Origin of the sequence: Clavibacter phaseoli, assembly GCF_021922925.1 — a bacterium.
GTDB classification, from domain to species: domain Bacteria; phylum Actinomycetota; class Actinomycetes; order Actinomycetales; family Microbacteriaceae; genus Clavibacter; species Clavibacter phaseoli.
Genome location: NZ_CP040786.1, coordinates 1,871,569 through 1,929,239, shown reverse-complemented (window position 1 = coordinate 1,929,239; position 57,671 = coordinate 1,871,569). Strand labels below are relative to the sequence as shown.

Annotated in this window: 42 protein-coding genes, 2 tRNA genes and 1 other RNA gene (2 of these 45 only partly in view); 35 read left to right on the top strand and 10 right to left on the bottom strand. The window is 73.4% G+C overall.

What is annotated here, in order from left to right; translation table 11 throughout:
• The 3 genes from FGI33_RS08940 to FGI33_RS08930 all read left to right on the top strand — a co-directional run.
• Positions 1 to 936, top strand: the 3' portion of a protein-coding gene (locus FGI33_RS08940; RefSeq protein WP_119435215.1) for an aminotransferase class V-fold PLP-dependent enzyme. It extends 120 nt beyond the left edge of the window; 936 of the gene's 1,056 nt are visible here — the last part of the coding sequence; the start codon falls outside the window, past its left edge; the stop codon is at positions 934 to 936.
• Between the two features lie 133 nt (positions 937 to 1,069).
• A complete protein-coding gene (locus tag FGI33_RS08935; RefSeq protein ID WP_119435216.1) occupies positions 1,070 to 2,305 on the top strand; it encodes a multidrug effflux MFS transporter in 1,236 nt (411 codons plus the stop codon).
• A 40-nt stretch (positions 2,306 to 2,345) separates the two neighbouring features.
• Entirely contained in the window at positions 2,346 to 3,425 is a 1,080-nt protein-coding gene (locus FGI33_RS08930; RefSeq protein ID WP_119435217.1) for a heparan-alpha-glucosaminide N-acetyltransferase domain-containing protein, read from the top strand.
• On the opposite strand, the gene FGI33_RS08925 is transcribed toward FGI33_RS08930, so the two are convergent.
• The 5 genes from FGI33_RS08925 to FGI33_RS08905 form a co-directional block, all read right to left on the bottom strand.
• Positions 3,422 to 4,312 (bottom strand): aminoglycoside phosphotransferase family protein, encoded by an 891-nt coding sequence (locus FGI33_RS08925; protein WP_237581699.1) that lies wholly within the window; start codon positions 4,310 to 4,312, stop codon positions 3,422 to 3,424. The genes FGI33_RS08930 and FGI33_RS08925 overlap by 4 nt on opposite strands.
• Positions 4,309 to 4,959 (bottom strand): hypothetical protein, encoded by a 651-nt coding sequence (locus FGI33_RS08920; protein WP_119435488.1) that lies wholly within the window; start codon positions 4,957 to 4,959, stop codon positions 4,309 to 4,311. The genes FGI33_RS08925 and FGI33_RS08920 overlap by 4 nt, the downstream gene beginning before the upstream one ends.
• A 294-nt stretch (positions 4,960 to 5,253) precedes the next feature.
• Positions 5,254 to 5,341: transfer RNA gene (locus FGI33_RS08915), tRNA-Ser, on the bottom strand.
• Between the two features lie 45 nt (positions 5,342 to 5,386).
• Positions 5,387 to 8,173, bottom strand: coding sequence for a helix-turn-helix transcriptional regulator (locus FGI33_RS08910; RefSeq protein ID WP_237581696.1), 2,787 nt, complete (start codon positions 8,171 to 8,173; stop codon positions 5,387 to 5,389).
• Between the two features lie 399 nt (positions 8,174 to 8,572).
• Positions 8,573 to 9,226, bottom strand: a complete 654-nt coding sequence (locus tag FGI33_RS08905; RefSeq protein ID WP_119434326.1) for an SDR family oxidoreductase — start codon at positions 9,224 to 9,226, stop codon at positions 8,573 to 8,575.
• An 85-nt stretch (positions 9,227 to 9,311) separates the two neighbouring features.
• Between FGI33_RS08905 and ffs the strand changes: the two genes are divergently transcribed.
• The 19 genes from ffs (at position 9,312) to FGI33_RS08810 (ending at position 36,849) form a co-directional block, all read left to right on the top strand.
• Positions 9,312 to 9,408, top strand: an RNA gene (gene ffs, locus FGI33_RS08900) — signal recognition particle sRNA small type.
• A 90-nt stretch (positions 9,409 to 9,498) separates the two neighbouring features.
• Positions 9,499 to 11,616: a phosphate acetyltransferase gene (pta, locus tag FGI33_RS08895; RefSeq protein WP_119434325.1), complete on the top strand. Its 2,118-nt coding sequence runs from the start codon at positions 9,499 to 9,501 to the stop codon at positions 11,614 to 11,616.
• Positions 11,617 to 11,673: 57 nt separating this feature from the next.
• Positions 11,674 to 12,864 carry an acetate/propionate family kinase gene (locus tag FGI33_RS08890; protein WP_119434324.1) on the top strand — a complete coding sequence of 397 codons (1,191 nt, stop codon included), beginning with the start codon at positions 11,674 to 11,676 and terminating at the stop codon, positions 12,862 to 12,864.
• Between the two features lie 288 nt (positions 12,865 to 13,152).
• A complete protein-coding gene (locus FGI33_RS08885; protein ID WP_237581695.1) occupies positions 13,153 to 18,300 on the top strand; it encodes a choice-of-anchor G family protein in 5,148 nt (1,715 codons plus the stop codon).
• A 157-nt stretch (positions 18,301 to 18,457) separates the two neighbouring features.
• Entirely contained in the window at positions 18,458 to 19,312 is an 855-nt protein-coding gene (locus tag FGI33_RS08880; RefSeq protein WP_119435586.1) for a DUF5819 family protein, read from the top strand.
• Entirely contained in the window at positions 19,309 to 20,529 is a 1,221-nt protein-coding gene (locus FGI33_RS08875) for an HTTM domain-containing protein (RefSeq protein WP_119455964.1), read from the top strand. The genes FGI33_RS08880 and FGI33_RS08875 overlap by 4 nt, the downstream gene beginning before the upstream one ends.
• A gap of 46 nt (positions 20,530 to 20,575) precedes the next feature.
• A complete protein-coding gene (locus FGI33_RS08870) occupies positions 20,576 to 23,056 on the top strand; it encodes a DNA polymerase III subunit gamma and tau (protein WP_237581693.1) in 2,481 nt (826 codons plus the stop codon).
• Positions 23,057 to 23,062: 6 nt separating this feature from the next.
• A complete protein-coding gene (recR, locus tag FGI33_RS08865; RefSeq protein WP_012297640.1) occupies positions 23,063 to 23,662 on the top strand; it encodes a recombination mediator RecR in 600 nt (199 codons plus the stop codon).
• Positions 23,663 to 23,773: 111 nt separating this feature from the next.
• Positions 23,774 to 25,039, top strand: coding sequence for an aspartate kinase (locus FGI33_RS08860; protein WP_015489607.1), 1,266 nt, complete (start codon positions 23,774 to 23,776; stop codon positions 25,037 to 25,039).
• A 62-nt stretch (positions 25,040 to 25,101) separates the two neighbouring features.
• Complete coding sequence (locus FGI33_RS08855) at positions 25,102 to 26,196, top strand: aspartate-semialdehyde dehydrogenase (protein ID WP_119434569.1); 1,095 nt, start codon at positions 25,102 to 25,104, stop codon at positions 26,194 to 26,196.
• Between the two features lie 88 nt (positions 26,197 to 26,284).
• Positions 26,285 to 27,763, top strand: a complete 1,479-nt coding sequence (locus FGI33_RS08850; RefSeq protein WP_119434570.1) for a malate:quinone oxidoreductase — start codon at positions 26,285 to 26,287, stop codon at positions 27,761 to 27,763.
• Between the two features lie 69 nt (positions 27,764 to 27,832).
• Positions 27,833 to 29,017: an Rv2578c family radical SAM protein gene (locus FGI33_RS08845; protein ID WP_119434571.1), complete on the top strand. Its 1,185-nt coding sequence runs from the start codon at positions 27,833 to 27,835 to the stop codon at positions 29,015 to 29,017.
• A 69-nt stretch (positions 29,018 to 29,086) separates the two neighbouring features.
• On the top strand, positions 29,087 to 29,794 hold the full coding sequence (locus tag FGI33_RS08840; RefSeq protein ID WP_237581692.1) for a response regulator transcription factor: 708 nt from the start codon (positions 29,087 to 29,089) through the stop codon (positions 29,792 to 29,794).
• On the top strand, positions 29,795 to 30,469 hold the full coding sequence (locus FGI33_RS08835; RefSeq protein WP_119435302.1) for a thymidine kinase: 675 nt from the start codon (positions 29,795 to 29,797) through the stop codon (positions 30,467 to 30,469).
• A gap of 359 nt (positions 30,470 to 30,828) precedes the next feature.
• The gene (locus tag FGI33_RS08830; RefSeq protein WP_119435301.1) at positions 30,829 to 32,223 is read left to right on the top strand and encodes a tyrosine-protein kinase domain-containing protein; all 1,395 of its coding nucleotides are present in this window, start codon (positions 30,829 to 30,831) and stop codon (positions 32,221 to 32,223) included.
• 304 nt (positions 32,224 to 32,527) lie between these two features.
• Positions 32,528 to 33,517, top strand: a complete 990-nt coding sequence (locus tag FGI33_RS08825) for a hypothetical protein (RefSeq protein WP_237581690.1) — start codon at positions 32,528 to 32,530, stop codon at positions 33,515 to 33,517.
• Entirely contained in the window at positions 33,514 to 35,334 is a 1,821-nt protein-coding gene (locus FGI33_RS08820; protein WP_119435224.1) for a DUF4012 domain-containing protein, read from the top strand. The genes FGI33_RS08825 and FGI33_RS08820 overlap by 4 nt, the downstream gene beginning before the upstream one ends.
• Positions 35,335 to 35,421: 87 nt before the next feature.
• Complete coding sequence (locus FGI33_RS08815) at positions 35,422 to 36,006, top strand: sortase (RefSeq protein ID WP_119435225.1); 585 nt, start codon at positions 35,422 to 35,424, stop codon at positions 36,004 to 36,006.
• Between the two features lie 300 nt (positions 36,007 to 36,306).
• Entirely contained in the window at positions 36,307 to 36,849 is a 543-nt protein-coding gene (locus tag FGI33_RS08810) for a sortase (protein ID WP_237581688.1), read from the top strand.
• A gap of 39 nt (positions 36,850 to 36,888) precedes the next feature.
• Here the strand turns inward: FGI33_RS08810 and FGI33_RS08805 are convergent, their stop codons facing one another.
• Positions 36,889 to 37,425, bottom strand: coding sequence for a VanZ family protein (locus tag FGI33_RS08805; RefSeq protein WP_237581686.1), 537 nt, complete (start codon positions 37,423 to 37,425; stop codon positions 36,889 to 36,891).
• A 68-nt stretch (positions 37,426 to 37,493) separates the two neighbouring features.
• On the opposite strand from FGI33_RS08805, the gene FGI33_RS08800 reads away from it, so the two are divergent.
• The 3 genes from FGI33_RS08800 to FGI33_RS08790 all read left to right on the top strand — a co-directional run bounded on the left by FGI33_RS08800 (position 37,494) and on the right by FGI33_RS08790 (position 42,200).
• Positions 37,494 to 38,525 (top strand): LLM class flavin-dependent oxidoreductase, encoded by a 1,032-nt coding sequence (locus tag FGI33_RS08800; RefSeq protein WP_119435115.1) that lies wholly within the window; start codon positions 37,494 to 37,496, stop codon positions 38,523 to 38,525.
• Between the two features lie 92 nt (positions 38,526 to 38,617).
• Complete coding sequence (locus tag FGI33_RS08795; RefSeq protein WP_119435114.1) at positions 38,618 to 40,849, top strand: transglycosylase domain-containing protein; 2,232 nt, start codon at positions 38,618 to 38,620, stop codon at positions 40,847 to 40,849.
• A gap of 145 nt (positions 40,850 to 40,994) precedes the next feature.
• Positions 40,995 to 42,200 carry an acyltransferase family protein gene (locus FGI33_RS08790; protein ID WP_119434424.1) on the top strand — a complete coding sequence of 402 codons (1,206 nt, stop codon included), beginning with the start codon at positions 40,995 to 40,997 and terminating at the stop codon, positions 42,198 to 42,200.
• Between the two features lie 98 nt (positions 42,201 to 42,298).
• Here FGI33_RS08790 and FGI33_RS08785 read toward each other — a convergent pair.
• From FGI33_RS08785 to FGI33_RS08775, 3 genes are all read right to left on the bottom strand, one after another.
• Positions 42,299 to 42,372, bottom strand: a tRNA-Pro gene (locus tag FGI33_RS08785).
• Positions 42,373 to 42,434: 62 nt separating this feature from the next.
• Positions 42,435 to 43,379, bottom strand: a complete 945-nt coding sequence (locus FGI33_RS08780; protein WP_119434425.1) for a metallophosphoesterase — start codon at positions 43,377 to 43,379, stop codon at positions 42,435 to 42,437.
• Positions 43,379 to 45,919, bottom strand: a complete 2,541-nt coding sequence (locus FGI33_RS08775; protein WP_119434426.1) for a transglycosylase domain-containing protein — start codon at positions 45,917 to 45,919, stop codon at positions 43,379 to 43,381. Before FGI33_RS08775 ends, FGI33_RS08780 begins: the two co-directional genes overlap by 1 nt.
• Before the next feature lie 105 nt (positions 45,920 to 46,024).
• Between FGI33_RS08775 and FGI33_RS08770 the strand changes: the two genes are divergently transcribed.
• Entirely contained in the window at positions 46,025 to 46,207 is a 183-nt protein-coding gene (locus FGI33_RS08770; protein ID WP_012297657.1) for a Sp36 family protein, read from the top strand.
• The gene (locus FGI33_RS08765) at positions 46,207 to 46,671 is read left to right on the top strand and encodes a RidA family protein (protein WP_119434427.1); all 465 of its coding nucleotides are present in this window, start codon (positions 46,207 to 46,209) and stop codon (positions 46,669 to 46,671) included. Before FGI33_RS08770 ends, FGI33_RS08765 begins: the two co-directional genes overlap by 1 nt.
• 83 nt (positions 46,672 to 46,754) lie before the next feature.
• On the opposite strand, the gene acs is transcribed toward FGI33_RS08765, so the two are convergent.
• The gene (acs, locus tag FGI33_RS08760) at positions 46,755 to 48,788 is read right to left on the bottom strand and encodes an acetate--CoA ligase (protein WP_119434428.1); all 2,034 of its coding nucleotides are present in this window, start codon (positions 48,786 to 48,788) and stop codon (positions 46,755 to 46,757) included.
• Positions 48,789 to 49,123: 335 nt separating this feature from the next.
• Here acs and FGI33_RS08755 point away from each other — a divergent pair, with 335 nt between their 5' ends.
• The 8 genes from FGI33_RS08755 to FGI33_RS08720 all read left to right on the top strand — a co-directional run.
• Positions 49,124 to 50,359, top strand: a complete 1,236-nt coding sequence (locus FGI33_RS08755; protein WP_237581684.1) for a TadA family conjugal transfer-associated ATPase — start codon at positions 49,124 to 49,126, stop codon at positions 50,357 to 50,359.
• Entirely contained in the window at positions 50,356 to 51,369 is a 1,014-nt protein-coding gene (locus tag FGI33_RS08750; RefSeq protein WP_237581682.1) for a type II secretion system F family protein, read from the top strand. Before FGI33_RS08755 ends, FGI33_RS08750 begins: the two co-directional genes overlap by 4 nt.
• A 383-nt stretch (positions 51,370 to 51,752) precedes the next feature.
• The gene (locus FGI33_RS08745; protein ID WP_119403163.1) at positions 51,753 to 51,932 is read left to right on the top strand and encodes a DUF4244 domain-containing protein; all 180 of its coding nucleotides are present in this window, start codon (positions 51,753 to 51,755) and stop codon (positions 51,930 to 51,932) included.
• A 92-nt stretch (positions 51,933 to 52,024) separates the two neighbouring features.
• Positions 52,025 to 52,330, top strand: a complete 306-nt coding sequence (locus tag FGI33_RS08740) for a TadE family type IV pilus minor pilin (protein WP_237581680.1) — start codon at positions 52,025 to 52,027, stop codon at positions 52,328 to 52,330.
• Complete coding sequence (locus FGI33_RS08735; RefSeq protein WP_204586785.1) at positions 52,320 to 52,679, top strand: Rv3654c family TadE-like protein; 360 nt, start codon at positions 52,320 to 52,322, stop codon at positions 52,677 to 52,679. Before FGI33_RS08740 ends, FGI33_RS08735 begins: the two co-directional genes overlap by 11 nt.
• A 340-nt stretch (positions 52,680 to 53,019) precedes the next feature.
• Positions 53,020 to 55,953, top strand: coding sequence for a type I DNA topoisomerase (gene topA / locus FGI33_RS08730; RefSeq protein WP_119434948.1), 2,934 nt, complete (start codon positions 53,020 to 53,022; stop codon positions 55,951 to 55,953).
• On the top strand, positions 55,950 to 56,585 hold the full coding sequence (gene tmk, locus FGI33_RS08725) for a dTMP kinase (protein ID WP_119434949.1): 636 nt from the start codon (positions 55,950 to 55,952) through the stop codon (positions 56,583 to 56,585). The genes topA and tmk overlap by 4 nt, the downstream gene beginning before the upstream one ends.
• Positions 56,582 to 57,671, top strand: the 5' portion of a protein-coding gene (locus FGI33_RS08720; protein WP_237581678.1) for a DNA polymerase III subunit delta'. Its footprint extends 170 nt past the window's final position; the window shows 1,090 of its 1,260 coding nt (coding positions 1-1,090); its start codon is at positions 56,582 to 56,584; its stop codon lies beyond the right edge, outside the window. The genes tmk and FGI33_RS08720 overlap by 4 nt, the downstream gene beginning before the upstream one ends.

Below are 57,671 nucleotides of genomic sequence, written 5' to 3'. Positions count from 1 at the left end.
CTCACGACGTGGTCGGCCGGCGGATCCACCGCGCACGGCTACGGCGGCGTCGTCGAGGGCGTGCGCGCGTCGTACGCGTCGCTCGTGGGCGTGCCCGTGGGATCCGTCGCCGTGGGCTCGCAGACCGCCTCCTTCGTGAGCGTGCTGGCCGCCGCCGTCCCCGCGGGCGCGGAGGTGCTGTGCGTGACGGGCGACTTCAGCTCGCTCACCTACCCGTTCGTCGTCGCGGAGGCGCGCGGCGTCGTCGTGCGGCACGTGCCGCTCGAGGAGCTCGCGGCCGAGATCGGCCCGCGCACGCACCTGGTCGCGTTCTCGCTCGTGCAGTCCGCCGACGGACGGGTCGCCGACGTCGCCGCGATCCGGGAGGCCGCGCGGACCCACGACGCCTTCACGCTGTGCGACACCACGCAGGCGGCGGGCGCCATGCCGATCGACGCGGGCCTCTTCGACGCCACGGCCTGCCACGCGTACAAGTGGCTCTGCGCGCCGCGCGGCGCGGCCTTCCTCACGCTGTCCGACCGCTACCGCCGGACCCTCGTGCCCGTGCAGGCGAACTGGTACGCGGGCGCCGACGTGTGGGCATCCTGCTACGGGCCCGCGATGGCGCTCGCCGAGGACGCGCGCGCCTTCGACGTGTCGCCCGCCTTCGGCGCGTGGGTGGGCGCGGCCCCGGCCATCGCCCTCTTCGCGCGCCTCGACCTCGACGCGGTGCACCGGCGGAACGTCGAGCTCGGCGACCTCGTGAGCGTCGGCCTCGGCATCGAGCCGCGCGGGCAGGCGATCGTCACCTGGCCGGACGCGGACGGCGCCGACCTCGCGTCGCTCGGGGCGGCCGGGATCGTCGCGTCGGGCCGCGCGGGCCGTGCGCGCATCGCCTTCCACGTCTGGAACGACGAGGACGACGTGGAGCGCGTCGTGGCGGCGCTCCGCGGCTGACGCGTCCCGTCCCGCGAAATTCTTCCAGCTGGGAATACGCCGAGGGCGCGCTCGTTGGACATCGAGTCGGTCCACGCCGGCCGTCCCCGTCCCGCGGCGCCCCGCGCCCCCGTCACCGCCGAAGGAACGCCCCGTGTCGTCTGCCGTCCTCCATCCCGGCGACGCGCTCTCCCGCCGGGAGCGCATCGTCTACATCATCGTGCTGGGCGCCCTCGTCGGCCTCGGGCCGTTCACGATCGACCTCTACCTCCCGGCCTTCCCGGTCCTCAAGGACGAGTTCGGCGTCACGGACGCGGCGATCCAGCTCACCCTGACCGGCACGACCGTCGGGTTCGCGCTCGGCCAGCTCGTGGTCGGTCCCTGGAGCGACCGGGTCGGGCGTCGTCTGCCGCTGATCGTCGCGTCCAGCGGGCACATCCTCGCGTCGCTCGGCGCCGCGCTGTCGACCGACGTCGGCATGCTGCTCGTCTTCCGCGTGCTCCAGGGCGCCGGTGCCGCGGCCGGCGCGGTCGTCGCGATGGCGATGGTGCGCGACCTGTTCGGCGGGCGGCCGCTCGTCCGGATGCTCTCCCGCCTCGCGCTCGTGACCGGCCTCGCCCCGATCCTCGCCCCCGTGATCGGCTCGCAGCTGCTCCGCATCGTCGACTGGCGGGGCGTCTTCTACGCGCTCGCGGCCTACGGCATCGCCGTCGTGATCGCCGTGGTCTTCCTCATCGTCGAGACCCTGCCCCGCGAGGACGTCGTGGTCGAGGAGAAGGGGGCGCTCCTCCGCCGCTACCGGAACGTGCTCCGCGACCGCGTCTTCGTCGGCGTCGCGATCATCGGCGGCATGCAGTTCGCCGGGCTCTTCTCGTACCTCTCCAGCTCGTCGTTCCTGTTCCAGGACGTCTACGGCTTCGACGCGCAGCAGTTCGGGATCCTGTTCGGCGTCAACTCGCTGGGCATCGTGATCGGCAACCAGGTGGCCGCGCGCATGACGAAGGTGGTGGGGCCCCAGTGGATCCTCGCGGGCGTCGTCGTCGTCCAGTTCGTCTCGAGCGCCCTCATCGTGCTGCTCGGCACCTTCACCGACGCGGGCCTGCTGGGCACGCTCATCCCGCTGTTCTTCTTCATCCTCGCGTGCGGCTTCGGCTTCCCCTGCGTGCAGGTCCTCGGGCTCGTCAACCACGGGCACGAGGCGGGCACGGCGGCCTCCCTCCTGGGCGCCGTGAACTTCGGGCTCGCGGGCGCCATCTCGCCCATCGTGGGCGTCCTCGGCATCACCTCGGGCGTGCCCATGGCGTCGGTGATGGGCGCGTGCGCGGTCGTGTCGATCCTCTCGATGTGGCTCATCGTGCAGCCGCGGACGGTGCCGGCCCTCACGAACTGACGCCGGTCTACCGCCGGAGAGCGCTGGGTAGGGTGAGGCCATGAGCCCCGCCCGCGACCCGGCCCGCCTCCGGGGCGTCGACGCCGCGCGCGGCCTCGCGGTCCTCGGGATGATGGCGGCGCACGTCGCCGTGCAGCGCACCCTCGAGCTCGATGATCCCGCGTCCTGGCTCGCGATCACCGACGGCCGGTCCTCCATCCTCTTCGCCACGCTCGCGGGCCTCTCCATCGCGCTGATGTCGGGGCGGGAGCGGCCGGCGGACGGGACCGACCTCGCGCGGGCGCGGCTCAAGGTCCTCGTGCGCGCCGCGTGCCTGTTCCTCCTCGGCGGGCTGCTCGCGTCGCTGCAGACGTACGTCGCGGTGATCCTCGAGGTCTACGCCGTGCTGTTCGTGGCCGTGCTGCCGCTGCTGCGCTGGCGCGCGTCCCGGCTGCTCGCGCTCGCTGCGGTCGCCGCCGTCGCGCTGCCGCTGGTGACGACCGCGCTCGCCATCCACTTCGACGGCGCGCTCATGCGGCCGGACCCGTTCGTGATCCTCGTGGTCACCGGCCACTACCCGGCGCTCACCTGGGTGGCGTTCGCGATCGCGGGCCTCGGGATCGGCCGGCTCGCGCTCGGATCCGCGCGCGTGCAGCTGCTGCTCGTGACGGTCGGCGCCGGGCTGGCCGTGCTCGCCTACGGCGGGTCGGCGCTCCTGGAGGCGGCCGTGCCCGCGCCGCCGCCGGGCTGGGAGTACATCCTCTCGACGACGCCGCACGAGGGGTCGCCGTTCGAGGTCGTGGGATCCGGCGGGTTCGCCATCGCCGTGATCGGCCTGTGCCTGCGCATCGCCGCGCTCCTGCCCGCCGTGCTCGTGCCGTTCGAGGCCGTGGGGCAGCTCGCTCTCACGGTGTACGCGGTACACATCGTCGTGATCGACCTCCTCGCGCCCGAGGGCGACCTCATCGCGGACGACGGCGCGTACCTGGCGTTCGTCGTCGTGACGGTCGCGCTCTGCCTGCTCTGGACCCGGATCGTCGGGCGGGGGCCGCTCGAGCGCGCGCTGGGCGCGGTCGCGGGGCGCGCGTCGGACCTCGCGCCGCGCGGATCCCGGGAGCGGGCGCCGGAGCGGGCCGGCTAGAGGGGGCGTCCGAGGCCCGGGCGGGCGTCGCGCGCGGCGGTGCCGAGCCGCCCGAGAACCTCGACCCTGGCGCGGCTCGCGGCGTCGTCCGCGTCCCACGCCGCGGAGAGCGCGCACCACGCCTCCGCCCACGCGAGCACGGCGTCGAGGTCGGCGCCCGTCTCCTCGGCGATCACGCGCGCGCGTCGCGCCAGGCGTCCGGGGCGCAGGGCGATCGCGGGGGTGGGGTTGGCCAGGACGTTCGCCGTGTCGAAGCCCGGGTCGCCCACGAGGCCCTTCGGGTCGATCGCGCGCCAGTCGTCGTCGTCGCCGCGTCCGTCTCCGCCGCCGAAGCGCAGGACGTTGCCGTGGTGGACGTCGCCGTGCAGCACCGCGGCGGATCCGGATCCGGCGAGCAGCTCGCGGGCGACCGCGGCGCCGCGGTCGAGCGCGCGGGGGAGCGGCCGCGCGGGCTCGACGAGCTCGCGGAACCAGACGGCGAGGGGCACGACCTCGGCGACGACCGGCGCCTCCCGCGGGACGCGGTGCACCCGCGCGGCCACCCGGGCGAGGATCCGGGTGGCCCGGTCGTCGCGCGCGTCCGCGTCGGGCCCGTCCGCGGACGCCTCCCGCACGAGGATCCCCGGGTCGTCCGCGCGCGCGATGAGCACGGTGCCGTCGGCGCCAGACGCGAGCACGGGCGCGGCCCCGCGGCCGGCCCACGCGGCCATCAGGCGCCCGCCGCGCCGCTCCTCCTCCACGAGCGGCACCTTGAGCATCAGGCGCGCGCCGTCGCGGCGGACCGGGGCGAGCACGCTGCTCGCGGTGCGGACGGCCGAGCCGTCCGGATCCAGCCGCCAGCGCGCGAGGAGGGGCCCGAGCCCCGCGGCCGCGGCCGCGTCCGTCACAGCCGGATCGACACGGGCACGCCCGTGAGCGCCATGATCCCGACGACCGCGCCTATCACGGCGACGCCGAGGAGGACGAGCGCCCCGGCCAGCGCGACGCGCGACCGCTCGTACCAGGGCAGGACCCCGCGGCGGGCCCCCCGCAGCTCCGCCATCGTGAGCACGCGCGCCTGCTCCGTCAGCGGGAGGTCGAGGTCCGCCGCCATCGAGCGCATGGTCCAGAGGTCGTAGACGTGGCCGCTGAGGCGGAGGAGGAGCCGGCCGTCGGCGTCCATGACGAACAGGCGCGGCTGCGTGTCGAGCGTGAGGCCCTGGTAGACGTGCACCACCAGCAGGTCGTGGACGGCCCCGCGACGGACGCGCGTGCGACGCCCGAGGAAGCGGGACTCGACGTCGCCCGTCGCGTGCGTGATGCGCACGTAGGAGGTGAGGTAGAGCCCGGCGAGCAGGGCGCCGAGCAGCGCCACGACGACGACGCCGACGATCACGGCCGCCGCGTTGCCCGTGGGGATGGCGAGCACCAGGAGCGCCGCGCCCAGCGGGACGACGAGCGCGAGCGTCGCGAGGGCGAGCTGCCGCAGGAGGGCCGAGCGGGGCCGGATGGTGGTGCTCGCGTGGTCGGGGGACGCGTCGTCGTCGTGCTGCACGTCGCCTCCGGTCGTGGTCCGAGGCCGTCCTCGCGTCCGCCGTCGTCCGTCGCGCCGCGCGTGTCCGGGCGGGCGGCGCCCGCGGGTGCGGGCGCGACGACCGGTCCAGCCTAGGTGGGAGCCGCGCCGGTGTGCAGGGGCTCTATGGGGGACATGCGGAGACGGCCGGGGTACAAGGGCACGACCTCCGACGGGGGCACGGGGTGCGGCACGGAGGGCCCGGATCGCGGGGATGCGGGACCGGGGACGAGGAGAGCCCCGCCGGACCGGGGTCCGTCGGGGCTCTCGTGCGACTGGCGGAGGATAGGGGATTCGAACCCCTGAGGGCTTTCACCCAACACGCTTTCCAAGCGTGCGCCATAGGCCACTAGGCGAATCCTCCATGACGCGTGCCGCGGCGTCAGGAACGCGGCGGCACCCGTCGATACTACCTGCCCGCGACGAGGCTCGATGCACCCGGGGTGTCGAGCAGCCCCGCGAGGGCCCGACGCGAGGGCGCGCCGAGCTTCGCGCGCGCCTGGTAGAGGTGCGACTCGACCGTGCGGACGGACAGGAACAGGCGGCCGGCGATCTCCCTGTTGCTCAGCCCCTGCGCCGCCAGCACGCCGATCTCGAGCTCCCGACGGGTCAGCATGCTCACGTCGAGCACGGGCGTGACCGTGGCCTGCTCGGCCGCGGGCGCGCCGCGGTCGATGCGGGCCTGGATCCGCGCGAGCGCCGCCCGCGCCTCCGTGAGGGCGGGTCCGGGCTCGGTGCCCGCGAGCATCCGGAGGAGGTCCTCGCAGGCGGTGCGCGCCTGCTGGTGCAGGCCCGACTCCTCGAGCGTGCGGACGCCCTGGGCGACGAGCGCGGCGTCGCCCGTACGGGATCCCTCCACGACCTCGGCCATGCCGTGCAGCGCCGGCACGTCGGTGCGCTCGCGGACCAGGCGGGCGCCCGGGACGAGGCGGGCGTCCGTGGATCCGAGCATCCACGCGCGGAACAGCATGCCGGCCCGCAGCGCGTGCGCGTCGCCGCTGAGGTCGCCCACGTCGAGCAGGAGCGTCGCCGCCTCCTCCGGCCGTCCGCGGGACGCCAGGATCTCCACGCGCACGCCCTCGGCGAGCATGCGCTGGTAGGGGTAGCGCGGGTCGGCGCGGTGCGCGATCTCGGTCGCGATGCGCTCGGCCTCCTCGGCGCGGCCGCGGAGCGCGAGCACGCGGGCGCGCTGCATGCCGATCCAGAGCCGCCACGTGCCGATGTCCGGGCCGATGAGCCGGTCGTCCGCGAGGGACAGCTCGGCCTCCGCGCGGTCGAGCCGGCCGAGGTCGAGGGCGACGCCGCCCGTGATCGCGCCGAGGACGGGGATGAACCACTGCGCGTCCTGCGCGATCGCCGACTCCACCCAGGCGTCCAGCTCGCGCTCGAGGTCGGGGAGGTCGAGACGGCAGAGGCGGCGGCTGAAGGCGCTCGCCGAGAGCAGCTCGAGGCGCGCCTCCTCCAGGAGGATGTCGTCGTAGGTGCCGCGGCGGTCGACGCGGCGGGCGACGAGCCCGAGCCCCTCGTCGATGGCGTCGCCGAGCTCGGCGCCGCGCCCGAGGTGGCCGAGCGCGAGGACGACGGCGCGCTGCGCCCGGAGCTGCACCAGCGGGCTGGTCGCGAGGGCGGACGCGTCCCGGGCGGCGACGAGGGCGGCCTCCCAGCGCATCAGGCCGAGCGACATGTTCGCGCCGATGACGGCCGCCTGCGCGCGCTCGTCCGGGTCCGCGTCCGCGTCGCGCGCGATCCCGTCGAGCAGCCGGCGGACGCGGTCGGTCCCCGGCATCGCGGCGTGCGTCGAGAGGACGCGCCAGTGCAGCGCCTCGACGCGCTCGGCCGGCGTGAGGACCGCCGCGTCCAGCCCCTCCAGCGCCTCCATCGCGCGCGCCGGGTTGCCGAGCACGGTCAGGGCGCGTCCGGTCTCGCAGGCCGCGTACCCCCGCGAGCCGCCCTGACCGGCGATCGCCGCGAAGGCGAGCGCGTCGTGCGTCATGCCGACGTCGTTCGCCAGCCGCGCGGCGACCAGGTGCACGCCCGCGAGGGTATCCGCGCCGAAGCGCTGGACGGCGTCGCGGCGGCCGTCGTCGGTGAGGGTGCGCGCGATGAGCAGGCTCTCCTTGGGGCTGAGCGGCACGCCGTGCGCGGCCTCCTGCAGCAGCATCCCCACGACGCGGCGCGTGAGGGCGTCGACGGCGTCCGGGTCGGTGCGGGCGAGCGCGGCCTCGGCCTCGAGCAGGTCGGCGCGGAGGATCCGGTCGCCCTGGCCCTGCACGCGCGCGAGGCCGCGCGCGCCGAGCACGCGCAGGATCGTCTCGCCGAACAGGCGGGCCGCACGTTGGTACGGCACGCCGTCGAGCCGGGCCAGGAGCACGAGCGTGCTCCGCTCGTCGTCGCCGAGCATCGACACGCGCGAGGACACGAGGTCGAGGATCCGGGCGCGCGGCGCGTGCGGGCTGGGGAAGGCGTAGCCCGTGACGGTCCGGTCGGTGCCGTCCGCCTCCAGCGCCTCGAAGGTCAGCTCGCGCACGAGGAACGGGCGGCCGGCGCTGCGCCGCTGGATCTGCACCCGCGTCGCCTGGTCGAGCGCCACCTGGCCCGCGATGGAGTCGATCATCGCGTCGACCTCGGCCGGGTCGAGCGGGGAGAGGTCCAGCCGCTCGGCGTAGCCGTTGCGCCAGAGCCCGAGGATCTCGTGGGCCGCCTGCGCCGTGCGCACGGCCTGGTCCCCGCCGGGCTCGGGGTCCCGCGCGCGGAGCTGGCGGGGGTCGCCGCCCGCGTCGTCGACGGTCACGAGCAGCGTGCACCGCTCGCTCGCGCGCGCGTCCGCGAGGGCGGCGCGCAGCTCGGGCGGCATGAGGTGGGCGTCGTCGATCACCACGACCGGGCGCACGGCGGGCATCGGGCGCGCGGAGCGGATCCCGGGGACCTGGTCGATGACCCGGCGGAGGACGTCCGCGAGGTCGGGCGTGGAGGCGTGGGCCCGGATGACCGTGAGGCCGTTGCGCGTGAGGGCGTCCGCCACGCGGCCGGCCACGTGGCTGCGGCCGGATCCGACGGTGCCGGTGACCACGGCGCTCGTGCCCGCGCCGAGCCAGCGCTCGAGCGTCTCCAGGTCGCGCGCGCGTCCGCCTCGGCCGGGAGCCGGGCCCTCGACGCGCGCGCTCGACCGCAGGTAGGTGTGCGTCATCTGCTTCATGTGACCCCCGTCGCGGAAAGCTGTGGTCCGCGCCGCATCCCCCGAGGCTGCGCGGTCCGTGTGCCTCCATCTTGCGCGGAATGCGGGGATCCGAGAAGGCGCATCGACGTTTACTGATCGGATGCGCCGCGGAAATAAGTAGTCGGCACTGTGGGGGACACGATCGGACGCTCCTAGCGTGTCCTTCATGTCCGGGCATGGGGATGCTCCGGACGGTGCGCTCCGGCGCACCATGCGGGCGATGCACGGGAGGACGACGGCTTCGGGTGCCGTCGGCCCGACACGTCGTCCGCGGCACGACCCGGGTGCCTCAGCAGCCCGGAAGCGGATGACGGCCCCCTCCGGGGAGGAGGGGACCGTCATCCGGATGCGCGCGGCTCGCGCGTCGTGCGGGTGCCGCTAGTAGCGCAGACCCGCGATGGCCTCGGCGACGGGCTCCTCGCCCGAGATCGCCTCGAACTGGACGCGGACGCCCGTGCCGTCGATGAGCGCGGTCGCCACGATCTCGGCGACGTCGGCGCGCGGGATGGTGCCGCGGCCCGTGGACGTGCTCACCTGGATCCGGCCGGTGCCGGGGTCGTCGGTGAGGCCGCCGGGACGCACGATGGTCCAGTCGATGTCCCGGGCGCGCAGGTCGGCGTCCGCCTCGGACTTGGCGCGCTGGTAGATCTCGTAGGTGTCGTCGCTGTCGGGGTCGAAGCCGTCGACGGCCATGGCCGAGATCATGACGTAGCGGCTGACGCCCGCCTTCTCCGCCGCGTCGGCCAGCAGGATGGCGCCGTCGCGGTCGATGGTGAGCTTGCGCTCGGGGCCCGAGTCGGGACCGCCGCCCGCGGCGAAGACCACGGCGTCGGCGCCCTCGAGCGCCGCGGCGACCTGATCCACGTCGCTCTTCTCGAGGTCGAGCACGAGCGCCTCGGCGCCCGCGTCGGCGAGGTCGGACGCGTGGTCCGGGTTGCGGACGATGCCGACGGGCTGGTGACCCTGGTCGGCGAGGCGTCGTTCGAGCTGTCGGGCGATCTGGCCGTGTCCTCCGGCGATGACTATGCGCATGGGCTCCACGGTACGCGCGGTTCGTGACCGGCTCCTGGGCGGGCCCGGGCCGACCGCCGGGCTCCCGCCGTCGGGTACACTCGGTGTCGGCTCCTCGCGTGGTGCCATCCAGGTGAACTCCCCCAGGGCGGAGACGCAGCAAGGGCAGCCGGGCTCTGGCAGGTGCGCGAGGGGTCTTCTCCTTTTAACGCGCGGCTCGGGTGGCCCACCGGCCCCGCGCCGTCCAGGGGGGATCCGGCCGCCATGCAGGCGACGCCCATAGGCTTGCGGGCATGGCTCGGAGCATCTACATCACGTCCGCCGAAGGGCACTCGGGCAAGTCGACGGTCGCGCTGGGCGTGCTCGACACCCTCACTCACCAGATCCAGCGCGTGGGCGTGTTCCGGCCCATCGCCCGGTCCATCGTCGAGCGCGACTACGTGCTCGAGGCGCTGCTGTCGCACGACGGCGTCGAGCTCGACTACGACGAGTGCGTGGGCGTCACCTACGACGACGTGCACGCGGATCCCGAGGCCGCGCTCTCGCGCATCGTCGAGCGCTACAAGGCCGTCGAGGCGAAGTGCGACGCGGTCGTCATCGTGGGCAGCGACTACACGGACGTCGGCAGCCCGACCGAGCTGTCCTTCAACGCGCGCATCGCCGCGAACCTGGGCGCCCCCGTGCTCCTCGTGCTCACGGGCCGCCGCTCCGACGAGACCGGCGGCCGCAGCCCCGACGAGATGCGCCAGATCGCCGACCTCGCCGTCCCCGAGCTCGTCACCGCCCACGCGGGCCTCCTCGGCGTCGTCGTGAACCGCGCCGACCCCGAGCAGCTGGACGCCATCACGGCCGCGATCCCCGCCGCCGTCCCCGCTTCGCTCCAGGCCAAGGCGCCCCACGTGCCCGTCTGGGCGATCCCGGAGGACGCGTTTCTCGTCGCCCCCACCGTCGCCGAGCTGCTCGACGCGGTCGACGGCACGCTCGTCAAGGGCGACGCGGCGCTCCTCAGCCGCGAGGCGCTCGGCGTGGTCGTCTCCGCGATGTCGATGGAGAACGTCCTCGCGCGCCTCACCGAGGGCGCCATCGTCGTGATCCCCGGCGACCGCAGCGAGGTCCTCCTCGGCGTCCTGACGGCCCACGCCTCCGAGACCTTCCCCACGGTCGCGGGCATCGTGCTCAACGGCGGCTTCGCGCTGTCGCCCACCATCGAGACGCTCATCGCCGGGCTCGACCAGACCCTGCCGATCATCTCCACCCAGCTCGGCACCTACGAGACCGCGAAGCGCATCACGCAGACGCGCGGCCGGCTCTCGCCCGAGTCGGCCCGCAAGATGGACATCGCGCTCGCCGCGTTCGAGCAGCACGTCGACACGTCCCGGCTGCTGGAGCTCCTCGACGTCAGCCGCTCCGACGTGGTCACGCCGCTCATGTTCGAGTTCGGCCTCATCGAGCGCGCGCGGAAGGCCGGCAAGCGCATCGTGCTGCCCGAGGGCACCGACGACCGCGTGCTGCGCGCCGCCGGCACGATCCTCAGCCGCGGCATCGCCGACGTCACGATCCTCGGCGAGGAGATCGAGGTGCGCTCGCGCGCCATCGGCCTCGGCATCGACATCGGCCGCGCGACCGTGCTCAGCCCGTTCGACGCGGTGCTCCGCGAGCGCTTCGCCGAGGAGTACGTGCGCTTGCGGGCCCACAAGGGGATGGTGCTCGACATCGCGCGCGAGACCGTCACCGACGTGTCCTACTTCGGCACGATGATGGTGCAGCTCGGCCTCGCCGACGGCATGGTCTCGGGCGCCGCGCACACGACGGCGCACACCATCCGGCCGGGCTTCGAGATCATCAAGACCACGGACGGCGTCTCGGTCGTCTCGTCCGTCTTCCTCATGGCGCTCGCCGACCGCGTGCTCGTCTACGGCGACTGCGCCGTGAACCCGGATCCCACGGCCGACCAGCTCGCCGACATCGCCATCTCCTCGGCGGAGACCGCGGCGCAGTTCGGCATCGAGCCGCGCATCGCGATGCTGTCGTACTCGACGGGGGAGTCGGGCGCCGGGGCCGACGTGGAGAAGGTGCGCCAGGCCACGGCGCGCGTGCGGGAGCTGCGGCCGGACCTCGCGGTCGAGGGCCCCATCCAGTACGACGCGGCGGCGGACGCGGCGGTCGCGGCCACGAAGATGCCCGACTCGCAGGTCGCCGGCCGCGCGACGGTGTTCATCTTCCCGGACCTCAACACGGGCAACAACACCTACAAGGCCGTGCAGCGCTCGGCCGGCGCGGTCGCCATCGGGCCCGTGCTGCAGGGGCTCCGCAAGCCCATCAACGACCTCTCGCGCGGCGCGCTCGTGCAGGACATCGTCAACACCGTCGCCATCACCGCCATCCAGGCCGAGGGGATCGACGCGGGCTAGGCGCCCGCCCGTCCCGTCGTCCCTTCCCCACCCGCCGCACCCGTCAGGAGCCCGCCCGTGCCCGTCGTCCTCGTCGTCAACTCCGGATCGTCGTCGTTCAAGTACCAGCTCATCGAGATGGGCACGGAGTCCGTGCTCGCGTCCGGGCTCGTGGAGCGCATCGGCGAGCCGACCGGATCCACCCGGCACAGGGCGGGCGGCGACTCGTGGGAGCGCGAGCTGCCCATCGCCGACCACACCGCCGGCTTCCAGGCGATGCTCGACGCGTTCGCCGAGCACGGCCCGTCGCTCGAGGAGGGGCCGCCCGTCGCGGTCGGCCACCGCGTCGTGCACGGCGGCGACGTGTTCGTCGAGCCGACCGTCGTCACCGACCGGGTGAAGGCCGACATCGACGACCTCTCCGCGCTCGCGCCGCTGCACAACCCGGGCGCGCTGCAGGGGATCGAGGCCGCGCAGGCCGCGTTCCCCGACGTGCCGCACGTCGCCGTCTTCGACACCGCGTTCCACCAGACGCTGCCGGCCGAGGCGTACACGTACGCGATCGACCGGGAGCTCGCGGCCGCGCACCGCATCCGCCGCTACGGCTTCCACGGCACGAGCCACAAGTTCGTCTCGGAGGCCGCCGCGCGCCTGCTCGGGAAGCCGCTGGAGGAGACGCGGATCATCGTGCTGCACCTCGGCAACGGCGCGTCGGCCGCCGCGGTGCAGGGCGGGCGCTCCATCGACACGTCCATGGGCCTCACCCCGCTCGAGGGCCTCGTGATGGGGACCCGCTCCGGCGACATCGACCCCGCGATCCTGTTCCACCTCGCCCGCCACACCGACCTCGGCCTCGACGAACTCGAGACGCTGCTCAACCGCAGGAGCGGCCTGCTCGGGCTCACCGGGCTCGGTGACATGCGCGACGTGCAGCGCGCCGCGGCCGACGGCGACGAGGCCGCGCAGACCGCGCTCGGGGTCTACCGCCACCGGATCCGCCACTACGTGGGCGCGTACGCGGCGCAGCTCGGCGGCGTCGACGCGGTCGTGTTCACCGCCGGCGTCGGCGAGAACAACCCGCTCGTGCGCCGCCGCTCGCTCGCCGGGCTCGAGTTCATGGGCATCGGGATCGACGACGACCGCAACGAGCTGATCAGCTCCGAGGCGCGCTTCGTGAGCCCCGAGGGGTCGCCCGTCGCGGTGCTCGTGATCCCCACCGACGAGGAGCTCGAGATCGCGCGGCAGTCGCTGGCGGCCACCGCGGGCTGAACCGGCCGGCCCCTCCCGCACGCCCACGAGGCCCGCGATCCCCACGGATCGCGGGCCTCGCGTCGTCGTGCCGCGCCGCCGGACCAGTAGCGGTACTGGGATGCCCACTGATGCGACTGCGTGGTCCACGCCCGCGCAGACCAGTGCCCCGCAGTGTTGTCCGCCCCTCGGCCGGATGCGAGCCTCAGACGACCGTGGGAGTGGTGGGGGCCGCCCCGCGGTGACGCACGGCCGCGTCCACGAGCGCGGCCGGCCATGCAATCGAGGGGAACGCAGATGGCACTACACATGCCCAGCCGCAGAAGCAGGCTGGCGACCGCGACGGCCTTCGGGCTCGCCGCGGCGATCGTCGCGTTCGGGGGCACCGCGCCCGCGAACGCCGCGACGGGGGACACGGCGGAGGCCGAAGGCCGCTTCCTGACCTTGACGAACCTCCCGCAGGCGATCGCCCTCGACGGCGCATACGCCTCGTACGGACCGGGTGACACGACCACCCAGGTCGAGAACGCGCCGCTCGACGTGAGCGTCCTCGGGGGGCTCGCGAACGCGCAGCTCTCCGCCGGCGTCACGCTCGGCTCCCTCCTCGACCTGGACCAGGCGGCCGCGGCCGGCGTGCTGCAGCAGTACGCGTCCGCGGGGCCGACCGGGGCCACGGGCGCCGCCGGAGCCGTGTCGGACAGCGGAGCCATCACGGTCGGCCAGGGCGGCGGGCAGCAGACGGTCATCGACCTCGGCTCGACCATCGCGTCCATCGGCGCGGACGACCTCCTCTCCGACCTCTCGCTGCGCTTCGGCGCCATCTCCTCCACCGTCACCTCGACGGGCACCGGCACGCCGACCTCGGACTACGACATCGCGTCGGCCGAGGCCGTGCTCACCAGCCCGCTCGTGGCGCAGATCAGCTCGCGGCTCACCACCGCGGTGGCCGGCATCGCGCCCGGCATCGCCGGCTCGGTGGACGTCTCGGCCGCCACGGGGCCGCTCCTCCAGGGCATCCTCGGGGAGAACGTGCTGACCTCGGCCCTCCAGGTCGGGACCCCCACGGCGACCGCGACGGCGAACGTGAACACGGCTGCCGTCGTGCAGGCCGCGCTCGCGCAGCCCCTCACGAGCGAGGACGGCACCGTCTCCATCGACGTGTCGGACGGCACCATCACGGTGGACCTCGACCGGATCCAGGCGCTGAACGACCGCGCCGCCGGCACCTCGGTCCTGACCTCGGCGCTCCTCGCGAGCGTCGTCGACTCGGCGATCACGGACATCTTCACGGACGTGCTGCCGAACCGCCTGGTCGACGCGCTCCGCGCCTCCACCACCGTGAACGTGGCGGTCACCGCACCGCTCACGACGCGGGTGCTGAACGCGAACGTGAACGCGGGCACGCTCGGCGTGGACGTGAACCTGTCGCTCGACCGCCTCCTCGGCGGCACGACCGGCACGGCGCCCACCGTCAGCCTCGCCCGCACCGCGCTCCTCCCGCCGCTGAACGCGACGGTGAACCTCGCGCTGCTCACGCCGCTGTTCGACGACCTCGTCACCGGGCTCCTCGGCGCCAACGCCGACACCTCGCTGCTGCCGGCCGTGGGCACCGCGCTCACCGGCGTCAGCACGGGCGTGATCACGGCGCTCGCCCCCGCGTTCCCGGTCGTCGACCAGGTGGTCCGCCTCACGGTCAACGAGCAGACGCCCGACGCCTTCGTCGACGCGGACGGCGTCGACGCGGGATCCTCCTCGGTGACCGCCCTGCGCGTGACGCTCCTCGGAGACGGGCCGACCATCGACCTGGCCCGCTCGACCGTGCGCGCCGTCCCGGCTCCCGTCGCCGACGAGGTGACCATCACATCGCCGACCGACGGCCAGGTGATCGAGCTGCCGGCAGGGCAGACGACCGTCGTCGTCCCCGTCACCGGCACCGCCGATCCCGACGCCGAGGTCACGCTGACCGTCGGCGGCCAGACGGTCGGGCCGGACCCGGTCGGACCCGGTGGCGCCTTCACGCTCACGCCGCCGGCCCTCCCGGCCGGCACCTACACCGCCACCGTCACGCAGACGATAGGCGGACAGGCCGCGGGCTCCGACTCGGTGACCTTCACCGTCGCCCCGACGGCCGCCGGCATCACGATCACGACGCCCTCCGCGAACCAGCTCTTCCTGACCACCGCGGCGGACCCGACGGTCGACGTGCCCGTGGAGGGCACGGCTGACGCGCGCGCCTCGGTCACCGTGACGATCCCCGGCCAGACGGCGCAGACCGAGACGGTCGGCGTGGACGGCGTCTACGACGTGGTGTTCCCCGGCCTCCCGGTCGGCACCTACACCGCGACCGCGACCCAGACCATCGACGGCGTGGCTCGCGGGACGGAGACGGTGACCTTCACGGTCGGCGCCCCCGCCGCCGAGGTGACCATCACGGCACCCCGTGACGGCGATCAGATCCTCAGCGCCGGCACCGTGCCGACGGCCGACGTCCCCGTGACCGGCGCCGCCGACCCGCGCGCCAGCGTGACGGTGACGATCCCCGGCCAGGACCCGCGGACCGAGCTCGTGGGTGACGACGGGACCTACGACGTGCTGTTCGCCGACCTCCCGGTCGGCGACTACACGGCGACGGCGACCCAGACCATCGGCGGCATCCCCTCGGGGACCGCGACGGTCGACTTCTCGGTCGTCGCGCCCGCCGTCGCCCCGGTCATCGACACCCCGACCGACGGGCAGGACTTCGTGGTCCCGGTCGGCGGCACCTCGGTGCCCGTGACCGTCAGCGGCAGCGCGGACCCGCGCGCCTCCGTGCTCATCGCGGTGACGGGCCAGACGCCCGTCACGCAGGTGGTCGGAGACGACGGCCGCTTCGAGGCGACGTTCCCGGGGCTCACCGCCGCGGGCTACACCGTCACGGTGACGCAGACCATCGGCGACGCCCCCGCGGGCTCGGACTCGGCGGACTTCACCGTCTCCGTGGCCGGCGTCGACCAGGTCGTCATCGCGACCCCGGACGACGGCGACTTCTTCCCGCTGCCCGACGGGGACACCACCACCACGGTCCCCGTGACGGGCACGGCCGACCCCGACGCCACCGTGACGCTCACGGTCGGCGGCACGACGACGGCTCCCGTCGACGTGGACGACGACGGCGGCTTCGAGCTGGCGACGCCCGCCCTGCCCTCGGGCACCTACACGGGCACCGTCACCCAGACGATCGGCGGCGTCGACGTCGGCACCGACACCGTGACCTTCACGGTCGGCGTGCCGGTGGTCATCGACTCCCCGTTCGACTTCCAGGAGTTCCCGCTCAACGGCGGGACTACCCGGGACGTGCCGATCTCCGGCACGGCCGACCCGCTGGGGACGGTGACGGTCTCCATCGTGGGGCTCGACCCGATCACCACGGAGGTGGACGCCGAGGGCAACTACTCGGTGACCTTCTTCGGGCTGGAGCGCGGATCCTACGAGGCGATCGCGACGCAGACCATCGGCGGCGCTCCTGCCGGCGATGACACGGTGGAGTTCGACGTCGGCGTGGACGGCGAGGAGGGCACCGACTCCGACCAGACGGCGGCGATCGACGTGGACGGCGACGGCACGGACGTCGACGGCGGCGTGGACGCGGACGGCGGCACGGACGCTGACGCGGTCGACGCCGACGGTGCTGCGGATGCCGCTGGCGCTGACGCGACGGATGCTGCTGGTGCTGACGCGACGGATGCCGCTGGCGCTGACGCGACGGACGCCGCCGGCGCTGACGCGACGGACGCCGCCGGAACTGACGCGACGGACGCCGCTGGCACGGATGCGACCGATGCCGCTGGCACCGACGCGACGGATGCCGCTGGTACGGACGCGACTGACGCTGCTGGTACGGACGCGACGGACGCTGCTGGTACGGACGCGACGGACGCTGCTGGTACGGACGCGACGGACGCTGCTGGTACGGACGCGACGGACGCTGCTGGTACGGACGCGACGGACGCTGCTGGTACGGACGCGACGGACGCTGCTGGTACGGATGCGACGGACGCTGCTGGTACGGATGCGACTGACGCTGCTGGTACGGACGCGACGGACGCTGCTGGTACGGACGCGACGGACGCTGCTGGTACGGATGCGACGGATGCCGCTGGCACCGATGCGACGGACGCTGCTGGTACGGATGCGACGGACGCTGCCGGAACTGACGCGACGGATGCTGCTGGCACCGATGCGACCGATGCTGCTGGCACTGACGCGACGGATGCTGCTGGTACGGACGCGACGGATGCTGCTGGCACGGACGCGACGGATGCTGCCGGAACTGACGCGACGGATGCTGCTGGCACTGACGCGACCGATGCCGCAGGTACGGATGCGACGGATGCTGCTGGCACCGATGCGACGGATGCTGCTGGCACCGATGCGACGGATGCTGCTGGTACGGACGCGACGGACGCTGCCGGCACTGACGCGACGGATGCTGCTGGCACCGACGCGACGGACGCTGCCGGAACTGACGCGACGGATGCTGCTGGCACTGACGCGACCGATGCCGCAGGTACGGATGCGACGGATGCTGCTGGTACCGATGCGACGGATGCTGCTGGCACCGATGCGACTGACGCTGCTGGTACGGATGCGACGGATGCTGCTGGTACGGATGCGACGGATGCTGCTGGCACGGATGCGACGGATGCTGCTGGTACGGATGCGACGGATGCTGCTGGCACGGATGCGACGGATGCTGCTGGTACGGATGCGACGGATGCTGCTGGTACGGATGCGACGGATGCTGCTGGCACGGATGCGACGGATGCTGCTGGTACGGACGCGACGGATGCTGCTGGCACGGACGCAACCGATGCCGCTGGCACGGACGCGACGGACGCTGCCGGAACTGACGCAACGGACGCTGCTGGTACGGATGCGACCGACGCCGCTGGCACCGACGCGGCTGACGCCACGGACGCCGCCGACGCGACCGACGGATCCACCGACGGCGCCGACGCCCCCACCCGGGCTGTCGTCCGCTTCACGGAGATCGTCCGCGGGAGCGGCGCGATGCAGATGGTCGACGCCGTCAACTTCATCCCCGGTGAGACGCTCAACGCGACGGTGAACTCCACGCCGATGCCGCTGGCGCCCCTCGTCGCGGATGCCGACGGACGCGCGCTGTTCACCTTCGAGGTCGGCCCCGACTTCGAGCTCGGGAACCACTCGGTCACCGTGGTCGGCTCACAGTCGGGCATGGCGGACGAGATGATCACGCAGTTCCGGGTCCTCGGATCCACCGTCCCGGCCGGACAGCCCGGCGCGCCCATCGGCGGTGGGAACGGCGGCTACGGCGGCGGGATCCTCCCGGTCACCGGCGGCGACGCCGACGGGATGCTGCTGCTCGGCGGCATCGCGCTCCTGATGATGCTGACCGGCGCCGGTGCCCTGCACCGCGGCCGCAGCCGACGGGCGTGATCCGCTCGAGCTGAGCGCGAGGAGGGCGGGCGGTCCGGCGAGAGCCGGGCCGCCCGCCGGACCCGCTCCCGGGCACGACAGCACCACAGCACCACCCGCACGGACTCACGACCCGCACCACGAGGACCCACCCGACGCACGAGGGGGACGGCGCACGATGACCGACACGACCCACCACGATCCCGACGTGGACCACGACGCCGACGCCGCGTCCTCCTCCCCGCCGCCCGCGGATCCCGCGCCCACGAGCCCCGCCACCACCGGTCTCACGCGCGGCGCCCGCATCGGCAGCGCCATCGCGGCCCTCGTCGTCGTGATCTACGTGGCGACCTCGATCCTCATGGTCGTCCCGCAGGGCGACGCGACCCGCGCCCTCACCGCCGCCGCGCGCCCCTACTTCAGCCAGCAGTGGAACGTCTTCGCCCCGTCGATCCAGAAGACCAACCGCTACCTCCAGATGCAGGCCCAGTGGCGCGACGGCTCGGGCGCGCTCGTGAAGAGCGAGTGGGTCGACATCACCCGCGCCGAGTACGAGGCGGGGGAGGGCCGGATCCAGGGCTCGCGCACCGTGAAGCAGAGCGCGAACCTGCTCAAGACCTACACGGAGCGGTTCCGGGGCCTCACGCCCGAGCAGCAGGCGATCGTGCAGGACACCTTCATCCGCCGCGCCGACACCGACTCGGGGTTCGCGGCCAAGACGGCCGTCTCCCTCATCGACCAGCTCCAGGCGCTCGACGAGGGCAGCCGCGGCCGCGTCATCACGATGCTCCGCGCGGACTACGTGCTCAAGGAGTTCACGACCTACTGGGCCACGGCCTGGTTCGGCCGCGACATCGAGCGCGTGCGCTGGCGCGTCGCGACCGAGCGGCCCAACGACTTCGCCCACCGGTCCGACGACCAGCAGCAGTTCGCCCCCTCCACGCGCACCTTCGGGTGGCGCGAGGCCGACGACGTGATCGACCCCCAGGCGCTGAGCGTCTACCAGGGGATCGTGGAGAGGTACGCACGATGAGCGCGAGGACGCACGAGACCACGTCGACGCCGAGGACCGCGGCCGCGGGATCCTGGGCGGGGCGCCCCCGGACCGCCCGCCCCATCCCCTCCGCGCGCGCCGCCCGCGTCCGCCGGCTGCTGCAGGACCGCGAGCTGCTCACGGCGCTCCGGGACCCGCGCGGCTGGCCCCGGCGATTCGCGACCTGGATGACCGAGCGGGAGCACGCCACCTTCAGCTTCGCCGCGCTCCGCATCACCCTCGGCGCCGTGATCCTCCTGGTGCTCGTCACCTGCTTCGCCGACCGCCACTACCTGTGGGGCGTCGGATCCCGGTTCATCGACCCCGAGGCGACCCGCCGCGGCTGGCTCCCGATCTTCACGGGCCTCTTCTCGAAGACCGACGCCACGCTCTTCGACCTGGCGTACCTCGTGCTCGTGGTGCTCGCCGCGCTGTTCACGCTCGGCTGGCGCACGCGCATCGTGACGCCGTTCCTCCTCCTCTCCTGGATCGGCCTGTCGACCAACAGCACGCTGCTCACGAACGGCGGCGACACCGTCCTGCGCCTCACCCTCTTCTTCGTGCTCTTCGCCGACCTGTCCCGGCACCTGTCGCTCGACGCGGTCCGGCGGCGGCGCGAGCGCGAGGCGGCCGAGGCCGGGATCGTGCGTCGGCGGCCCGGGCGGCACGTCGAGGCGGCGCGGACGCTCGTCGACCGGATCCCGCGGCTCGTGCGCGTGCTCCTGCACAACACCGCCCTGGTGCTCTGCGGGTACCAGATCATGCTCGTGTACGTGAACTCCGCGATCCTCAAGCTGCAGGGTCCGGAGTGGCGCGACGGATCCGCCACCTACTACTCGCTGGTCATCGAGGGCTACCGGCCGTGGCCGTGGCTGAGCGACCTGCTCGCCCAGGCGAGCGTCGGCGTGATGCTGGCGAGCTTCGTCGCGGTCGCGTTCCAGGGCCTGTTCCCGCTGCTCGTCCTGTGGCGGCCGACCCGCGTCGTCGCGCTCGTGGTCATCACGGGGATGCACGTGATGATCGGGATCCTGCTCGGCCTCTGGCCCTTCTCCCTCGCGATGATCGCGCTCGACTTCCTCTTCATCCGCGACGCCACCTGGCGCGAGGGGATCGCGCTCGCCCGGCGCGCCCGCGCGGAGGCGCCCCGCCGTCTGCGGCAGATGCGCGAGCGCCGCTCCTCCCCAGCCGCGCCGGCCGAGGTCACCGCCGAGGCCTGACGCTCCGGCGGCCGGACGGTCGGGGGTGCCCGGTATCCTCGGGACCGTGGTCACCGCCCTGTATCGCCGTTACCGGCCAGAGAACTTCGCCGAGCTCATCGGCCAGACGCAGGTGACGGATCCGCTGCGCACCGCCCTCCGCACCAACCGCGTCAACCACGCGTACCTGTTCAGCGGCCCCCGCGGCTGCGGCAAGACCACGTCAGCTCGCATCCTCGCGCGCTGCCTCAACTGCGCCGAGGGCCCCACCGACACCCCCTGCGGCGTCTGCCCGAGCTGCGTCGAGCTCAGCCGCGACGGCAGCGGATCCCTCGACGTGGTGGAGATCGACGCCGCGAGCCACAACGGCGTCGACGACGCCCGCGACATCCGCGAGCGCGCGGTCTTCGCGCCGGCGCGCGACCGCTACAAGATCTTCATCCTCGACGAGGCGCACATGGTCACGCCGCAGGGCTTCAACGCGCTGCTGAAGATCGTGGAGGAGCCGCCGGAGCACGTGAAGTTCATCTTCGCCACCACGGAGCCGGACAAGGTCATCGGCACCATCCGCTCCCGCACGCACCACTACCCCTTCCGTCTCGTGCCGCCCGCCCAGATGCTCGACTACGTGGAGCACCTGTCGCGCGAGGAGAGCGTGCAGGTGGCGCCCGGCGTCCTGCCGCTCGTGGTGCGGGCCGGCGGGGGATCGGTGCGCGACACCCTCTCCCTTCTCGACCAGCTCATCGCGGGCTCGGAGGACGAGAGCGTGGAGTACGAGCGCGCCGTCGCCCTGCTCGGCTACACGCACGCGGCGCTGCTCGACGAGGTCATCGACGCGGTCGCCCGGCACGACGGCGCCGCCGCGTTCGCGGGCGTCGACCGCGTCATCCAGACCGGCCAGGATCCGCGCCGCTTCGTGGAGGACCTCCTCGAGCGCCTGCGCGACCTGATCATCGTGGGCGCCACCTCCATCGAGGGCGCCGCCGCCGTGCTGCGCGGCACCCCGGAGGACGAGCTCGAGCGCATGCGCGCGCAGGCCGTGGCCTTCGGCGCCGTCGAGCTGTCGCGGGCCGCCGACGTGGTCAACGCCGCCCTCACCGAGATGACCGGCGCCACGTCGCCCCGACTGCACCTCGAGCTCCTGGTCGCGCGCGTGCTCGTGCCCGCCAGCGACGACACGCACCGCGGCGCCCTCGCCCGGGTCGAGCGCCTCGAGCGCCGGGTCGGCGTGGCCGACGCGGCGGCGGATCCGGTGCCCGTGACGTCGGCTCCCGCTCGCCCTGCCGTCGCGTCGGCTCCTGCCGCGGCGCCCGTGTCCGCTCCTGCAGCCGCCGCCGCTCCGGCGCCGACCCCGGTCGACGCCCCTGCTCCTGCCGCCGACCCCGCCCCCGTGCCTTCCGCGCCGGAGGCCCCCGCGGACTCGGCGCCGGCTCCGGAGCCCGCCGCGACGGTTCCGCCGACGGCGTCGTCCGCGACCCCCGCACCCGCGGCCACCGCACCCGCGGCCCCCGTCGGCCCGGTCACCTTCGAGCAGCTGCGGGACGCCTGGCCGTCGGTCGTGGAGGCCGTCGAGAAGGCCAAGCGCAGCGCGTGGCTCGTCGCCGTCACGGCCACGCCGCGGGCCCTCGCGGACGACGTGCTCACGCTCGCCTTCGTCAGCGCGAACGACGCGGAGAAGTTCAAGGAGCGCGGCGCCCCGGGCCAGGGCGTCAGCGACATCCTGCGCACCGCCATCCTCGACGTGCTCGGCATCCGCGTGAAGTTCATCGCGCGCGTCGAGCCGCACGGCGGCAGCGCGACCTCCACGGGCTCCGCGGCACCGACCGGCGGCGGATCCGCGTCGTCGGCGCCCGCCGCCTCCCGCCCCGCGGGATCCACCGCCTCCGCGGGCGGCACGCGCCCGCAGGGCGGGAGCGCCGCCCCGTCACCCGCCCCTGCCGCCTCGACCCCGCCCGCCGCGTCGTCGACCCCGCCCGCGAAGACGGCGCCCCGCGCGAAGACCACCCCGGCCGGGGGCGGCTGGGCGACCGTGGCGATCCCGACGTCCGACCCCGGCGCGTCCGATGCGCCCGCGGTCCGGGCGCCCGCCTCCCGCCCCGAGAGCGCCGCGCCCGCGCCCGCGAGCCCCGCGGCCTCCGCGCCGGCGGCGCCGGCGACCTCGCCGCGTTCCACCGCCCCGAGCGCGCCGCCCCGCGGATCCGCGGTCGTCCCCGACGCGCACGTGCCCGACTTCGAGGAGCCTGAGCCCGACGAGTTCGGCCCCGCCGAGCCCGGCTGGGCCACGGGCGGCGCGTCTCCCGACTCGGCCCCGCCCGTCGCCCGGTCCGTCCCCTCGCCGCAGGCGCCCGCTGCCGCGTCCGGATCCGCGTCCCGGCCGGCCTCGGCCCCCGCCCCCGCGAAGGCCGCGACCGCCGCCGCCCCGCCATCCGCTGCGCCGCAGCGCTACGGCGAGTCCGTCGTCCGCGAGATCCTGCAGGCGAGCTTCATCGAGGAGAAGCCCGTCGAGCGCAAGGCCCGCCCCACCATCCGCCCCACAGGTCAGGACTAGCGCCGCATGTACGAGGGAATCGTCCAGGAGCTGATCGACGAGCTCGGCCGCCTGCCGGGAATCGGCCCGAAGTCCGCCCAGCGCATCGCGTTCCACATCCTCCAGACCGAGACGTTCGACGTCTCGCGCCTGGCCGAGGTGCTCACGGTGGTCCGCGACAAGGTGCGCTTCTGCGCCATCTGCGGCAACGTCAGCGAGGAGGAGACCTGCGGCATCTGCCGGGATCCCCGCCGCAGCCCCGCCACCATCTGCGTGGTCGAGGAGGCCAAGGACGTCGTCGCCATCGAGCGCACGCGCGAGTTCCGCGGGCTCTACCATGTCCTCGGCGGGGCCATCAGCCCCATCGACGGCATCGGACCGGACGACCTCCGCATCCGCCAGCTCATGCAGCGCCTCGCCGACGCCACGGTCACCGAGGTCATCATCGCCACCGACCCGAACCTGGAGGGCGAGGCGACCGCCACCTACCTCTCGCGGCTGCTCTCCACCTTCGACATCCGCGTCACGCGCCTCGCCTCCGGCCTCCCCGTCGGCGGCGACCTCGAGTACGCCGACGAGGTCACCCTCGGCCGGGCCTTCGAGGGCCGGCGCCTCGTGGGGGAGTGACCGGGCGGCGGACCGCCCGGCGCGCGCCGTCACACGGCGGGACCGCCGATCGCCCCGCCCTACAATCGTGAACCGGGCCTCCCGCGCCCACTCGAACCCCAGGAGTCGCCCGTGAGCCTCATCGTGCAGAAGTTCGGCGGATCGTCGGTGGCCGATGCCGAGAGCATCAAGCGCGTCGCGAAGCGCATCGTCGCCACGCGCAAGGCCGGCAACGACGTGGTCGTCGCCGTCTCCGCCATGGGCGACTCGACGGACGAGCTGCTCGACCTGGCGCACGAAGTCACCCCCATCCCCGCGCCGCGCGAGCTCGACATGCTCCTCACCGCGGGCGAGCGCATCTCCATGGCGCTGCTCGCCATGGCCATCAAGAGCATGGGCTACGACGCGCGCTCCTTCACCGGCAGCCAGGCCGGCATGATCACCGACGCCCAGCACGGCGCCGCCCGCATCGTCGACGTCACCCCGGGCCGCGTCCGCGACGCGCTCGGCGAGGGCGCCATCGCCATCGTCGCCGGCTTCCAGGGCTTCAACCGCGGCACGGGCGACATCACCACGCTCGGCCGCGGCGGATCCGACACCACGGCGGTCGCGCTCGCGGCGGCCCTCGGCGCCGACGTCTGCGAGATCTACACCGACGTGGACGGCATCTTCACGGCCGACCCGCGCGTCGTGCCGCTCGCCCGCAAGATCGACCGCATCACGAGCGAGGAGATGCTCGAGCTCGCGGCGTCCGGCGCGAAGGTCCTCTACATCCGCGCCGTCGAGTACGCCCGCCGGCACGGCGTCCTGCTGCACGTCCGCTCCTCGTTCACGCACAACGAGGGCACCATCGTCTACAACCCCACGGATGGAGAGAATGTGGAAGAGCCCGTCATCGTCGGCGTCGCCGCCGACCTCAGCGAGGCCAAGGTCACGGTGGTCGGCGTCCCCGACGTGCCGGGCAAGGCCGCGCAGATCTTCACCATCGTCGCCAAGACCGGCGCGAACATCGACATGATCGTGCAGAACGTGTCGGCCGCCGCCACGAGCCTCACCGACATCTCGTTCACGCTCCCGAAGTCGGACGCGCAGCGCGTCCTCACGGTGCTCGCCGCCGAGAAGGACGAGGTCGGGTTCACCGGCCTGCAGCACGACGACCAGATCGGCAAGCTCGCGCTCGTCGGCGCCGGCATGCGCACCAACGCGGGCGTCTCGGCGCAGCTGTTCACCGCGCTGTCGGAGGCCGGCATCAACATCGAGATGATCTCCACCAGCGAGATCCGCATCTCGGTCGTCACGCGGGCCGACACCATCGACGAGGCCGTGCGCGTCGTCCACCACGCGTTCGGGCTCGACGCGGACGACGTCGCCGTCGTCCACGCCGGCACCGGCCGCTGACCCGCACCCGCCCGACCCGCACGCCCGACCCGCGCGCCCGCGCACCGCAGGAGGAGACACCCGTGACCGACACCGCACCCGCCGGATCCGCCGCCCCCGCCCCGGAGACCCCCGGCCTCCGCGTCGGCGTCGTCGGCGCCACCGGCCAGGTCGGCGCCGTCATGCGCCGCCTCCTCGAGGAGCGCGCGTTCCCCGTCGCCGAGATCCGCTTCTTCGCCTCGGCGCGCTCCGCCGGCACGACGCTGCCCTTCGCCGGCCGCGACATCACCGTCGAGGACGCGGCGACGGCCGATCCCACGGGCCTCGACATCGCGCTCTTCTCCGCGGGCGCCACCACGTCGCGCGCGCAGGCGCCCCGCTTCGCCGAGGCGGGCGTGCTCGTCATCGACAACTCCAGCGCCTGGCGCATGGACCCCGAGGTCCCGCTGGTCGTCTCCGAGGTCAACCCGGAGGCCATCGACGACGCGCGTCGCGGCATCATCGCCAACCCGAACTGCACCACCATGGCCGCGATGCCCGTCCTCAAGGTCCTGCACGAGGAGGCCGGGCTCACCCGCCTCGTCGTGAGCACCTACCAGGCCGTATCCGGATCCGGCCTCGTCGGCGCCGAGGAGCTCGCGGGCCAGGCCGAGGCCGCCGTCGCCGCGGGTCCCGAGGCGCTGCGCCGCCTCGTCCACGACGGCCGCGCGGTCGAGCTCCCCGAGCCCGCCGTGTACCAGCGCCCCATCGCCTTCGACGTGATCCCGCTCGCCGGGAGCATCGTCGACGACGGCCTCTTCGAGACCGACGAGGAGAAGAAGCTCCGCAACGAGAGCCGCAAGATCCTGGGGCTCCCCGACCTGCTCGTCAGCGGCACGTGCGTCCGCGTCCCCGTCTTCACCGGCCACTCGCTGTCGGTCAACGCCGAGTTCGCGTCGCCGCTGAGCGTCGCCCGCGCCGTCGAGCTGCTCTCGACGGCCCCGGGCGTCGAGCTGTCCGACATCCCCACGCCGCTCCAGGCGGCCGGCACCGACCCGAGCTACGTGGGCCGCATCCGCGCCGACGAGGGCGCGCCCGAGGGCCGCGGCCTCGCCCTGTTCATCAGCAACGACAACCTCCGCAAGGGCGCCGCGCTCAACGCCGTGCAGATCGCCGAGGTCGTCGCGGCCCGCCGCTGATCCCTCCTCCGGCGGCGTTCGTGAGGGTCCCCGTACCACCGCAGGCGACCCCCGAGGGGGCGCGGGAGGGCGGGCGTACACTGATCCGGTGAGTGATACAGCGGAACCGGTAGACGTCGTCCTCGTCGGCGGCGGGATCATGAGCGCGACGCTCGGCACCCTCATCAAGCAGCTCGAACCCGACTGGACCATCCAGATCTTCGAGCGCCTCGGTGAGGTGGCCATGGAGTCGAGCAACCCGTGGAACAACGCGGGCACGGGCCACGCCGCCCTCTGCGAGCTGAACTACACGCCGGAGAAGGACGGGAAGATCGAGATCGGGTCCGCGACCCGCATCAACGAGCAGTTCCAGCTCTCCCGCCAGTTCTGGGCGCACCTCGTCACGGCCGGCGCCGTGCCGGAGCCCAAGGAGTTCATCAACCCCACCCCGCACATGACGTTCGTGCGCGGCGAGGAGAACGCCGCGTACCTGCGCCGCCGCTTCGACGCCATGCGCGCCCACCCCCTCTTCGAGGCGATGGAGTACACGGAGGACCCCGCGGTCATCCACTCCTGGGCCCCGCTCCTCGTGCTCCAGCGCGAGAAGGACGAGGTCATCGCGGCCACGCGCTTCGAGGGCGGCACCGACGTCGACTTCGGCGCCCTCACGAACAAGCTCGTCGACTACCTCACGGAACACGGCGCGGCCCTGCACCTCAACCACGAGGTCCGCGGCCTGTCCAAGAACCGCGATGGCAGCTGGCACCTCCGCATCCGGAACGACGTCGGCCGCTCCACCGTGGAGGTGGACGCGAGGTTCGTCTTCATCGGCGCGGGCGGCGGCGCGCTGCACCTCCTGCAGAAGTCGGGCATCCCCGAGATCAAGGGCTTCGGCGGGTTCCCCATCAGCGGCGAGTGGTTCCGCACCGACGACCCCGAGATCGTCGCCAAGCACCGGGCGAAGGTCTACGGCAAGGCCGCCATCGGATCGCCGCCCATGTCCGTGCCGCACCTCGACACGCGCGTGGTGGGGGGCGAGACCTCGCTCCTGTTCGGGCCCTACGCCAGCTTCAGCCCGCGCTTCCTCAAGAAGGGCTCGCTGCTCGACCTCTTCACGTCGATCCGCCCGCACAACATCATCCCGATGCTCGCCGTCGCCAAGGACAACGTGAGCCTCATCAAGTACCTCGTCAGCCAGCTCCTCGCCTCCAAGGAGACGAAGTTCGACTCGCTCCGCGAGTTCATGCCCACGGCCGACCCGAAGGACTGGTACCAGGTCACGGCCGGCCAGCGGGTCCAGGTCATGAAGAAGGACGCGGAGAAGGGCGGCGTGCTGCAGTTCGGCACCGAGGTCGTCGCGGCGGCCGACGGCAGCATCGCGGGCCTCCTCGGGGCATCGCCCGGGGCGTCCACGGCCGTCCCGATCATGCTCGACGTGCTCGAGCGCTGCTTCCCCGACCGGATCGCCGGGTGGAAGAAGCCGCTCACGCGCATGATCCCGAACTACGGCACCCTCGTCGCGTCCGACCCCAAGAAGACGCCGAAGATCATCGCGCAGACCGCCGAGGTCCTCGAGCTGCAGCACTGACGGGACGGGCGGGCGCGGGAACGTGCCCGCCCGCTCGCATCCCGTTCGAATGTGTGTTCGAATGGGTGCATGAGATGGAGCGCGCAGAGGCTGTCCGACGCGAGCGCGGACGCGCTGCCCGGGCTGGCCCGCCTGAGCAACCTCGTGCAGAGCGTGCGCACCCCGGATTTTCAGGGCGTCACGTTCCACGAGGTGCTCGCCAAGTCGGCCCTCAACCGCGTGCCGGGGGAGTCGAAGGTCATGCCGTACGGCTGGACCATCAACCCCTACCGCGGCTGCACTCACGCCTGCGTGTACTGCTTCGCGCGCCCCACCCATGAGTACCTCGACCTCGACGGCGGTCGCGACTTCGACGATCAGATCGTCGTCAAGGTCAACGTGGCCGAGGTGCTGGCGCGCGAGCTCGCGAAGCCCACGTGGACGCACGACGCGGTCGCGCTCGGCACCAACACCGACCCGTACCAGCGCGCCGAGGGCCGCTACGCGCTCATGCCCGGCATCATCGCGGCGCTCGCCTCGTCGGGCACCCCCCTGTCCATCCTCACCAAGGGCACGCTGCTGCGCCGCGACCTCCCGCTGCTCCGGGAGGCGTCGGCCACCGTGCCGGTGGACCTCGCGATGAGCATCGCCGTGCTCGACGACGACCTGCAGCAGTCGGTGGAGCCCGGCACGCCCACGACCGCCGCGCGGCTCGCGACCGTCACGGCCATCCGCGAGGCGGGCCTCGACTGCACCGTGTTCATGATGCCGATCCTCCCGATGCTCACGGACTCGGTCGAGCACCTCGGGCACGCGCTCACCCGCATCCGGGAGGCCGGCGGCACGCGTGTCCTCTACTCGGCGCTGTACCTCAAGCCGGGCGTGAAGGAGTGGTACCTCCAGTGGCTCGAGCGCGAGCGCCCGGAGCTGGTCGGGCGCTACCTCGACCTGTACGCGCGGGGTGCGTACGCGCCGCAGGCCTACCGGTCGTGGCTCAAGGCGCGCATGGACCCGCTGGTCCGGCGGCACGGCCTCGGCGGCGGGAGGGTGGATCCCCGAACCGGCGGCGTCCTGTCCCGCGCCGACCTGCCCGGTCTGCAGGGCGCCCCTGCCCAGGTCGGCGACCGGCCACGGCCCGGCTGGAGCCAGGAGGGCGCGGACAGCCGTGCCACCACGGCTCGCGGTCGCGGCAGCTGGACGCAGGCGCCGACGCCCGGCCCGCTCGTCACCGCGGCGCTGCCGGCCGCCTCCGCGACGCAGGCCACGCTGTTCTGACGACAGGAGGACGTGTCCGCCCACGCCCCCGTCCACCGTGTCGACGCGCCCCCTGGCTATGGTTCTGACATGACCCGCGAGCGCGACCCCGGAGCGGGCACGCGCGACGCGTCCCGGCGATCATCGCCGCAGCCCGTGCGCGTCGGCGTGCTCATGGGGCACGAGTCCGCCCTGGACGAGGTCTGCGCGATCCTCCGTCGGCGCGCGCCCGAGATCGACGTCGTGGTCAGCACGACCGGATGGCTCCAGCTGGTGCGCTCGCCGCGCTTCCCGACGGACGTCGTGGTCGTCGACTACGACCTCGCCGACGTCGTCAGCCTCGAGGGCCGCATCCGCTCCTGCCGTGCGGCGGGGGCCGCCGTCGTGGTCCTCTCGCGGTCGGGGGCGGAGGAGGTCCGTCGCCGTGTGGTCGACGCAGGGGCCGCCGCGCTGCTGACGGGCCCCGTGCCCGCGGCGGACATCGTCGCCGCGGTCCGCGCGGTCGCCTCCGGCGCCCGATCCGGGCGGCGGCACGAGGACGGGACGGCGGGCGAGGAGGTGGAAGGCGCGTCACGCGCCTTCGCCAGCCCCCGCCTCAGCCAGGGCGAGGAGCAGGCCCTCCGCCTCTACGTGACCGGCCGGTCGACGCAGGCCGTCGCCGCGGCCATGAACGTGCAGTACGAGACGGCGAAGACGTACCTCCGTCGCGTCCGCGCGAAGTACCGCCTCGTCGGGAGGATCGCGGGTCGTCGGGCCGACCTGATCGATCGCGCCGCCGAGGACGGCTACCTTCGGTAGATGGCCAAGCTCTACTTCCGTTTCGGCGCGATGAACAGCGGCAAGAGCACCTCGATGCTCCAGGCCGCCTACAACTACGAGGAGCGCGGGCAGCACGTGCTGCTCACGAAGCCGGTGATCGACACCAAGGGCGACCGCGACATCGTGTCCCGCCTCGGCGTCCGCCGCCCGGTGGACTTCCTGCTCGAGCCGGACGCGGACGTCTGGCAGGAGTTCGGGATCCACCGCGAGCGCGTGCTGCAGGAGAAGGGCGGGCCCACGGCGTGCCTCCTCGTCGACGAGGCGCAGTTCCTGCGCGAGTCGCAGGTGGACGACCTGCTGCGCATCGCGATCCTGCAGGACGTCCCGGTCATCGCCTACGGGATCCGCACGGACTTCCAGACGGTGGCGTTCCCCGGGAGCCGGCGGCTGCTGGAGATCGCGCACAGCCTCGAGGAGATGAAGACCATCTGCCGCTGCGGGCGCAAGGCCGTCTTCAATGCGCGCCAGGTCGGCGAGCGGTTCATCTTCGCCGGCGACCAGGTCGCGATCGACGGCGAGGACGTCACGTACATGTCGCTCTGCGGCGCCTGCTACCTCGCCGAGAGCGGGGGAGTGCTCACGAGCGGCCGGCCGGTCGAGGTGGGCGCGTCGGCGTTCGGCTACCCGGCGGGCCCCGACGCCGACTTCTCCTGATCGCGCCGGGTCCAGCTCCGGGCGCTCCCGGTCAGTCGCGCAGGTAGCGGAGGCCGTACGCCGTGAGCGCCCCCGTGATCAGCAGGGTGGCGAGCGGGATGAGGGCGACGCAGACGTCGGGCATGGGGGTGCGGACCTTCTCTTCGGGTGAGCGGGCGGGCCGTGCGCGTGGGGGAGGTGGGTGGCCTGACCCCGGATCCACGCTAGTCGGAGCCTCCGCCGGGATCGGCGCCCCAGATGCTGGGGCGTCATCCGCGAGACGTCATTCCCCGCGCCGGGGAACCGGAGCGGGTCCGCGGCTGTGGGAGCATGGGCGTGAGCGCCGTCGGGGGGCGCTCCATCGACGAGGGGGATCGCCTGTGGAACTGCGTGAATACATCCGGATCCTGCGACGATCGTGGATCCTGATCCTGTTGGTCCTGCTGCTCGGCGTGGGCGCCGCCGCCGGCTACTCGCTCGTGCAGACGCCGGAGTACCGGGCGTCGTCCAAGGTGTTCGTCTCGACGCAGTCGGCCGGCACCGTGCAGGACCTGAGCCAGGGGAACACGTTCACGCAGCAGGCGGTCAAGAGCTACGCCGACGTGGTGGCGACGCCCGTCGTGCTCGAGCCGGTCATCGCCCAGCTGGGTCTCGACGCGACCGCCGAGTCGCTGGCGCCGCGGATCACCGCCACCGCCGCGGTGGACACCGTCATCATCGAGATCTCCGTGCAGGACGAGCAGGCCGAGGAGGCCGCCACCATCGCGAACGCGGTGGCGCGGAGCTTCACCGACGTCGTCGCCGAGCTCACGCCGCTCGATTCCAACGGCCAGCCGCAGGTGAAGATCACCACCCTGCAGGAGGCGCGGATCCCGGCATCGCCCGTGTCCCCGAAGGTCCCGCTGAACCTCGCGCTCGGCGGGCTCATCGGGCTCGCGCTCGGCGTCGCGGCGGCCGTGCTGCGCGCCACGCTCGACACGCGCATCCGCGGGGAGCGCGACCTGCGCCTCGTGACGCACGCGCCCATCCTCGGCGGCATCGCCTTCGACCCGAAGGCCAAGGAGCGCCCGCTCATCGTGCAGTCGGATCCGCGCAGCCCGCGCGCCGAGTCCTTCCGCAGCCTGCGCACGAACCTGCAGTTCCTCGACTTCGGCGGTCGCGCGCGCAGCTTCGTGATCACGAGCGCCGTCGAGTCCGAGGGCAAGTCCACCACCAGCGCCAACCTCGCCATCGCCCTGAGCGACGCGGGGGCCCGGGTGGCGGTCATCGACGCCGACCTGCGCCGCCCGAAGCTCGCGTCCTACCTCGGGCTCGAGGGCGCCGTGGGCCTCACCGACGTGCTCATCGGCCGCGCGCAGCTGAAGGACGTGCTGCAGCCGTGGGGCAACCGCAACATGTTCGTGCTGCCGGCCGGGCAGATCCCGCCGAACCCCAGCGAGCTGCTGGGCTCGCGCACCATGGTCACGCTCCTCAAGGAGCTCGAGGCCGAGTTCGACACCGTGCTCATCGACGCGCCGCCGCTGCTCCCCGTCACCGACAGCGCCGTGCTGTCGAAGAGCGCGGGTGGAGCGATCCTCGTGGTCTCGTCCGGGCGCGCCCACCGCGGCCAGGTCCACGCGGCCATCGAGTCGCTGAACAGCGTCGGCGCCGAGGTCCTGGGCGTGGTGCTGACCATGCTCCCGACGAAGGGCCCCGACGCGTACGGGTACGGCCAGTACGGCTATTCCTACGTGCGCCCCGACAGCGCCGACGGCACGAGCCCCGCCACCACCTGACCCGCCGTCGCTCCGTGTCGTCCCGGCCCGTCGTGCGGGGGCCTGTACGATCCGGGTGACACCACCGCTCGACCCGCATCTCCCGTTGCGCGGACCGAGGGCCCGTGCTCCATCGGAGGAGCGGGTCCCGGCTCGACGTCCGGGCGCGGACCGGATCCGGTCGCCCGCGAGGGTGGACCGCCTGCGCGCCGCACGATGCCCGCCACACCGGGAGACACCATGTCGGCTCACGCCGAGGCGCCACCGCGCCGCCTGCGAGGACGCCCCTCCGCCCACCGCGCCCGTCGACCCTCGGGAGCCGCGCGTGGCTAGGTCCGCGCCCGACGGCCGGAAGCCGATGGCCGTCACGGGACGCGCCGCACGCCGTCGCCCGTCGCTCGGCCGCATCATCCCCGGCGTCGGCGTGACCGCCGTCGTCGCCTTCCTCGTGATCGACCTGATCCTCGTCTCGGCGGCCGTGACCCGCACCGGCGGCGGATCGGCCGGCGAGAGCACGGCCGCCCCCGCGCCGTCCGCCACCAGCACGGACGCCGCGGCGACGCCCGCGGCATCCCCCACGCCGAGCGCCGCCGCGAGCGAGACCGTGGCCGCGCCGACAGTGTTCCTCGCGGCGGGGAACGCCGAGGTCGCCTGGCGCACCACCGGCGGCTCCTGCACGGGCGAGCCCGCCCGCATCCAGACCACCATCGACGAGGGCCGCACCTGGGACACCCGCTCGACGGGCACCTTCGACGCGCGCCGCATCCTCGCGCTGCAGGTGGAGAGCCCGGACGTCGGCAGCATCGTCGCCGACGTGACCGCCGCGTGCACCCGCACCACGCTCCAGAGCTTCACGGGCGGCGAGTTCTGGCGCGACGCGCCCGCGCTCACCGCGACGACGGCGTACGTCGACCCGACGCAGCCCGGCACGGTGCAGCTCGTCCAGGGCCCTGAGGACGCGCCGTGCGACGACGCCGTCCAGGTGGTCGACAGCGGCCAGGCCGCCGCCGTCCTCTGCGGCTCCGGCGCGCTGCACGTCCGCTCGGGCAGCGGCGACTTCCGCAGGATCGACGCCCCGGGCGTCCTCGCCCTCGCGCTCGGCACGGACGGCATCCTCACCGCCGGCACCACGGACTCCTGCGCCGGCACGAGCGTCGGCCGCATCGTCCCCGCGTCGGGCGCCGTGAGCGTGCTCGGCTGCGCGGCTGCCGTCCCCACCAGCGGATCCGTGGCCATGTCGGCCGCCGGTCGCGACGTCTGGCTCCTCACCGGCGACGACGTCAGCATCTCCGCCGATGGCGGGACCACCTGGTGACCACGGCGACCGACGTCGCGCGGTCGCCGAGGCGCCGACGGACCAGGCGCCCCTGGACGCGCGCTCGCGTCCTGCGGGTCGCCGCTGCCGCGCTCGCCGTCCTGCTCCTGCTCTGGATCGCGTGGATCGCCGCCCGCGCGCTCCTCGCCCGGGGCGAGCTCGAGCAGGCGGTGCCGCTCGCGTCCTCCGTGCAGCGCGACCTCCTGGGGGGCGATGCCGCGGGAGCCTCGGCGAACGTCGCGCAGCTGCGGGAGCACTCCGCGCGCGCCGTGCAGCTCACCGGGGATCCGGTCTGGGCCGTCACCGAGCACGTGCCCTTCGTGGGTCCGAACCTGCGCGCCTTCCGGGAGATCTCCGGCATCGTCGACCGCATCGGCGGCGACGCGCTGCAGCCCGTCGTCGGCATCGCCGGAACGCTCGACGTCTCGAGCCTCACGCCGAAGGACGGGAAGCTCGACCTCGACCCGATCGTCGCCGCGCAGGAGCCCGTCCGCCAGGCCGACGACGCGCTCGACGCGGCGCTCGACGACGTGACGTCCATCGACACCGGCAGCACCATCCGGCCGGTCGCCGACGCCGTCGCGCGTCTCGAGGAGACCGTCGGCTCTGCCGCCGAGACCCTGGCCGTCGTGCGGCACGTCACCGACCTCGCCCCCGCGATGCTCGGCGCCGACGGCGACCGCAGCTACCTCCTCATGTTCCAGAACAACGCCGAGGTGCGCTCCTCGGGCGGGATCCCCGGCGCCCTCGCGCTCGTCCGCACGGGCGGCGGCGCGTTCTCGCTCGGCGGCCAGGACTCGGCGCGCGCATTCCCGCGGCTCACGGAGCCTGCTCTGCCGCTGGATCCCCAGACCGCCGGCCTCTACGGCACCATCACCGGCCGGTACATGCAGGACGTGACGCTGACGCCCGAGTTCCCGCAGGCCGCGCCGCTCGCCGCCGAGATGTGGCGGCTCAAGCACGGCACCGCGGTCGACGGCGTGATCAGCATCGATCCGGTCGCGCTCTCGTACCTGCTCGAGGCCACCGGCCCGATCACGCTCGCGACCGGCGACGTGCTCCGCTCCGACGACGCGGTCGACCTGCTCCTGCACGACGTGTACCTCCGCTACCCCGATCCCGACGTCCAGGACGCGGTCTTCGCCAGCGTCGCCGAGTCGGTGTTCGCCAAGATCTCATCCGGCGACGTGGATCCCGCGGCGCTCGTCTCCGCGCTCGGCCACGCCGCCGAGGAGCGCCGCATCCTCATCTGGAGCTCGCGCGCGGACGAGCAGGCGACGCTCGACGGCACGACCTTCCAGGGCTCGCTGCCGACGACCAACGACGAGTCGACGGTCTTCGGCGTCTTCCTCAACGACTCCACCGGCGCGAAGATGGACTACTTCCTCTCGATGCGCGCCACGCTCGCGATGGCCATGTGCCGCGACGACGGGCGGCCGAACTACCGCACCGAGGTGACCCTCGGATCCACGGCCCCGGCCGACGCGGCCTCGCTGCCCACCGTGATCACAGGCGGCGGCGTCTACGGGGTGACCCCCGGCGACGTCAAGACCCGCGTGGCGGTCTACGGCCCACCCGGCACGGTCCCGCTGCACGTGCGGATCGACGGGCAGGATGCCCCGTTCCAGCCGGAGGTGGTCGGCGGACGGGCCGTCGCGCAGGTCGAGGTGACGTTGGAGCCCGGCCAGGAGGTCCGCATATCCGTGGACACGCTGGGGGACAAAAAGACCGACACACCCCTGTCCATCGTCACGACGCCGTTGATTAACACGATCGCAACACAATTCCGCGCGCTCTCCTGCGACGCATCCCAGTAGTCTCCTCAGTGGGGGAAAGATCGACAGCGGACCCGAGTCCGCTGGTGGCCCCTGTGCACCACGAGAAGCTCACACTGGGGGAACCACATGCTCAAGAAGATCATCGCCGGGGCGGCCATCGCCCTCGCCGCGACGTTCACCGTCGCCACCGCCGCCAACGCGGACCCGTACACGCCCGAGGGCGGCGTCACCGTCAGCGACCCGACCGTCGCGCCCGGCCAGAGCACGGTCCTGTCCTTCGCGGACGGCTCCTTCGCTCCCGTCGTCCCCGTCACCATCACCATCACGGGTGAGGACGCGGCCAACGCCACGCTCGCGTCCTTCCGCACGGCCCCCATGGCCGTCACCTCCAACTCCATCACCAAGAACTCGACCAGCGCCGGCGGCCTCCGCGTCACCGTCACGCTGCCGGCCGGCTCCGCCACGGGCACCTACGCCCTGACCGGCACCGACACCCTCGGCAACACGGTCTCCACCTCCATCTCGGTCGTCGCGGCCGCCGGCAACGGCACCGCGACCGGCGGCTCCAGCGCCGACGGCGCCGCGGGCCTCCCCGTCACGGGTGGCCAGCTGCCCGTCGTCCTCATCTGGACCGGCGGCGGCCTGCTGCTGCTCGGTGCCGCTCTCGTCGTCGTGCTCGCCACGGTCCGTCGCCAGCGCACCACGGTCTGATCCGCATCACCGCACGCGTCGCCTGACTCCCTCCCGGAGCCCGGCGAGGGAAGGCCCCGAGGCATCCGCCTCGGGGCCTTCCGCCGTCTCCGGGCACCCCCCAGTCCGGGGTCCATCCCGCCCGTCCCCCTTCGCGCGGGCGGCGGGCGCCGCTAGCATCTCCAGCGTGGGTTTACCCGACCCGCTGTCCGCCTGAAGGCGCCGACCCGAAATCGCGCCCGCGGACACCACCGCCCCGAGGCGATACCCGTCGTGCCCCCGCACGTCCGCCCCGGGCGTACAAGTGAAGGCACACCCGAGATGCTCGCCAAGACCCTGGCGGGCGCGTTCGTCGCGCTCGCGATCACCGTTTCCGCTCCCCTCGCCGCCCAGGCGGAGAACTACGTCCCCAAGGACTCCGCCCTCGCGTGCGGCGGCATGTCCGTGACCCCCGCGGCCGTCGCGCCCGGCGAGTCCGTCACGATCACCGGCGCGGCCGGCTCGTTCGCGGCCGGCGAGACGGTCGCCCTCCGCCTCGCCTCCGCGGCCGGCGCCCCCGCCTCCGCGGGCGACCCCGCCGCCTCCGTCACCGCGGCGGCCGACGGATCCGTGTCCGGCACGCTCGTCGTCCCCGCGTCGGCCACCGGCACCTGGCGCGCCAACGAGGACGCCGCGTCGGGCGACCACTGGTGCGGCATCGTCTCCGTCGTGCCGGCCAGCGCCAGCACGGCGGCGGCCGCCGGCTCGCTCCCCATCACGGGCGGCACGCTGCCCACCGGGCTCGCGATCACCGGCGGCGGGCTGCTCCTCGTCGGTGCCGCGGCCGCGGGCATCGCGACGGCCCGCCGTCGCCGCGCCTCCTGACGCCCGGCCCCGCATGAGCCCCGACGCGGGCGGATCCGATCACGACCGGATCCGCCCGCGTCGTCGCGTCCGGGAGCCGATGAGCGCCGCCAGCGCCGCACCGGACAGCGCGCCGAGCCCGTTCGTCGCCACGTCGGTGAGGGACGCCACGCGCGCCGGCAGGAACGCGCCCTGCGCGAGCTCGACCGCCGCCGACATCGCCGTCCCCACGAGCGCGACGACCCACCAGCGTCGCGTCCCGAGGGCCAGGACGCCGAGCATCCCCAGCGGCGAGAACAGCGCGACGTTGGCGACCTCCTCGATCATCGAGTAGCGGAAGCCGGGGATGCCGTGGTGCTGCACGAACACCACGCGCCGCATCAGGTACGGGTACACGCCGCGGTCGACGCTGTCGGGCGTGAGCGTCACGAGCCCGATGAGGGCCACGTACGCGGACAGCAGCGCGGCGGCCTGCCTCCGGCGGACGCGCCGTCGTCCGCGGTCGCGCCGAGCGCCCCAGGCGGACCGCGCGGGAGCGGAGCCGCCGACCGGCGCGCGCCGCCTGCCCGACGGGGGAGCGGGGGCGGCGGGATCCATGAGGGCCGCAGCCTAGCAACGCGGCCCCCACGGGGAATGCGCCGCGGATCCCGCCCGTTCTCCCCGGGGTGACCCACCTCGAACGCGTCCCGCTGAACGTCCTCGACCTCGCCCCGCGTCCCTTCGGCGGCACGAACGCCGACGCGGTCGCCGGGAGCATCCGGCTCGCCCAGGCCGCCGAGGCAGCCGGGTACTCGCGCTTCTGGGTCGCCGAGCACCACGGGATGCCGGGCATCGCGAGCTCGGCCCCGGCCGTCCTCCTCGCGGGCATCGCGGCCCGCACCTCCACCATCCGCGTCGGCAGCGGCGGCGTCATGCTGCCGAACCACACGCCGCTCGTCGTCGCCGAGCAGTTCGGGACCCTCCGCGCGCTCTACGGCGACCGCATCGACCTCGGCATCGGCCGGGCCCCCGGCACCGACGGCGCGACCGCGATGGCGCTCCGGCGCAGCGAGGCGGGCCTCGGCGTCGACGACTTCCCGCAGCAGCTCGTCGACCTGGTCGGCTTCTTCACGGGCGGCATGGCCGACGACAACCCGCTGCGCGGGATCACGGCCGTCCCGGGCCTGGGCGACGTCCCGCAGATGTGGCTCCTCGGATCCAGCGGGTACTCCGCGCAGGTCGCCGCGGCCCTCGGGATCCGCTTCGCCTTCGCGCACCACTTCGCCGGCGACCGCACCGAGCAGGCGCTCGCGCTGTACCGCGAGCGCTTCCAGCCGAGCGACGACCTCGCCGCCCCGCGCAGCGCCATCGCGGTGAGCGTCATCGCCGACGAGGACCCGGACGTCGTCGAGCGCGAGGCGCGCGCCGGCCGCATCACGTGGCTCCGCATGCGCATGGGCGGGAAGCCCCAGCCCGTGGATCCGGCGGAGGCCGCCGCCTACGAGTTCAGCGACCTCGAGCGGGAGATCATCGGGGCGCGGGACCGCCGCCAGGCCATCGGCTCGCCGGACGCCGTGCGGATCGGCCTCGAGCGCCTGCTCACGAGCACGGGGGCGGACGAGCTCATCGTCGCGCCGTCCTCGACGACGCTCGACCACCGCGTCCAGACGCTCCGCACCGTGCGCGATCTGGCCATCGGCGAGGTCCGCGCGGCCTGATCGTACGTGCACTCATCACATTTCGGCCACGGGGAGCTGAGACCCTCCCTGAGGCGGATGTGGCGCCTCCGGGCGCGGGTTAGATTCGTACCATGAGGAAAACTGACCTGACCATCTCGACCCGGTTGGGCGCGTTCCTCGGACTCGTCGGCATGAGCGCGATCGCCGGCGTGCTCGTCGCCGCCATGGTGACCCCGGCCATCGCCGTCTCCGGCATCGCGGCCAACAGCACCATCGGCGTCTTCGAGGACATCCCCGACAACCTGCAGATCGACAACCTCGCGCAGAAGACGGTCCTCTACGCCAAGCAGGGCGACCAGCAGGTCCCCTTCGCCGAGTTCTTCTCGCAGGATCGCGAGGAGGTCCCGTGGGACGCCGTCTCGCAGTACGCGAAGGACGCCGCGATCGCGACCGAGGACCCCCGCTACTACGAGCACGGCGGCGTCGACGTGCTGTCGGCCGCGCGCGCGCTCGCGCAGAACGTCCTGAACAAGGAGGTCCAGTCGGGCGCCTCCACCATCACGATGCAGTACGTCCGCAACGTCCTGGTCCAGAAGGCCCAGAACATGGTCGACTCCTCGGACGAGGCCACGCAGGCCGAGGGCCGCAAGGCCTTCACCGAGGCCACCCAGCCCGACATGCCCCGCAAGCTCAAGGAGATGCGGATGGCGATCGGGGTGGAGAAGAAGTACTCCAAGAACGAGATCCTCCTCGCGTACCTCAACATCGCGAACTTCGGCAGCCGGGTCTACGGCATCGAGTCGGCCGCGCGCTACTACTTCAACGTCTCGGCGGCCGACCTGACCCTCGAGCAGGCCGCGAGCCTCATCGCGACGGTCAACGCGCCCGAGGTCTTCAAGATCGACAACCCGGACAACCTCGAGCGCAACAAGGAGCGCCGCGACCTGCTGCTGCGGAACATGCTCAAGGAGCAGAAGATCACGCAGGAGCAGTACGACACGGCGTCCGCCGCCGCGATCACGCCGACCATCACGCCGTCCACGAGCGGCTGCATCCAGGCGAACCCCATCTCGGCCGCGTACTTCTGCGACTACGTGAAGAACGAGATCCTGACGAACGCGGAGTTCGGCGACACCGCTGCCGACCGCGACGCGCTGCTCAAGCGCGGCGGCCTCCAGGTCTACACGACGCTCGACCTCGACATCCAGGCGAACGCCGCGGAGCAGATGCGCAAGCAGGTGCCCACGACGGCGCGCTTCACGAAGATCGGCGGATCCGTGGTCTCTCGCGAGGTCAAGACCGGCCGCATCATCGCGATGGCGCAGAACACGGACTACGGCGTCGCGCAGGACCAGCCCGGCGTCACCGAGATCAACTACTCCGCGGACAAGGCGCACGGCGGCTCTGCCGGCTTCCAGGTCGGATCGACGTACAAGATCTTCACGCTCGTCGACTGGCTGAAGAGCGGGAAGTCGATCTACCAGACGGTCAACGCGTCGAAGACCACGTGGTCGGCCAGCGAGTTCACGCGCTGCGGCGACAACCTCGCCGGCTCCCCGGACTACAAGGTCACGAACGACACGAACACCGGTGCCACGTCGAACCAGAACGTGCTCGCCGCGACCGTCGCATCCGTCAACTCGGCCTTCGTCGCCATGGCGAGCCAGCTCGACCTCTGCGACATCAGCAAGACGGCGACGGACATGGGCGCGTACAACGCAGACAAGCGAGACCTGTCGAGCTTCCCGTCCGACGTGGTGGGCTCGGGCGGCAACACGGTCGCTCCGCTGCAGATGGCGACCGCCTTCGCATCCGTCGCGAACCAGGGCACCATGTGCCCGCCCATCGCGATCGACAAGGTCGTCCTCCCGGACGAGTCCGAGCTCGTGACCCCGAAGAGCGAGTGCTCGCAGGCCATGAGCCCCGAGGTCGCGAACACGGCGGCCTTCACGCTCAAGGCCGTCATGGGCGGCACGGGCGCGGCGTCGAACCCGCGTGACGGCACGGAGATCATGGGCAAGACGGGCACGACCGACCGCGCGAAGGACACCTGGTTCGTCGGATCCTCCACCGAGGTCACCACGGCCGTGTGGGTCGGCAACGTCGAGGGCTTCGCGCCCATGCGCCGCAACGTCCTCAACGGCGCCGCCGCGGACACCGCGCGTCACCGCATCTTCAAGCCGCTGCAGACGTTCATCGACGACCGCTACCCGGCGGAGGGCTTCCCCGCGCCGAGCAGCACGCTGACGAAGAAGCCCTACGTGCCGCCGGCACCGAAGCCCACGCAGTCGGCGGCGCCCACGGCACCCGAGGCGCCCGCCGCCCCGGCGCCGTCCCAGCCCGCCCCTCCCGCGGAGGGATGAGCCCGCGCTCGATGGGGAGCGCGCGCCGACGGCCGTCGCCTCCGGGCGGCGGCCGTCGTGCTGTGCGCCGCCCGGCGCTGGATCCCTCCGATCGAGCGCCTCGTAGACTGGACGACCGCCGCTCCACCGACCCGGGAAGGCCGAGATGACCGGGACCCCGACCTCCGCGCCCGCGCGCGTGCGCACGCTCCTGCCCGGCATCGAGGGGCTCCGCGGGGTCGCCGCCGTGGCCGTGCTGCTCTACCACGTGCAGCGCCAGCTGGCCCGGCCCACGACCGACATCCCGCTCGTCGGGGAGGTCGCCTTCTTCAGCCACGGCGTCACGCTGTTCTTCGTGCTGAGCGGCTTCCTGCTGTTCCTGCCGTTCGCGCGCGGCCTCGTCGACGGCGGGGCCATGCCGCGCCTGTCGCGCTACGCCGTCAACCGCGCGCTCCGCGTCTTCCCGGGCTACATCGTGGTGCTGCTCCTCGTGAGCCTCGTGCTCCGCGTCGCGATCCTGCCGCGCGAGACCCGCGACGCCGGCATCGCGGTGGGCACGCTCGGTCCCGTCGACACGATCGTGAACGCGCTGCTCCTGCAGGGGTACACGCCGCGCACGCTCCGCAGCGGCATCGAGGTCGCGTGGACGCTGGCCGTCGAGGTGTCCTTCTACATGGTGCTGCCGATCGTGGCGCTCCTCGCGGCGCGGGTGCTGCGGCGGAGGGCGACGTGGATCCGCGCCCTCGCGCCGGCGGCGGTGCTCCTGCTGATCGGCGTGGCCGGCAAGGTGTGGTCGATGATCGCGCAGGCGCCGCTCGGTCACCGCGGCCGTCTCGCGAGCGAGTGGGGCGTGACGTGGGAGGCGGTCGCGAACCGCAGCATCCTCGTGCACGCGGACCTCTTCGCCTACGGCATGGCGGCGGCCGTCGTCCTGGTCGCGCTGTCCGCGGACGAGGGCCTGCGCGACCGCGTGGCTGCGTGGCGCGTACCCGCCGGGATCGTCGCCGCCGCGCTCATCGTCGTCGCCTCCGAGGCGCCCGTGGGCGCGTTCGAGGAGAGCATCGTGGCCGCCTCGTGCGCGACGCTGCTGCTGCTCGTGGCCCTGCCTCGGCGCGGGGGATCCCTCGGGCCCGTGACGCGGTTCCTCGAGCTCAGGTGGATCGCCTGGCTCGGCACGATCTCGTTCAGCGTCTACCTGTGGCACCTGCCGGTGATCCGCTTCCTCCGGCGTGCGGGCCTCGTGCTGCCGGACACGCTCGCGGGCTTCGCCCTCAACACGCTCGTGGTGGGCGCGGTGACGCTCGCGCTCTCCGCGGCGACCTACTACGCGATCGAGCGGCCGGCGCTGCGGCTGAAGCCCGCCTCGCGCTAGGCGAGACACCGGGTCCCGCACGACGAAGGGCCGCTCCCGGAGGAGCGGCCCTTCGTCGTGCTGGCTGTCGTGCTGTGCCTCCCGGAGGAGGCGGTGTGTCGGGGTAACAGGATTTGAACCTGCGACCTCTTCGTCCCGAACGAAGCGCGCTACCAAACTGCGCCACACCCCGATGGCCCGAGGGCCGGGTTCTACGATACCCGATGTTCCGGGCTCCCGAGTACGCCGGGGCGGTCAGACCGCCGTGAGCGTGAGCAGCGTCGCCTCGGGGTAGCAGGCGAAGCGCACGGGCGCGTAGATCGACGTGCCGAGCCCGGCGCTCACGTGCAGGAACGCGGCGCGGTCGGCGTGCGGCCAGACGCTGAGGCCCTTCACCTGCCGGCGGGGGATGTCGCAGTTGGTGACGAGCGCGCCGTAGCCGGGCACGCAGACCTGGCCGCCGTGGGTGTGGCCGGCGAATATCATGCGGGCGCCGTTGGTGACGAACGAGTCGAGCACCCGGCGGTAGGGCGCGTGCGCGACGCCGACCGACACGACGGGCGCGTCCGAGGCGCCCTGGTAGGCGTCCCCGTCCTCGCGCAGCGCGTCGAGGGCGCCGGGGAGCGCCTCGAGGTGGTCGAACTCGCGGTGCGGGTCGTCCACGCCGAAGAACTCGAGCAGGGTGCCGTTGACCTCGATCGCGCCGGCGGCGTTGTTGAGGTCGACCCAGCCGAGCGACGCGTAGAGCCGCTCGAGCCGGGCGAGGTCCAGGTCGGCCGGCCGCTGGGTGGCGTGCGTGTTGGCGGTGAAGTACTTGAACGGGTTCTTCATCATCGGCCCGTAGTAGTCGTTCGAGCCGTGGACGAACACCCCGGGGATCCCGCGGAAGGCCTCGAGCGTCTCCTCGACGGCGACGATGCCCTGCTCGTGGCCCGTGTTGTCGCCGGTGTCGACGACCAGGTCGGGCTCGAGGTCCGCGAGCTCCCGCACCCAGCGCTGCTTCTTGTGCTGCCAGGGCGCCATGTGCATGTCCGAGAGGTGGAGCACGCGGATGGGGTCGGCGCCCACGGGGAGCACCGGCACCGTGACCTCGCGGAGGGTGAAGCGACGGCGCTCGTAGAACGACGCGTACGCGAAGACCGCCGCACCGGCCGCGGCGACCCCGCCGACGGTGCGGGCGATCGTGCCGATCACTCCCATCAGCTGCGTCCGATGTAGAGCGTGACGGGGCCGCTGCTCTGCTGGCCGGCCGCAGGATCCGTGCGCGTGGCCTTCCCGATCTGCGAGTTGTCCTGCACCTGCTCCTGCGCGATGGTCACGTCGAAGCCGGAGTTGCGGAGCGTCTGGCGTGCGCTCGTGACGTCCTGTCCCTGCACGTTGGGCACCGTGCCAGGCGTGCCCTGCTGCTGGCTCTGGTCGGGCCCGCTGCTGACGAACACCGTGACGGTGGATCCGCGCGCCGCGTTCGCGCCGGCGCCCGGATCGGATCCGGCGACCTGCCCGGCGGGCACGCTCGAGGACGGGCGTGCGCCGCCCTGCGCGAAGCTCAGCCCGGCGCCCTCGATGGCCGACTGGGCGTCGGCGGGCGACATGCCGGAGACGTCCGGCACCTGGACCGTCGGCGTGCGGGTGAGGTCCGCTGCCGGGCCGGGGAACGCCGATCCCTTGTAGACCGCGTTGACGGCCTGCATGAACGGCTTCCAGACGGCGAAGCGCGCGGTGGACATGAGCTGCCCGTTCGGGAGCCGGGTGTTGCGCTGCTGGATCTGCTGACCCGAGGCGCTGCCGACCCAGATGGCCGTCGTGACCTCGGTGCTGGAGCCGACGAACCAGGTGTCCTTCGCCTTGTCCGTGGTGCCGGTCTTGCCGATGAGCGGCGTGCCGTCATTCGTGTTGGCGGCGGCCCCGGTCGCGCCCATGACGCCCGCCAGGGCGTACGCCGCGGTGTGCGCGACGTCCTGGCTCACCGTCTCGCGGCAGTTCGCCGACGGCGGGGTGATCTCGGTGTCGTCGGGGAGGACGACCTTGTCGATCATGATCGCGTCGCACGTGGTGCCGTTGTTGGCGACCGTCGCGTAGGCCTGCGCCATGGTGAGCGGGGCGATGTTGTTGCCGCCCGACCCGATGATGTCGGACACGAAGTTGGAGAGGGGCTTGCCCGGCACGGCCTGGTGGATGCCGATGTCCTTCGCGGTCTGGCCGATGCCGCACATGTCGAGTTCGCTGGCCATGGCCATGAACGCGGTGTTGGTGGAGTTCGCCGTGCCGGACATCACCGTGCGGTTCGCGCCCGGGGCCGCGCCGTCGTTGGTGACCTTGAGGACGTCGGAGCCGAGGTTGCCGCCGGTGCAGGAGTCCTGGAAGTCGCGGCCGCTCCACGTCCCCTTGGAGGACTGGACGACCTCGTTCACCGAGTGTCCCTCCTTCAACCACTCGAGGAGCGTGACGAGCTTGTACGTCGACCCGACCTGGAAGCCGATGGAGCCGCCGTAGTTCTGGTCGGTGTTGTAGTTGACGCTCGTGACGCCGCGTTGGTCGCCGTTGCCGTAGTCGGTGTTCTGCACCATGGCGATCACGCGGCCGGTCTTGGCCTCGACGCTCGTCATGGCGGATCCGACGTTGATGCTGTCCATCGTGGTCGGGATCTGCTTGCGCATGTCGTCGGTGGCCTTGGCCTGCAGGTCGAGGTTGAGCGTCGTGTAGATCTTGTAGCCGTTGCGGTTGAGGTTGTTCGTGCGCTCCGTGGCGTCCTTGCCGAAGGCGTCCGAGTTCTCGACCGTGTACTTGACCGCGTCGCAGAAGTACGCGGCGCTGGAGGGCTGCGCGGCGTTGCAGCCGCTCACCGACGGCGTGATCGCGGGGGTGACCGGGGTGGCGATCGCCTCGTCGTGCTGCTCCTGCGTGATGCTGTGGTGCTTGAGCATGTTGTCGATGAGGATGTCGCGCCGCTCCTGGTTCGCCGGGATGTTGCCCGGCTCGTCGATGCGGAGGGCGGTGGGGTAGTTGACCGTGGCGACGAGGCTCGCGGCCTGCGCGATGCTCAGGTCCGTGGCGTTGACGCCGTAGTAGTACTTGGCCGCCGACTGGATCCCGTAGACGCTGCCGCCGTAGTTCGCGATGTTGAGGTAGCCGAGCAGGATGTCGTTCTTCGAGAACTTCTTCTCGAGGCCGATCGCGAGGCGCATCTCCTTGAGCTTCCGGGCGGTCGACTCCTGCGTCGCCTCCGCGTAGGCCTTCTTGCCGGCGTCGGGATCCGTCGCCGCGAGCGTCTCCGCCTTCTGCACGAGGACGTTCTTCACGTACTGCATGGTGATGGTGCTCGCGCCCGACTCGACGCCGCCGCCGATGACGTTCTGGGCGAGCGCGCGGAACGTGGACTGCACGTCCACGCCGCCGTGCTCGTAGAAGCGGGGGTCCTCCGTGTCGACGGCCGCGGCCTTCGCGTTGTCGGAGACCTCGTCCCAGCCGACCTCCTCGCGGTTCTGCGCGTAGAACTCGGCGAACTTCACCGGCTGGCCGCCCTGCGTGGCGTAGAGCTCGGTCTTCTGGGCGAGGTTGTCGATCTGCAGGTAGTCCGGCAGGTCCTCGAACAGGCCGATCGTGTTGTTCGCCGCGAGGCTCGTGACGGCGATGGCCGGGGTGACCATCGCCGCGACCAGCACGCCGGCGACGGCGCTCATGCCGAGGACGCCCGTGAGCGCGGCGGCGACGCGGCCGGGCGTGTTCTTGGAAGCAGACATAGACTCCAGAGTACGGGAAGGGTGTATGGGAACCCGTGAGACCTGTGCGCCGGCCGCCCGCGCCCGTCCCGTCATGCATCCAGACCCGACCGGCAAGGAGCCGAGATGACCGCAACGCCCGCGCAGTGGGAGTACCTCACCACGCCCCTGATGATCCACAACACCGCCGCCATCCTCAACACCTGGGGATCGCAGGGCTGGGAGCTCGTGCAGGTCGTCACCGGCCCCGAGGGCGGGCTCGTCGCGTACATGAAGCGCCCGGTCGCCGGCGCGGAGCACGGCGCCTGATGGGCGCGATCTCCGCACGACTGGCCGAGCTCGGCATCGAGCTGCCCGCGGTCGCGGCGCCCGTCGCCGCCTACGTCCCCGCCGTCGTGCACGGCGGCCTCGTCTACACGAGCGGCCAGCTGCCCTTCGTCGACGGCGCGCTCGCCGCGACCGGCAAGGTCGGCGCCGAGGTGTCGGCCGAGGACGCGAAGGCGCACGCGCGCACCTGCGCGCTGAACGGGCTGGCAGCCGCGGCGGACGCCGCCGGCGGCGTCGACCGCATCGCGCGCGTGATCAAGGTCACGGGCTTCGTCGCCTCGGCCGTGGGCTTCACCGGGCAGCCGGGCGTGATCAACGGCGCGAGCGAGGTGCTGGGGGAGATCCTCGGCGACGCGGGCATCCACGCGCGCTCCGCCGTGGGCGTCGCGGAGCTGCCCCTCGGCTCGCCCGTCGAGGTCGAGCTCGTGGTGGCGCTCGTCTACTAGCCGTCATCCGCCCGGCGGACAGGGGAGAGGGCCGGGTGCGCGTCGCACCCGGCCCTCTCCGTCGTCGGGGTCGTCCGGTCGGGTCAGCCGGCGCTCATCCGGTCGCTGATGACCTGCATCACCTGCGTGTCGGCCAGCGTGGTCGTGTCGCCGATCGCCCGGCCCTCGGCCACGTCCCGCAGCAGCCGCCGCATGATCTTGCCCGAGCGCGTCTTCGGCAGCTCCTGGACCACGAAGACGCGCCGCGGCTTCGCGATGGCGCCGATCTGGTCGGAGACGTGCTTCCGCAGGACCTCGTTCGGGTCCTCGTCGCCGAGGGCGCTCGCCTCGGCCGAGCGGAGGATCACGAAGGCCACGACGGCCTGGCCGGTCGCCTCGTCGGACGCGCCGACGACCGCCGCCTCGGCGACGTACGGGTGCGCGACGAGCGAGGACTCGATCTCCGCGGTCGAGAGGCGGTGGCCGGAGACGTTCATCACGTCGTCCACCCGGCCGAGCAGCCAGATGTCGCCGTCCTCGTCGAGCCTGGCGCCGTCGCCCGCGAAGTAGCGGTCGCCGAAGCGGTCCCAGTACGTCTCGCGGTAGCGCTCGGGATCGCCCCAGATGCCGCGGAGCATGCCGGGCCACGGCTCGGTGACGACGAGGAGGCCGCTCTCGCCGCGGGCCACCGGCTCGCCCTGGTCGTCGACCACGGCGACCTCGACGCCGGGGATGGGCGACTGCGCGGACCCCGGCTTCGTCGCGGTGACGCCGGGGAGCGCGGAGATCATGATGCCGCCCGTCTCCGTCTGCCACCACGTGTCGACCACGGGCACGTCGCCGCCGCCGATGACGTCGCGGTACCAGCGCCACGCCTCCGGGTTGATGGGCTCGCCGACCGAGCCGAGCAGCCGGATGGAGGAGAGGTCGCGGGCGTCCGGGATCTCGCGGCCGGTCTTCATGAAGGAGCGGATGGCGGTGGGAGCCGCGTAGAGGATCGTCACGCCGTGCTTCTCCACGATGTCCCACCAGCGGCCGGGCTCCGGGGTGTCGGGCGTGCCCTCGTAGACGACCTGCGTGGCGCCGTTCGCGAGCGGGCCGTAGACGACGTAGCTGTGGCCGGTGATCCAGCCCACGTCCGCCGTGCACCAGTAGACGTCCGTCTCGGGGTGCAGGTCGAAGACGTTGCGGTGCGTGTACGCGGCCTGCGTGAGGTAGCCGCCCGAGGTGTGCAGGATGCCCTTCGGCTTCCCGGTCGTGCCGCTCGTGTAGAGGATGAAGAGGGGGTGTTCTGCTTCGAACGCCTGCGCGTCGTGCTCCGGATCCGCGGCGGCCACGCGCTCGTGCCACCACAGGTCGCGGCTCTCGTCCCAGTCGACCTCGTTCTCTCCGCGCTTCACGACGAGGACGTGCTCGACGGATCCGGCCGATCCGACGAGCGCCGCGTCGACGGCCGGCTTCAGCGGGAAGACCTTGCCCTTGCGCCAGCCGCCGTCCGCGGTGATGACGACGCGGGCCGCGGCGTCGTCGATGCGGGCGCGCAGGCTCTCGGCGCTGAAGCCGCCGAACACGACGGAGTGCACGGCGCCGATGCGCGCGACGGCCAGCATCGCGATCACGGCCTCGGGGATCATCGGGAGGTAGATCGCGACCCGGTCTCCCGCCACGACGCCGAGGTCGTGCAGGGCGTTCGCGGCGCGCTTGACCTCCGCGGTGAGCTCGGCGTAGGTGAGGTCGCGGGTGTCGCCGGGCTCGCCCTCCCAGTGCAGCGCCACGCGGTCGCCGCTCCCGGCGAGCACGTGCCGGTCGAGGCAGTTGTAGGCCACGTTGAGCCGGCCCTCGGGGAACCAGCGGGCGACGGGCGCGCCCGACCAGTCGAGGACCGTCTCGAACGGCGTCTCCCAGGTCACGAGCTCGCGGGCCCGGTCGGCCCAGAAGCCGAGGCGGTCGGCGGCGGCGGACGCGGTGAGGGACTCGTCGGCGACGCGCGTCGCGCGGAACGCGTCCGACGGCGGGTGGACGGGGCCCGGCTCGGGTGTCGCCGCCGGATGCGAGGGGGTGGTCGTCCCCTCCTCGTCGGCGGCGGCGGGGCTCGGGGCTCCGGGCTGGGTCGAGCGGGGGTTCGTGGACATCGTCATCGTCATCCTCTCCGCGACCCACGTTAGCGGGTGGGGCGCCGGGTGCCAGGGCGACGGTGAGGCGCTGCGGTGAGGGGCTGGCCGGGAGTCCGGTGGGGGAACGGCCAGAACGCGCAGAACCCTCCCGTGGCGGGAGGCGTGCGGCGTATGCTCATGCCGTCGGGCCAAGCCCGACGTGTGGCGAGTCCAGGATTCCCCCGATCCGTCGTCACGTGGCGGCGCCCGTTCCCCCGATGGGCGCCGCCCCTCTCCTCCCCAGGGACTCGCTCGGGATCCGACTCCCCGTCGTCGTCCGCCGCGGCTCCTCGACGTCCTCCTCCGCCTAGCCTCCGCGCATGGTCGAGTGGCAGGCATCCGTCGTCGGTCGAGGCGTCCTCCCGGGGGAGGAGCCGCGGCTCCGGGCCGCGGGTGGGCCGGGTGCGAGTCCTCCGGTCGTCACCCCCGCGGCGTTCGTCCCCCGGGCCCGCGACCCCCGCGGGCACGACCCGGGAGCCGGTGCCGTCGTGGCGCTCCGGGCTCCTACGGGCGTCGCCGGCGCGGAGCCCGCCTCGGCGCCGCGCCGCGTCCCGGCGGCGCTCGGTCCGCTCGCCCATCTGGTGCGGGATCCCCGGACGACCGACGTCTTCGTCAACGGCGACGGCGGGGTGTGGGTGGACCGCGGGTCCGGCCCGGAGCGCCGACCCGACGTCGACCTCGGCGGCGAGACGGCCGTCCGGGCGCTCGCCGTGCGGCTGGCGGCGGAGGGCGGGCGGCACCTGGACGAGGCGGCGCCCTGCGTGGACGTCCGCCTGGGCGACGGGATGCGCATCCACGCGGTCCTGCCGCCCGTGTCGACGCGCGGCACGCTGCTCTCGATCCGGCTGCCCTCGCGGGCGAGGCCGACGCTCGACGCCCTCGACGCGGCGGGGGCGTTCCCTCCCGGCTGTCGGGCGCTGCTCGAGGAGGCGGTGCGTCGGCGCACGAACCTCCTGATCACGGGGGCGGGCGGCAGCGGCAAGACGACCCTGCTCGGCGCGCTGCTCGCCCGGGCGGATCCGAGCGAGCGCATCGTGCTCGTCGAGGACGTCGCCGAGCTGCGGGTGCGGCACGCGCACGTCGTGTCGCTCGAGGCCAGGCAGGCGAACATCGAGGGGTCAGGGGAGCTGTCGCTGCCGCGCCTCGTGCGCGAGGCGCTGCGGATGCGGCCGGACCGGCTGGTCGTGGGGGAGTGCCGGGGCAGCGAGATCCGGGAGCTGCTGGCAGCGCTCAACACCGGCCACGACGGAGGCGCGGGCACCCTGCACGCCAACGGGGTCGCGGACGTGCCCGCCCGGCTGGAGGCGCTGGGCGCGCTCGCCGGCATGGACGCCGTCACGACCGCGCGCCAGGCGGTGAGCGCGATCGGCCTCGTCATCCACCTCGCGCGGACGTCACGAGGGCGGCGCGTGGTCGCCGCCGGGCGCCTCACGACCGGCGACGACGGGCGACTCCGAGTCCTGCCGGTGCGCTGGGCACCCGACGCGGGTCCGGTGCCGCGGCCCGCCGTGTCCGCGTCGCCGTCCGCGACAGATGCGTCGGGGAGCCGCGCGTGACGGGGCGCGCTCCGCGGGGTCGGCGCCGGGTCCGGTTCCGCCTCCGAGGCGCCGCCGCGGGGTCGGTGGTCGAGGAGGCGGAGGAGGTCGCCGCGTTCGTGCGACGCCTCGCGGTGCTGCTCGGCGCGGGGCTGCACCTCGAGCGCGCCTGGTCGCAGCTGGCACCGCCCGGCGGCCGTCCGCGGCGCGGGGAGCAGGCGGTGCCCGCCCTGGTCCGCCGCGTGGCCGCGGGGGCCGGATCGGCTCCCCTCGCGGTCCGCGTCGTGGCAGAGGCCACGGCGGTCGACGCCGGGGGCGCGGCGACCGCGCGGTCATGGTCCGCGATCGCCGCATGTCTCGAGGTCGCCGACCTCACGGGAGCTCCCCTCGCGCGGTCCCTCGAGCGACTCGCGGAGTCCCTCGTCGACGTCGCCCGGGTGCGCCGCGACGCGGAGACGGCGCTCGCCGGCCCGGTGGCGACCAGCCGCACGGTGCTCCTCATGCCCGGCGCCGGCGTGCTCCTGGCGGCGGGACTGGGCTTCGATCCGCTGCGCGTCCTGCTCACCACGGTGCCGGGTATGTCCTGCCTCGTCGCGGGCTCCACGCTCGTGGCGATCGGGTGGCGCTGGAATCGCGGCCTCGTGAGGCAGGCCATGCCGCGCGATCCGGCTCCTGGCCTGGTGCTCGACCTGGTGGCGACGGCCATGTCCGGCGGCGCGTCCGTGCCGCGGGCCGTCGCGGTCGTCCGACGCGCGTGCGAACGCGCCGGGCTGGGCGCGGGCGGTGACCTCGACGCCGTCGGGTCGGTCGTGGACGCGGCGGCCCGAACGGGAGCGCCCGTCGCCGTCCTCCTCCGCAGCGAGGCGGAGCGGATCCGCCGGGATGCCGCCGCATGGGCCGAACGGGCCGCGGCGCGGCTCGCGGCGCGGCTCATGCTGCCGCTCGGCGTGTGCATCCTGCCCGCGTTCCTGGCGGTGGGCGTGGTGCCGATGCTGCTGGCCGTCGTGTCCTCAACACTGGGCCGCGGATGAGCGCGTCCACCGTCACGGCGCCCGCCGCGACCCGCGGCCCGCGCCTCGGGCATGGTGACGTCCCGGCCGACGGTCGGCAGGGACAGGACGGCGGGCACCGCCCGCCAGAGGGAGAGGACGAGGACATGGGACGAGTCGACGAGCGGGCGCGCGTGGTCGACGTCCGCGGCGCGGAGGTCGCGGCAGCCGGAGGACCGGTACGGGGGACGGCCCGAACCGGGGTGGTGCCGGAGGGCCGCGCCGTCTGGCCGCTGGCCGCGGCGCCTGGGGCGCCGTCCGGATCATCGGGACGATCGACAGGCTGCGCGGCGGCATGCCGCGCCCAGGTCGTGGAGGCGTCACCGAGGCTCCTGCCCCCGCGTCCCGCGCGCGTCGCTCGCGCGGTGCGTCGGGCGCTCCAGGGTCACGCCGCGGGCGACGGGGGAGCGGCCACCGCGGAGTACGCCATCGCGACCATGGCGGCGGTGGCGTTCGCGGGCCTCCTCGTGGTGATCCTGCAGAGCGACGAGGTCCGCGGCATGCTCCTCGACCTCGTGCGCCGTGCCCTGACCTACGACCGGTGATCCCGCTCACCCGCCCCGAGCGGCGTCCGCACGGTGATCCGGGTGCACGCCCGGTCGCGGATCGCGGGGCGGCCGCCGCGGAGCTGGCGGTCGTGCTACCCGCGGTCGTGCTGGTCCTCGGGCTGTGCCTGGGGGCGGTGCAGACGGTCGGCCAGCAGGTGATGCTGACGTCCGCGGCGGAGGAGGCGGCACGGAGCCTCGGGCGCGGGGAGGACGCGGGCACGGCGGCGGCGCGCATCGAGGGCGCCGCGCAGGGGGCCGCCATGTCGGTGGACCGCTCGGGGCATGCCGTCTGCGTCCAGCTCACGGCACCCAGCCGCTTCGGGCCCGCCGGCAACGCGGGCATCCGCGTCTCGGCCCGAGGCTGCGCATGGCAGGAGGATCCGGGTGTCCCGTGACGGCGACGCGGGGTCGGGCACCGTGGTCGCGGTCGGCGTGCTCGGCGCCCTCACGGCGCTCGCGCTCGCCACGGTCGCCGTCTCCTCGGTCCTCGTGGAGAGGGCGGCCGCGGCGGGGGCCGCGGACTCCGGGGCGCTCGCCGCGGCCGACGTCGCCGCGGGATTCGCGGCCGGCTCGCCCTGCTCGGCGGCCGAGGAGGTCGTGGTCGCCGCCGGGGCGGCGCTCACGCGCTGCGACGTCACCGGGACGACGGCGGTCGTGGAGGCGGAGCGCCGCGACGGTCCGTCGGGCCTCGCGGTGACGGCCCGCGCGCGAGCCGGTCAACCTCCGGGATCGGCCTCAGGATGATCGGCGCCGGAGCTCTCGGCCCCGGCCTCCTCGCCCCCAGCGGAGTCGCGACGCGCCGGTCCCGTGCGGTCCCGGAGGGCGGACGGCGGCCCATCGCCATCCCCTCGGGCGCCCGGATCCGTGCCCGAGCGGTGCGCTCCGTCGGGGCGGCTGACGCGCCCCGACGCGTCGCATCCGGGCGGCGTCGCGATTAGGTGGCCGGTCGGTGCGCGTGTGTATGGTGTGCCTTGTCGGGGACCCCGCCGCACGTCGCCCCGGATCCGATCGGATCCGATCGGGCACGCATCCCCCTACACCGGGCCGGCCACCGGCCCCCATGAACGCATATATAAGGAGTCACGTGCCCGGCACGAAGAAGTTGGTCATCGTCGAGTCGCCGGCCAAGGCCAAGACGATCGCCCAGTACCTGGGCAGCGGATACGAGGTCCAGGCCTCCGTGGGTCACATCCGCGACCTCATCGAGCCGAAGAACCTGCCGCCCGAGCTGAAGAAGGGCACCCTCGGCAAGTTCTCCGTCGACGTGGAGAACGGCTTCGAGCCGTACTACGTCGTCAGCGACCAGAAGAAGAAGACGGTCGCCGATCTCAAGCGGGCGCTCAAGGACGCAGACGAGCTCTTCCTCGCGACGGATGAGGACCGCGAGGGCGAGGCCATCGCCTGGCACCTGCTCCAGGTGCTGAAGCCGAAGGTGCCGGTCAAGCGCATGGTGTTCCACGAGATCACCAAGGAGGCCATCGAGCGCGCTCGCGACAGCACGCGCGACATCGACACGGCCCTCGTGGACGCGCAGGAGACGCGCCGCATCCTCGACCGCCTCTACGGCTACGAGGTGTCGCCCGTCCTGTGGCGCAAGGTCGGCCCGGGCCTCTCGGCCGGCCGCGTGCAGTCCGCCGCGACCCGGCTGGTCGTCGACCGCGAGCGCGAGCGGCTCGCCTTCGTCACCGCCTCCTACTGGGACCTCACGGCGTCGCTCTCGCCGCTCGAGCAGGAGCTGCCGTTCGACGCCCGACTCGTCCGGATCGACGGCGCGCGCATCGCCACGGGCCGCGACTTCGACGACAAGGGCGCCCTCAAGAACGACTCGCGCCCGCTCGACGCGAGCAGCGCCGAGGCCCTCGCCGAGGCCCTCCGTGACCCGTCCGTGCCGCTGAAGGTGCAGAGCGTCGAGTCGAAGCCCTACACGCGTCGCCCCGCCGCCCCGTTCACCACGTCGACGCTCCAGCAGGAGGCGGCGCGCAAGCTGCGCTTCTCCGCACGCCAGACCATGAGCGTGGCGCAGTCGCTCTACGAGAACGGCTACATCACCTACATGCGCACCGACTCGCCCTCGCTCTCGCAGCAGGCGATCAACGCGGCGCGCAAGCAGGCCGCGGAGCTCTACGGTCCCGAGACCGTGCCGGACAAGCCGCGCCTCTACGCGGGCAAGAGCAAGAACGCGCAGGAGGCCCACGAGGCCGTCCGGCCCGCCGGGGAGACCTTCCGCACCCCGCAGCAGCTCGCCTCCACGCTGCGCGGCAACGACCACAAGCTCTACGACCTCATCTGGAAGCGCACCATCGCGTCGCAGATGGCCGACGCGAAGGGATCCACCGCGTCGGTCGTCATCGCCGCCGGGCCCACGTCCGCCGGCGAGGTGGCCGAGTTCGCCGCCTCGGGTACGGTCATCACGTTCCGCGGCTTCCTGGCCGCCTACGAGGAGAGCCGCGACGAGGAGCGACACGGCGCCGCCGAGCCGCGCGAGGCGAAGCTGCCCGACCTCAAGAAGGGCCAGGACCTGCGCCTCGTGGACGTGGACGCCAAGGGCCACGAGACCAGCCCGCCGCCGCGCTACACGGAGGCGAGCCTCGTCAAGACACTCGAGGAGCTGGGCATCGGTCGTCCGTCGACCTACGCCGCCATCATCTCCACGATCGTCGATCGCGGGTACGTCACTCCGCGCGGCACCGCGCTCGTCCCGAACTGGATCGCCTTCTCGGTGGTGCGGCTGCTGGAGGAGTTCTTCACGGAGCTGGTGCAGTACGACTTCACCGCGGGCATGGAGGACGACCTCGACCGCATCGCGGAGGGATCGGCCGAGCGCGTCGACTGGCTGAAGGGCTTCTACTACGGCAACGAGGCGCACAAGGGCCTCCGCCCCACGATCGACAACCTCGGCGAGATCGACGCCAAGGAGATCAACTCGCTGCGCATCGCGGACGACATCACGCTCCGCATCGGCAAGTACGGTCCCTACCTCGAGGTCCACGAGGAGGGTGCCGCCGCGGACGCGACGCCCCGCCGCGTCAACCTCCCGGAGGACCTCGCGCCGGACGAGCTGACGTCGGCCAAGGCCCGCGAGCTGATCGACGCGCCCGTCGTCACCGACCGCGTCATCGGCATCAACCCCGAGAACGGCAAGCAGATCGTGGCGAAGGACGGGCGCTACGGCCCCTACGTCACCGAGCTCGATCCCGAGCCCGAGGCGGCGCCCGCCGCTCCCGCGGACGGCGTGGATCCCGCGACGGGCGAGGTGCTCGAGAGCGCGTCCGCGACCGCCACGGCAGCACCCGCGAAGAAGGCGCCCGCCAAGAAGCCCGCGGCGAAGAAGGCGGCGGCCGTCAAGCCGCGCACGGCATCCATCTTCAAGTCGATGGACCTCGCGACGGTCGACCTCGAGACGGCGCTGCGCCTCCTCGACCTCCCGCGCGTCGTGGGCGAGGACCCGGAGACGGCCACGCCCATCACGGCGCAGAACGGCAAGTACGGCCCGTACCTGAAGAAGGGCACGGACTCGCGGTCGCTCACGAGCGAGGAGCAGATCTTCGAGATCGACCTGCCCGGCGCCCTCGAGGTGTTCGCGCAGCCCAAGTACGGCGCCCGTCGTCCGTCCAGCGCGCTCAAGGAGTTCGACGCGGACCCCGTGAGCGGCAAGGGCATCAAGGTGAAGGACGGTCGCTTCGGCCCGTACGTCACCGACGGCGAGACCAACGCGACGATCCCGAAGAGCGAGTCCGTCGAGGACATCGACTTCGACCGCGCGGTCGAGCTGCTCGCCGACAAGCGCGCCAAGGGGCCGGCGAAGCCGAAGGCCAAGGCGAAGGCCCCGGCCAAGGCGAAGGCGAAGGCGCCCGCGAAGACGGCGGCGACGAAGACCGGTGCCGCGAAGACGACCTCCGTTAAGACGACCGCGGCGAAGACGACCACCTCGAGGTCGGCCGCCGCCACGAAGGCCGCGGCGACGCGGGCCGCCAACAAGGCGGCCGCTGCTGCGGCGACGGCGTCCGACGCGACGTGACCGGCGTCTTCATCACCCTGGAGGGCGGCGACGGCGTGGGGAAGTCCACGCAGTCGGCGCTCCTCCGGGGGTGGCTGGAGGACGAGGGCCACGAGGTCGTCGTCACCCGCGAGCCCGGCGGCAGCGAGCTCGGTGTGGAGATCCGCGAGATCGTGCTGCACCGCCGCGGCCACATCGCGCCGCGCGCCGAGGCGCTCCTGTACGCGGCCGACCGCGCGCACCATGTCGAGACGGTCGTGCGGCCGGCCCTCGAGCGGGGCGCCGTCGTGCTGCAGGACCGCTACCTCGACTCGTCCGTCGCCTACCAGGGCGCGGGGCGCGTGCTCGACGCCGGCGAGATCCGCGACCTGTCGCTCTGGGCCGCGCAGGGGCTCCTGCCCGACCTCACCGTGCTGCTCGACCTCGACCAGGGCGCGGCCCGGGTCCGCCTCGACGCCGCCCGGACGCGCTTCGACCGGCTCGAGGCCGAGCGCGCCGACTTCCACGAGCGCGTCCGCCAGGCGTTCCTCGGGCTCGCGGGCGCCGAGCCGGAGCGGTTCCTGGTCCTCGATGCCGCTCGTCCGCGCGAGGAGATCGCCACGGAGATCCGCACCCGGGCGCAGGCGCTGATCACGGCGGGAGCCTCCGCATGACCGACCCGGCGACCGATCGCGCGTCCGCGACGCACGCGACCGCCGCGCCGGCGTCCGCGACGTCCGCGAGCCCGGACGGCCGGGCGATCTGGGACGAGCTCACCGGCCAGTCCGAGGCCGTCGCCCTGCTCGCCGCCGCGAGCAGCCCGCGGGCCACGGCGCGCGACGCCACCGGCACCGCGCTCGCGCACTCCTGGCTGATCACCGGGCCCCCCGGATCCGGCCGCTCGAACCTCGCCTACGCCTTCGCCACCGCGCTGCTCAGCGACGGCACCCCGGAGGGCGATGCGGCGACGGCCCGCCAGGTCGCCGCCCGCAGCCACCCCGACCTCGGCGTGCTCGCGACCGAGCGGGTCATCATCGCCATCGACGAGGTGCGCGCGCTCGTCACGTCGTCGCAGTACTCGCCGTCGGTCGGCCGCTACCGCGTCATGGTCGTCGAGGACGCCGACCGGATGACCGAGCGGACGTCCAACCTGCTGCTGAAGGCGCTGGAGGAGCCGCCGGAGCGCACCATCTGGATCCTCTGCGCGCCCAGCGAGGCCGACCTCATCCCGACCATCCGCTCGCGCGTCCGCAGCGTGCGGCTGCGAATCCCGTCCGTCGAGGACGTGGCCGCGCTGATCCAGCGACGCGACGGGGTCGATGCGGCCACCGCGACGCGCGCGGCGCGCGAGGCGCAGAGCCACATCGGCATGGCGCACCGGCTCGCCACCGACGCCGAGGCGCGGGAGCGCCGCAGCCGCACCCTGGAGCTCGCGCTCGGCATCCGCTCGGTCGGCGACGCCGTGCGCGCGGCCGCCGCGATGCTCGAGCTCGCCGGCCAGGACGCCAAGGCCTTCACGGTGCAGCGTGACGCCGACGAGCGGGAGCGCGCGCTCCGGTCCCTCGGCGTGCAGGAGGGCGGGTCCATCCCGCCGCAGCTGCGCTCGCAGATCCGGCAGCTCGAGGAGGACCAGAAGCGGCGTGCCACGCGGAGCCTCCGCGACGGCATCGACCGGATCCTCGTCGACCTCATGTCCCTGCACCGCGACGTGCTCCTGCACCAGCTGGGGGCGGACCTGCCACAGGTGAACGAGGCGATCG

Excerpts from the sequence above, each read along its gene's own strand:
- FGI33_RS08930 (WP_119435217.1), top strand. The coding sequence starts at position 2,346 with ATGAGCCCCGCCCGCGACCCGGCCCGCCTCCGGGGCGTCGACGCCGCG.
- FGI33_RS08910 (WP_237581696.1), bottom strand. The coding sequence starts at position 8,173 with ATGAAGCAGATGACGCACACCTACCTGCGGTCGAGCGCGCGCGTCGAG.
- FGI33_RS08905 (WP_119434326.1), bottom strand. The coding sequence starts at position 9,226 with ATGCGCATAGTCATCGCCGGAGGACACGGCCAGATCGCCCGACAGCTC.
- pta (WP_119434325.1), top strand. The coding sequence starts at position 9,499 with ATGGCTCGGAGCATCTACATCACGTCCGCCGAAGGGCACTCGGGCAAG.
- FGI33_RS08885 (WP_237581695.1), top strand. The coding sequence starts at position 13,153 with ATGCCCAGCCGCAGAAGCAGGCTGGCGACCGCGACGGCCTTCGGGCTC.
- FGI33_RS08880 (WP_119435586.1), top strand. The coding sequence starts at position 18,458 with ATGACCGACACGACCCACCACGATCCCGACGTGGACCACGACGCCGAC.
- FGI33_RS08875 (WP_119455964.1), top strand. The coding sequence starts at position 19,309 with ATGAGCGCGAGGACGCACGAGACCACGTCGACGCCGAGGACCGCGGCC.
- recR (WP_012297640.1), top strand. The coding sequence starts at position 23,063 with ATGTACGAGGGAATCGTCCAGGAGCTGATCGACGAGCTCGGCCGCCTG.
- FGI33_RS08845 (WP_119434571.1), top strand. The coding sequence starts at position 27,833 with ATGAGATGGAGCGCGCAGAGGCTGTCCGACGCGAGCGCGGACGCGCTG.
- FGI33_RS08840 (WP_237581692.1), top strand. The coding sequence starts at position 29,087 with ATGACCCGCGAGCGCGACCCCGGAGCGGGCACGCGCGACGCGTCCCGG.
- FGI33_RS08835 (WP_119435302.1), top strand. The coding sequence starts at position 29,795 with ATGGCCAAGCTCTACTTCCGTTTCGGCGCGATGAACAGCGGCAAGAGC.
- FGI33_RS08815 (WP_119435225.1), top strand. The coding sequence starts at position 35,422 with ATGCTCAAGAAGATCATCGCCGGGGCGGCCATCGCCCTCGCCGCGACG.
- FGI33_RS08810 (WP_237581688.1), top strand. The coding sequence starts at position 36,307 with ATGCTCGCCAAGACCCTGGCGGGCGCGTTCGTCGCGCTCGCGATCACC.
- FGI33_RS08805 (WP_237581686.1), bottom strand. The coding sequence starts at position 37,425 with ATGGATCCCGCCGCCCCCGCTCCCCCGTCGGGCAGGCGGCGCGCGCCG.
- FGI33_RS08795 (WP_119435114.1), top strand. The coding sequence starts at position 38,618 with ATGAGGAAAACTGACCTGACCATCTCGACCCGGTTGGGCGCGTTCCTC.
- FGI33_RS08790 (WP_119434424.1), top strand. The coding sequence starts at position 40,995 with ATGACCGGGACCCCGACCTCCGCGCCCGCGCGCGTGCGCACGCTCCTG.
- FGI33_RS08780 (WP_119434425.1), bottom strand. The coding sequence starts at position 43,379 with ATGGGAGTGATCGGCACGATCGCCCGCACCGTCGGCGGGGTCGCCGCG.
- FGI33_RS08775 (WP_119434426.1), bottom strand. The coding sequence starts at position 45,919 with ATGTCTGCTTCCAAGAACACGCCCGGCCGCGTCGCCGCCGCGCTCACG.
- FGI33_RS08770 (WP_012297657.1), top strand. The coding sequence starts at position 46,025 with ATGACCGCAACGCCCGCGCAGTGGGAGTACCTCACCACGCCCCTGATG.
- FGI33_RS08765 (WP_119434427.1), top strand. The coding sequence starts at position 46,207 with ATGGGCGCGATCTCCGCACGACTGGCCGAGCTCGGCATCGAGCTGCCC.
- acs (WP_119434428.1), bottom strand. The coding sequence starts at position 48,788 with ATGACGATGTCCACGAACCCCCGCTCGACCCAGCCCGGAGCCCCGAGC.
- FGI33_RS08755 (WP_237581684.1), top strand. The coding sequence starts at position 49,124 with ATGGTCGAGTGGCAGGCATCCGTCGTCGGTCGAGGCGTCCTCCCGGGG.